The sequence below is a fragment of the Nocardioides sp. JCM 18998 genome (assembly GCF_055391535.1).
Genome location: NZ_AP043886.1, coordinates 733,829 through 789,992 on the forward strand (window position 1 = coordinate 733,829; position 56,164 = coordinate 789,992).

The 56,164-nt window shown below is 71.0% G+C and carries 54 protein-coding genes and 2 tRNA genes (2 of these 56 cut by a window edge); 19 read left to right on the top strand and 37 right to left on the bottom strand.

Annotated features, from left to right (window positions below; all coding sequences use genetic code 11):
- Window positions 1-411 carry the 5' end (the start) of an MDR family MFS transporter gene (locus ACZ5L9_RS03500; RefSeq protein WP_464533919.1) on the bottom strand. Its footprint begins 981 nt before the window's first position, so only the first 411 of its 1,392 coding nucleotides appear in the window; the start codon lies at window positions 409-411; the stop codon falls past the left edge of the window.
- Window positions 412-474: 63 nt separating this feature from the next.
- On the opposite strand from ACZ5L9_RS03500, the gene ACZ5L9_RS03505 reads away from it, so the two are divergent.
- The 3 genes from ACZ5L9_RS03505 to ACZ5L9_RS03515 are packed head-to-tail and all read left to right on the top strand — an operon-like array spanning window position 475 to window position 3,153.
- The gene (locus tag ACZ5L9_RS03505) at window positions 475-1,083 is read left to right on the top strand and encodes a TetR/AcrR family transcriptional regulator (protein WP_464533922.1); all 609 of its coding nucleotides are present in this window, start codon (window positions 475-477) and stop codon (window positions 1,081-1,083) included.
- 51 nt (window positions 1,084-1,134) lie between these two features.
- Window positions 1,135-2,148 carry an adenylyl-sulfate kinase gene (cysC, locus tag ACZ5L9_RS03510; protein WP_464533926.1) on the top strand — a complete coding sequence of 338 codons (1,014 nt, stop codon included), beginning with the start codon at window positions 1,135-1,137 and terminating at the stop codon, window positions 2,146-2,148.
- Window positions 2,149-2,208: 60 nt separating this feature from the next.
- Entirely contained in the window at window positions 2,209-3,153 is a 945-nt protein-coding gene (locus tag ACZ5L9_RS03515; protein WP_464533930.1) for a sulfite exporter TauE/SafE family protein, read from the top strand.
- Window positions 3,154-3,172: 19 nt separating this feature from the next.
- Here the strand turns inward: ACZ5L9_RS03515 and ACZ5L9_RS03520 are convergent, their stop codons facing one another.
- The 10 genes from ACZ5L9_RS03520 to ACZ5L9_RS03565 form a co-directional block, all read right to left on the bottom strand.
- Window positions 3,173-4,930 carry a glycoside hydrolase domain-containing protein gene (locus ACZ5L9_RS03520; protein ID WP_464533934.1) on the bottom strand — a complete coding sequence of 586 codons (1,758 nt, stop codon included), beginning with the start codon at window positions 4,928-4,930 and terminating at the stop codon, window positions 3,173-3,175.
- 86 nt (window positions 4,931-5,016) lie between these two features.
- Entirely contained in the window at window positions 5,017-6,441 is a 1,425-nt protein-coding gene (locus ACZ5L9_RS03525) for a glycoside hydrolase domain-containing protein (protein WP_464533938.1), read from the bottom strand.
- Window positions 6,442-6,537: 96 nt separating this feature from the next.
- Window positions 6,538-7,602 carry a UDP-N-acetylmuramate dehydrogenase gene (locus tag ACZ5L9_RS03530; RefSeq protein ID WP_464533941.1) on the bottom strand — a complete coding sequence of 355 codons (1,065 nt, stop codon included), beginning with the start codon at window positions 7,600-7,602 and terminating at the stop codon, window positions 6,538-6,540.
- Entirely contained in the window at window positions 7,595-8,014 is a 420-nt protein-coding gene (locus ACZ5L9_RS03535; RefSeq protein ID WP_464533945.1) for a MaoC/PaaZ C-terminal domain-containing protein, read from the bottom strand. The genes ACZ5L9_RS03530 and ACZ5L9_RS03535 overlap by 8 nt, the downstream gene beginning before the upstream one ends.
- Window positions 8,011-8,400, bottom strand: coding sequence for an FAS1-like dehydratase domain-containing protein (locus ACZ5L9_RS03540; protein WP_464533947.1), 390 nt, complete (start codon window positions 8,398-8,400; stop codon window positions 8,011-8,013). Before ACZ5L9_RS03540 ends, ACZ5L9_RS03535 begins: the two co-directional genes overlap by 4 nt.
- Before the next feature lie 172 nt (window positions 8,401-8,572).
- Window positions 8,573-8,743, bottom strand: a complete 171-nt coding sequence (gene rpmG, locus ACZ5L9_RS03545; protein ID WP_464533951.1) for a 50S ribosomal protein L33 — start codon at window positions 8,741-8,743, stop codon at window positions 8,573-8,575.
- A gap of 36 nt (window positions 8,744-8,779) precedes the next feature.
- A tRNA-Met gene (locus ACZ5L9_RS03550) sits at window positions 8,780-8,856 on the bottom strand.
- 56 nt (window positions 8,857-8,912) lie between these two features.
- Window positions 8,913-8,985, bottom strand: a tRNA-Thr gene (locus tag ACZ5L9_RS03555).
- Window positions 8,986-9,057: 72 nt separating this feature from the next.
- Window positions 9,058-10,455, bottom strand: a complete 1,398-nt coding sequence (locus ACZ5L9_RS03560) for an amidase (RefSeq protein WP_464533955.1) — start codon at window positions 10,453-10,455, stop codon at window positions 9,058-9,060.
- Window positions 10,456-10,528: 73 nt separating this feature from the next.
- Window positions 10,529-11,707, bottom strand: coding sequence for an ROK family protein (locus ACZ5L9_RS03565; protein WP_464533959.1), 1,179 nt, complete (start codon window positions 11,705-11,707; stop codon window positions 10,529-10,531).
- A gap of 85 nt (window positions 11,708-11,792) precedes the next feature.
- Here ACZ5L9_RS03565 and zwf point away from each other — a divergent pair, with 85 nt between their 5' ends.
- The 3 genes from zwf to eda are packed head-to-tail and all read left to right on the top strand — an operon-like array spanning window position 11,793 to window position 15,737.
- A complete protein-coding gene (zwf, locus tag ACZ5L9_RS03570) occupies window positions 11,793-13,265 on the top strand; it encodes a glucose-6-phosphate dehydrogenase (protein ID WP_464533963.1) in 1,473 nt (490 codons plus the stop codon).
- Complete coding sequence (gene edd, locus ACZ5L9_RS03575; protein WP_464533968.1) at window positions 13,265-15,121, top strand: phosphogluconate dehydratase; 1,857 nt, start codon at window positions 13,265-13,267, stop codon at window positions 15,119-15,121. The genes zwf and edd overlap by 1 nt, the downstream gene beginning before the upstream one ends.
- Window positions 15,114-15,737 carry a bifunctional 4-hydroxy-2-oxoglutarate aldolase/2-dehydro-3-deoxy-phosphogluconate aldolase gene (gene eda, locus ACZ5L9_RS03580; RefSeq protein WP_464533972.1) on the top strand — a complete coding sequence of 208 codons (624 nt, stop codon included), beginning with the start codon at window positions 15,114-15,116 and terminating at the stop codon, window positions 15,735-15,737. Before edd ends, eda begins: the two co-directional genes overlap by 8 nt.
- An 85-nt stretch (window positions 15,738-15,822) precedes the next feature.
- On the opposite strand, the gene ACZ5L9_RS03585 is transcribed toward eda, so the two are convergent.
- The gene (locus tag ACZ5L9_RS03585; protein WP_464533976.1) at window positions 15,823-17,070 is read right to left on the bottom strand and encodes an amidohydrolase family protein; all 1,248 of its coding nucleotides are present in this window, start codon (window positions 17,068-17,070) and stop codon (window positions 15,823-15,825) included.
- Window positions 17,071-17,208: 138 nt separating this feature from the next.
- Between ACZ5L9_RS03585 and ACZ5L9_RS03590 the strand changes: the two genes are divergently transcribed.
- Entirely contained in the window at window positions 17,209-17,811 is a 603-nt protein-coding gene (locus ACZ5L9_RS03590) for a TetR/AcrR family transcriptional regulator (protein ID WP_464533980.1), read from the top strand.
- A 13-nt stretch (window positions 17,812-17,824) separates the two neighbouring features.
- Window positions 17,825-18,355, top strand: coding sequence for a hypothetical protein (locus tag ACZ5L9_RS03595; RefSeq protein WP_464533983.1), 531 nt, complete (start codon window positions 17,825-17,827; stop codon window positions 18,353-18,355).
- A 5-nt stretch (window positions 18,356-18,360) separates the two neighbouring features.
- Here the strand turns inward: ACZ5L9_RS03595 and ACZ5L9_RS03600 are convergent, their stop codons facing one another.
- Together ACZ5L9_RS03600 and ACZ5L9_RS03605 are read right to left on the bottom strand one after the other, a co-directional pair.
- Window positions 18,361-18,927, bottom strand: coding sequence for a DNA-3-methyladenine glycosylase I (locus ACZ5L9_RS03600; protein ID WP_464533986.1), 567 nt, complete (start codon window positions 18,925-18,927; stop codon window positions 18,361-18,363).
- Between the two features lie 195 nt (window positions 18,928-19,122).
- On the bottom strand, window positions 19,123-19,983 hold the full coding sequence (locus ACZ5L9_RS03605) for an aldo/keto reductase family oxidoreductase (protein ID WP_464533988.1): 861 nt from the start codon (window positions 19,981-19,983) through the stop codon (window positions 19,123-19,125).
- A 102-nt stretch (window positions 19,984-20,085) separates the two neighbouring features.
- On the opposite strand from ACZ5L9_RS03605, the gene ACZ5L9_RS03610 reads away from it, so the two are divergent.
- A complete protein-coding gene (locus ACZ5L9_RS03610; protein WP_464533990.1) occupies window positions 20,086-20,910 on the top strand; it encodes a helix-turn-helix domain-containing protein in 825 nt (274 codons plus the stop codon).
- Window positions 20,911-20,924: 14 nt separating this feature from the next.
- Here ACZ5L9_RS03610 and ACZ5L9_RS03615 read toward each other — a convergent pair whose 3' ends face one another.
- From ACZ5L9_RS03615 to ACZ5L9_RS03625, 3 genes are read right to left on the bottom strand one after another with little or no spacing between them, the layout of a single operon-like run.
- On the bottom strand, window positions 20,925-21,923 hold the full coding sequence (locus ACZ5L9_RS03615; protein WP_464533992.1) for a pirin family protein: 999 nt from the start codon (window positions 21,921-21,923) through the stop codon (window positions 20,925-20,927).
- Window positions 21,920-22,294 (bottom strand): hypothetical protein, encoded by a 375-nt coding sequence (locus ACZ5L9_RS03620; RefSeq protein ID WP_464533995.1) that lies wholly within the window; start codon window positions 22,292-22,294, stop codon window positions 21,920-21,922. Before ACZ5L9_RS03620 ends, ACZ5L9_RS03615 begins: the two co-directional genes overlap by 4 nt.
- Window positions 22,291-22,536, bottom strand: coding sequence for a hypothetical protein (locus tag ACZ5L9_RS03625; RefSeq protein ID WP_464533997.1), 246 nt, complete (start codon window positions 22,534-22,536; stop codon window positions 22,291-22,293). Before ACZ5L9_RS03625 ends, ACZ5L9_RS03620 begins: the two co-directional genes overlap by 4 nt.
- Window positions 22,537-22,684: 148 nt before the next feature.
- Here ACZ5L9_RS03625 and ACZ5L9_RS03630 point away from each other — a divergent pair, with 148 nt between their 5' ends.
- Window positions 22,685-24,232: an MFS transporter gene (locus tag ACZ5L9_RS03630; RefSeq protein ID WP_464534000.1), complete on the top strand. Its 1,548-nt coding sequence runs from the start codon at window positions 22,685-22,687 to the stop codon at window positions 24,230-24,232.
- A gap of 44 nt (window positions 24,233-24,276) precedes the next feature.
- On the opposite strand, the gene treZ is transcribed toward ACZ5L9_RS03630, so the two are convergent.
- The 4 genes from treZ to ACZ5L9_RS03650 are packed head-to-tail and all read right to left on the bottom strand — an operon-like array spanning window position 24,277 to window position 30,930.
- Entirely contained in the window at window positions 24,277-26,025 is a 1,749-nt protein-coding gene (gene treZ / locus ACZ5L9_RS03635) for a malto-oligosyltrehalose trehalohydrolase (RefSeq protein ID WP_464534003.1), read from the bottom strand.
- The gene (gene treY, locus ACZ5L9_RS03640) at window positions 26,022-28,397 is read right to left on the bottom strand and encodes a malto-oligosyltrehalose synthase (protein ID WP_464534006.1); all 2,376 of its coding nucleotides are present in this window, start codon (window positions 28,395-28,397) and stop codon (window positions 26,022-26,024) included. The genes treZ and treY overlap by 4 nt, the downstream gene beginning before the upstream one ends.
- 2 nt (window positions 28,398-28,399) lie before the next feature.
- Complete coding sequence (gene glgX, locus ACZ5L9_RS03645; protein ID WP_464534008.1) at window positions 28,400-30,556, bottom strand: glycogen debranching protein GlgX; 2,157 nt, start codon at window positions 30,554-30,556, stop codon at window positions 28,400-28,402.
- A gap of 53 nt (window positions 30,557-30,609) precedes the next feature.
- Window positions 30,610-30,930: an STAS domain-containing protein gene (locus ACZ5L9_RS03650; RefSeq protein ID WP_464534011.1), complete on the bottom strand. Its 321-nt coding sequence runs from the start codon at window positions 30,928-30,930 to the stop codon at window positions 30,610-30,612.
- A 117-nt stretch (window positions 30,931-31,047) separates the two neighbouring features.
- On the opposite strand from ACZ5L9_RS03650, the gene ACZ5L9_RS03655 reads away from it, so the two are divergent.
- Complete coding sequence (locus ACZ5L9_RS03655) at window positions 31,048-31,938, top strand: oxygenase MpaB family protein (RefSeq protein WP_464534014.1); 891 nt, start codon at window positions 31,048-31,050, stop codon at window positions 31,936-31,938.
- Between the two features lie 21 nt (window positions 31,939-31,959).
- On the opposite strand, the gene ACZ5L9_RS03660 is transcribed toward ACZ5L9_RS03655, so the two are convergent.
- The 4 genes from ACZ5L9_RS03660 to ACZ5L9_RS03675 form a co-directional block, all read right to left on the bottom strand.
- Complete coding sequence (locus ACZ5L9_RS03660) at window positions 31,960-32,826, bottom strand: serine protein kinase RIO (RefSeq protein WP_464534017.1); 867 nt, start codon at window positions 32,824-32,826, stop codon at window positions 31,960-31,962.
- A gap of 156 nt (window positions 32,827-32,982) precedes the next feature.
- Window positions 32,983-34,146 carry an acyl-CoA dehydrogenase family protein gene (locus ACZ5L9_RS03665; protein ID WP_464534019.1) on the bottom strand — a complete coding sequence of 388 codons (1,164 nt, stop codon included), beginning with the start codon at window positions 34,144-34,146 and terminating at the stop codon, window positions 32,983-32,985.
- A gap of 40 nt (window positions 34,147-34,186) precedes the next feature.
- Entirely contained in the window at window positions 34,187-34,663 is a 477-nt protein-coding gene (locus tag ACZ5L9_RS03670; protein WP_464534022.1) for a DUF4334 domain-containing protein, read from the bottom strand.
- Between the two features lies 1 nt (window position 34,664).
- Complete coding sequence (locus ACZ5L9_RS03675; RefSeq protein WP_464534025.1) at window positions 34,665-36,563, bottom strand: AMP-dependent synthetase/ligase; 1,899 nt, start codon at window positions 36,561-36,563, stop codon at window positions 34,665-34,667.
- A gap of 163 nt (window positions 36,564-36,726) precedes the next feature.
- On the opposite strand from ACZ5L9_RS03675, the gene ACZ5L9_RS03680 reads away from it, so the two are divergent.
- Window positions 36,727-37,479, top strand: a complete 753-nt coding sequence (locus ACZ5L9_RS03680; protein WP_464534027.1) for a MerR family transcriptional regulator — start codon at window positions 36,727-36,729, stop codon at window positions 37,477-37,479.
- 141 nt (window positions 37,480-37,620) lie between these two features.
- Window positions 37,621-38,895: a threonine/serine exporter family protein gene (locus ACZ5L9_RS03685; protein ID WP_464534030.1), complete on the top strand. Its 1,275-nt coding sequence runs from the start codon at window positions 37,621-37,623 to the stop codon at window positions 38,893-38,895.
- Between the two features lie 6 nt (window positions 38,896-38,901).
- Here the strand turns inward: ACZ5L9_RS03685 and ACZ5L9_RS03690 are convergent, their stop codons facing one another.
- A complete protein-coding gene (locus ACZ5L9_RS03690) occupies window positions 38,902-40,221 on the bottom strand; it encodes a metal-dependent hydrolase family protein (protein WP_464534033.1) in 1,320 nt (439 codons plus the stop codon).
- 151 nt (window positions 40,222-40,372) lie between these two features.
- Between ACZ5L9_RS03690 and ACZ5L9_RS03695 the strand changes: the two genes are divergently transcribed.
- Complete coding sequence (locus ACZ5L9_RS03695; protein WP_464534036.1) at window positions 40,373-41,149, top strand: Crp/Fnr family transcriptional regulator; 777 nt, start codon at window positions 40,373-40,375, stop codon at window positions 41,147-41,149.
- A 3-nt stretch (window positions 41,150-41,152) separates the two neighbouring features.
- Here the strand turns inward: ACZ5L9_RS03695 and folE are convergent, their stop codons facing one another.
- Window positions 41,153-41,737 (bottom strand): GTP cyclohydrolase I FolE, encoded by a 585-nt coding sequence (folE, locus tag ACZ5L9_RS03700; RefSeq protein WP_464536797.1) that lies wholly within the window; start codon window positions 41,735-41,737, stop codon window positions 41,153-41,155.
- Window positions 41,738-41,885: 148 nt separating this feature from the next.
- Here folE and ACZ5L9_RS03705 point away from each other — a divergent pair, with 148 nt between their 5' ends.
- Window positions 41,886-42,815, top strand: coding sequence for an SDR family NAD(P)-dependent oxidoreductase (locus tag ACZ5L9_RS03705; protein WP_464534039.1), 930 nt, complete (start codon window positions 41,886-41,888; stop codon window positions 42,813-42,815).
- 58 nt (window positions 42,816-42,873) lie between these two features.
- On the opposite strand, the gene ACZ5L9_RS03710 is transcribed toward ACZ5L9_RS03705, so the two are convergent.
- From ACZ5L9_RS03710 to ACZ5L9_RS03730, 5 genes are all read right to left on the bottom strand, one after another.
- A complete protein-coding gene (locus ACZ5L9_RS03710) occupies window positions 42,874-43,869 on the bottom strand; it encodes an enoyl-CoA hydratase/isomerase family protein (protein ID WP_464534042.1) in 996 nt (331 codons plus the stop codon).
- Between the two features lie 10 nt (window positions 43,870-43,879).
- Window positions 43,880-44,698, bottom strand: a complete 819-nt coding sequence (locus ACZ5L9_RS03715) for a mycofactocin-coupled SDR family oxidoreductase (protein WP_464534045.1) — start codon at window positions 44,696-44,698, stop codon at window positions 43,880-43,882.
- A gap of 29 nt (window positions 44,699-44,727) precedes the next feature.
- Window positions 44,728-45,540, bottom strand: coding sequence for an NAD(P)-dependent oxidoreductase (locus ACZ5L9_RS03720; RefSeq protein ID WP_464534048.1), 813 nt, complete (start codon window positions 45,538-45,540; stop codon window positions 44,728-44,730).
- Window positions 45,541-45,620: 80 nt separating this feature from the next.
- Window positions 45,621-46,754, bottom strand: a complete 1,134-nt coding sequence (locus ACZ5L9_RS03725; protein ID WP_464534051.1) for an amidohydrolase family protein — start codon at window positions 46,752-46,754, stop codon at window positions 45,621-45,623.
- A gap of 71 nt (window positions 46,755-46,825) precedes the next feature.
- The gene (locus ACZ5L9_RS03730; protein WP_464534054.1) at window positions 46,826-47,698 is read right to left on the bottom strand and encodes an NAD(P)-dependent oxidoreductase; all 873 of its coding nucleotides are present in this window, start codon (window positions 47,696-47,698) and stop codon (window positions 46,826-46,828) included.
- Window positions 47,699-47,933: 235 nt separating this feature from the next.
- Between ACZ5L9_RS03730 and ACZ5L9_RS03735 the strand changes: the two genes are divergently transcribed.
- The gene (locus tag ACZ5L9_RS03735; protein WP_464534056.1) at window positions 47,934-48,311 is read left to right on the top strand and encodes an ArsR/SmtB family transcription factor; all 378 of its coding nucleotides are present in this window, start codon (window positions 47,934-47,936) and stop codon (window positions 48,309-48,311) included.
- Window positions 48,305-49,099 carry an enoyl-CoA hydratase/isomerase family protein gene (locus ACZ5L9_RS03740; protein ID WP_464534059.1) on the top strand — a complete coding sequence of 265 codons (795 nt, stop codon included), beginning with the start codon at window positions 48,305-48,307 and terminating at the stop codon, window positions 49,097-49,099. Before ACZ5L9_RS03735 ends, ACZ5L9_RS03740 begins: the two co-directional genes overlap by 7 nt.
- Before the next feature lie 10 nt (window positions 49,100-49,109).
- Here ACZ5L9_RS03740 and ACZ5L9_RS03745 read toward each other — a convergent pair whose 3' ends face one another.
- From ACZ5L9_RS03745 to ACZ5L9_RS03765, 5 genes are all read right to left on the bottom strand, one after another.
- Window positions 49,110-50,096 (bottom strand): LacI family DNA-binding transcriptional regulator, encoded by a 987-nt coding sequence (locus ACZ5L9_RS03745; protein ID WP_464534062.1) that lies wholly within the window; start codon window positions 50,094-50,096, stop codon window positions 49,110-49,112.
- A 12-nt stretch (window positions 50,097-50,108) separates the two neighbouring features.
- On the bottom strand, window positions 50,109-50,831 hold the full coding sequence (locus ACZ5L9_RS03750) for an ABC transporter ATP-binding protein (protein ID WP_464534064.1): 723 nt from the start codon (window positions 50,829-50,831) through the stop codon (window positions 50,109-50,111).
- Window positions 50,828-51,670 carry an ABC transporter ATP-binding protein gene (locus tag ACZ5L9_RS03755; protein ID WP_464534066.1) on the bottom strand — a complete coding sequence of 281 codons (843 nt, stop codon included), beginning with the start codon at window positions 51,668-51,670 and terminating at the stop codon, window positions 50,828-50,830. Before ACZ5L9_RS03755 ends, ACZ5L9_RS03750 begins: the two co-directional genes overlap by 4 nt.
- 17 nt (window positions 51,671-51,687) lie before the next feature.
- The gene (locus tag ACZ5L9_RS03760; protein WP_464534068.1) at window positions 51,688-53,667 is read right to left on the bottom strand and encodes an ABC transporter permease; all 1,980 of its coding nucleotides are present in this window, start codon (window positions 53,665-53,667) and stop codon (window positions 51,688-51,690) included.
- Between the two features lie 183 nt (window positions 53,668-53,850).
- Complete coding sequence (locus ACZ5L9_RS03765; protein ID WP_464534070.1) at window positions 53,851-55,086, bottom strand: ABC transporter substrate-binding protein; 1,236 nt, start codon at window positions 55,084-55,086, stop codon at window positions 53,851-53,853.
- Between the two features lie 259 nt (window positions 55,087-55,345).
- Here ACZ5L9_RS03765 and ACZ5L9_RS03770 point away from each other — a divergent pair, with 259 nt between their 5' ends.
- The gene (locus ACZ5L9_RS03770; protein ID WP_464534073.1) at window positions 55,346-55,675 is read left to right on the top strand and encodes a hypothetical protein; all 330 of its coding nucleotides are present in this window, start codon (window positions 55,346-55,348) and stop codon (window positions 55,673-55,675) included.
- A gap of 97 nt (window positions 55,676-55,772) precedes the next feature.
- Window positions 55,773-56,164: the start of a GMC family oxidoreductase gene (locus tag ACZ5L9_RS03775; RefSeq protein WP_464534076.1), read on the top strand. The gene runs 1,201 nt beyond the window's last position; 392 of the gene's 1,593 nt are visible here — the first part of the coding sequence; the start codon lies at window positions 55,773-55,775; its stop codon lies beyond the right edge, outside the window.

A 56,164-nucleotide genomic window follows, 5' to 3' on the forward strand; every position in this document is an offset into this window, starting at 1 on the left:
GCCGTGGGCGGCCTGCATGATCAGGGTGATCATCAGCGGCATCATCACGCCGCCGCCGAGACCCTGGACGACCCGGAAGGCGATCAGGCTCGGGGCGTTCCAGGCGCAGGCGCAGAGCACCGAGCCGACCAGGAAGAGGGTCAGCGCCGCGAGCCAGAGTCGCTTGCCGCCGAGCCGCTGCTGGGCCCAGCCGGCGATCGGGATGGCGACGAACATCGCCAGCAGGTAGCCGGTGCTCACCCACTGGATGGTGTCCACGCCGGCACCGAGCTCCGAGCCCAGCTGGTGCAGCGCGACGCTCACGATCGTCGTGTCGAACACGACGGCGATCGCGCCGACGATGATCGCCATCGCCGTGCGCGTGACCTTCGGGTCGAGCCCTGCCGGTGCCTTCTCGGCGACGGTGCTCATCGCGGCTCCTCAAGAAACGGTCTGGTTTCTTATGACTCTACGAGCCCGAGATAAGATACGCAAATGGATCTTCATGAGCCGCCGCGTCGACGTCGCGGGGCCGAGTTGGAGGCCGCGATCCTCGATGCCGCCTGGGATCAGCTCCGCGAGCAGGGCTACTCCTCCTTCACCATCGACGCCGTCGCCCAGCGGGCCGGGACGAGCAAGCCGGTGGTCTACCGGCGCTGGGCCGACAAGCACGAGCTGGTCCGCGCCACGATCCAGCGGCTCTCCGACCGCACCGAGCGGCCGGCTGCCGACACCGGCAGCCTGCGGGAGGACGTGCTGGAGGTGGCCCGGTTCTTCAATCGCGAGCGGATGCCGCTGGTCACGCTCATCGCCGTCCACCTGGGCGCCTACTTCCAGGAGTCCGGCACCAGTCCTGCCGACCTGCGCGAGGTGATGATCGCCCGCGGCGTGACGACCTGGGACGCGATCATCGACCGGGCCGTCGCACGCGGCGAGATCGACCCCGACCGTCTCACCCGCCGGATCCGGGACCTGCCCTTCGCCCTCTTCCGCCACGAGCTCCTGATGACACTGCAGCCGGTGCCGCTGAGCGTGGTGGAGGAGATCGTCGACACGATCTTCCTGCCACTGGTCGCACCCCGCGCCGCCCACGACGTCGTCTGAGCGCGACCTGCCCACGGCGGACGTCCCGACGAGGATGGGAGGATGGCGGGCGTGCCGACGCCTCAGATCCACCCCACCACCCGCGAGCTCGACGACCTGGAGCTGATCCTCGGCGGCGCCCTGCCCGGCCCGTACCCGATCACGCTGCCCGACGGCGCCGAGGTCGAGATCGTCGACGCCGAGGGGCTGCCCCTCGCCCGGGTCACGGCCGACGGCACGGTGACCCAGCTCGCCCGTCCGGCGTACGGGCCGTTCCGGCGGCTCTACCTCACGCCCGCCGAGGCACGCGAGACGTACCCGGACGGCGACTTCGTGGTCGCCTTCGTCGGCGGCGTCGGCGACCGGCCCGCCGTCCTGCGCGCGGCGCTCGCCGCGCACCCCGGCGTCGTGGCCGTGCCGCTCGCGGCCGACGACGCGCGTCGCGACCAGGTGCTCGCCGCGTACGGACGCCCCCGGGTCGCCGAGGTGGTCGCGCCGGCGCTCGAGCGCAGGGAGCAGGGCCTGGTCCTCTTCTTCACCGGCCTCTCCGGCTCCGGCAAGTCCACCCTGGCGCGCGCGCTGATGGACAAGCTGCTCGAGACCGGCGAGCGCACCGTCACCTCCCTCGACGGCGACGTGGTGCGCCGCAACCTGTCGGCCGGCCTGACCTTCTCCAAGGCGGACCGCGAGACCAACATCCGCCGGATCGGCTGGGTCGCCGCGGAGATCTCGCGACACGGCGGCGTCGCGGTGTGCAGCCCGATCGCGCCGTTCGACGCCACCCGCCAGGACGTGCGCGGCTACGTCGCGGAGGCCGGCGGTGCGTTTTTCCTGATCCACGTCGCCACCCCGCTCGAGGAGTGCGAGCGACGCGACCGCAAGGGCCTCTACGCCAAGGCCCGTGCCGGCGAGATCCCGGAGTTCACCGGCATCTCCTCGCCGTACGAGGAGCCGCAGGACGCGGACGTACGGGTCGACACGACCGGGCGCACGATCGAGGCCGCGCTCGACGACGTGCTGCTTGCGCTGCGCGCCGCGGGCTACCTGGACCTGACCGGCGACGCGTCGGCGACCTCATCATCCTGATCGAAGTCGGTTAGTCTCTGGACCCAACCAATTGAATCGACAAACGAGAGAAGTCGTAGGGTGCACGATCTCCTCACCACGTCGGCGCTCGAGGTGCTGCTCGTCAGCTTCGGCATCGGCATCGTCGTCGGCCTGACCGGCATGGGCGGCGGAGCCTTGATGACGCCTGCCCTCATCCTGCTCGGCATCAACCCGACCACTGCCGTCGCCAACGACCTCGTCGCGGCCTCGGTCAACAAGTCCGTCGGCGCGGCCGTGCACTGGCGGCACGGCTCACCGAACCTCCGGCTCGCCGGCTACCTGATCATGGGCTCGGTGCCGTTCGCGTTCCTCGGCACGTTCGTCACGCGCTGGGTGGGCGACCAGGAGGCGTTCCTCAAGACCGCCCTCGGGTACGCACTGCTCTTCGCCGCCACCACCTACACCCTGCGGATGTACCTCCAGCTGCGCCTGGTCACCAGCGGCAACGCCGCCCCGGAGGCCGAGCCCAAGCTGCGCCCGCTGCTGACCGTCGGGATCGGCGCGATCGGCGGCCTGCTGGTCGGCATCACCTCGGTCGGATCCGGCTCGGTGATCATGATCGCGCTGCTGCTGCTCTACCCCACCCTGTCGGCGGTGAAGCTGGTCGGCACCGACCTGGTCCAGGCCGTCCCGCTGGTCTTCTCCGCAGCCGTCGGGCAGGTGCTCAACCACGGCGTCGAGTGGGCCGTCCTCATCCCCCTCATCATCGGTGGCTCCCCCGGCACGCTGGTCGGCTCGCGGATGGCGCGCTGGGTCTCCCAGTCGGTGATCCGGCGCGGCATCGTCATCGTGCTCACCATGTCGGGCGCGAAGATGCTCGGCGCCGGAGCCGACGCGCTGCTGATCATCGCCGGGGCGATGCTGCTGCTCGGTCCGCTGGCCTGGGGCTTCATCCGCCAGACCCGCGGCATCCCGGCGTTCGACAACAACTCCGGCGCGTGGCGGCACGAGCGCCCCGCGGCCAAGGAGCCGGCCGAGAGCTGACCCGGTCGGCCGGGCGGCGCTAGGGCGCGAGGACGTACGCGTCGACGGTGACCTTCTTCGCCGACGACGTCGTCAGGGTGACCGTGCCGGTCCGGGGCAGGGTCAGCGCCCGGGTGCCGGTGCCGGTGAGCGTGCCGACCCGGCGGCCGTTCACCGCAACGATCAGCGGTCCGCGCCCGCTGCGGACGACGCCGAGCCGGCTGCCGGCGACGGCCGGCCCGAGGCGCAGCACCGCGCCCTTGCGGGTCGCGACGCTGACCGTCCTGTCGTACGCGCCGCGTTGGTGGAGGCGCTTCCAGCCCTTCGCCTTGGCCGCTCGATCATCCAGGAGCCGGGTGCTGCAGGCCGGGGTCGTCCAGGCGGAGCGGTTGCCCGACCGGTCGACGGCGCGGACCTCGACGCAGACCTGTTCGCCGGGTTTGAGGGGCTGGCTCGTACGGCCCTCAGCGGCCGCGGGCATCGTCGAGGTGCCGCTCCAGGCAGCCGGCCGGTGTCCGGCAGCGGTGCGCCGAGTGCGCAGCTCGTAGGCGGCGACCCCGGAGTCGGCGTCGACTCCTGACCAGGTGAAGGTCGCCCTCGAGGCGGGCATCAGCCACCGTGCACTGCTCATCGTCACGATCGGCGCCGTCACGTCGGCGCCCGAGGAGATCGGCGGCAGGCTCCACGCGGCGTCGTCGACGGCGGTCTCGTCGATGGTGAGGGACGTGTTGCCGTAGGTGCGGCCCACGCCCAGGAGGTACTGGTTCGCGACCGTCCAGCCGCTCGTCGACAGGTTCGCCACCGAGGTCGAGGCGCGCCGGTTGTCGGTCGCCGCCCAGATCACGTCGGGCAGGACGTACGTCGGGTCGGCCGCGTGCGCGGCCGTCAGGTCCGCGGCCACCGAGCTGGGGCTGCCGTAGACGCCGGCGTGGAGCGAGTGGCGGTGCAGCTCGTTGGTCCAGCCGGCCAGGTAGGCGCGCACCGCGGTACTGCATCCGGACCGGTATGCCTCGATGTCCGCGACCACCGGGACGGCCGGGTCGATGCCGAGCGCCTCGACCTGCGCAGCCGCGCTGTCGGCCGCGTCCGTGCCCTGGACCTGGGCGGTGGCCGGGTCGGTCGCCATGCCGTGGAAGGCGCCCGCACTGTACTGGCACGACGACGGCGCCTGCAGCCCCAGGTGGATCGGCACCACGTGCCAGGGCGTGGGGCCGCTCTGCACCGAGCTCACCCAGGCGGCCTTGAGCTCGGACTGGACCTTGTCATGCCGGTCGTCGACCGCGGCGTCGGGCCGGATGTAGACCCCGATCGCCTTGTATGGGGCACCGTCGCTCTTCCAGATGTCGATCGTCGCCAACGCCGGGGCCGAAGCGGTGTCGAGCATCAGCCCGGTGCCGGTGGCCGGTGTCGGCGCTGTCGCCGTGTGCATGATCGGGACACTCGCGGTGGCGGTGTGGCCGTCGGAGTCGGAGAAGCTGAACGTGTAGGTGCCGTAGGGGTCGCCGTAGGTCCAGATCCAGTTCCAGCCGGAGAAGGAGCCGTTGGCGTCCGTCGCGTGGGTCCTGGTGTAGCTCGGGGCGTACGGGGAGCCGTTGACGCTCACCGCGACGGTGACGGTGCTGCTCGGCTTGAAGCCGGAGCCGGACCGCACGTAGGTCGCCATCTCGTCGGTGACCGTGCTGGTGGCGGTCACCGACGCCGTCGCCGGGGTCTCGTTCGCCGCGTGGGCGGCGGTCGGCGCGAGGACACCGGCCAACGCCAGCGTGAGCGCGACAGCACCGATCCAGGTCCGAGACACCTTGCGAGGGTAACTCGGAAGGTGAGCACCGACCGGCGCTTCTGCCGGTTTCACAGGTTCGGCGCCGGCCGCGCGCCCGCCCGAGCTCAGGCGATGGCGGCGACGGCGTCGATCGCCACCTTCTTGCGCGAGACGGTGCGCAGGTGCAGGAGGCCGTGGCGCTGGTTCGGCAGGCTCACCCAGACCAAGCCGGTGCCCGACGCGGTGCCGACCACCCGGTGACCGATCCGGACCTGCACGGAGCCGGTGCCGCGCAGCACGACGCCGATGGCGCGGGCGTCGATCGGGCCGGAGCTGGTGAGCTCGCGGCCGGGCTGGCGGGCGACGGCGACCGAGTGCCCGTACGCGGCGTTGATCTTGGGGCGCTTCCAGCCCTTGCTCGACCGCAGCGCCTTGTCGTCCAGATAGCGGCTGGTGCAGCTCTGGCCCGACCAGCGGCTGGTGTTGCCGGCGTGGTCGGTCGCCCGGACCTGCACGCACCACTCCTGCCCGCCCCCGAGCGCGATCCGGCGCCGCGGCGTGGAGGTCGTGACGGCCTTGCCCCACGCACCCATCCGGTGACCGAAGGCGGCGTGCCGGGTGCGGACCTGGTACCGGGCAACGCCGCTGCCACCGGTGTCGGAGGCGGACCAGGCGATGTTGACGGCCCGCCGGGACACGCCTGCGGCGACCGGCGTCATCGCGACCGCCGGGGCCGTGGTGTCCCACACGTAGTCGTCGACGGCGCTCTCGTCGACGTTGAGCGAGATCCCGGCGTACTTCCGGGTGACGCCCAGGTTGAACTGGTTGAGCCGCTTGTCGTTCCAGGTGCCGTCGGTCAGCGGCGGCAGCGACGCGGTCTGCGCCTGCCCGCTGGCGGTGGCGACCCAGACCGCGTCCGGGCCGAGGAAGCCGTGGCCGGGCAGCGAGGCCACGTCGGTGATCGTGCTGTTGCGCGAGCCGTAGATCGCCGACATCCGGCCCAGCGCGTGCAGCTGCCGGGTCCAGCCGTCGTAGAAGGCGCGCAGGGCCGGGGTGGCGCAGCCTGCGGTGTAGGCCTCCATGTCGTAGACGATCGGGGCGCCCGCGCTCAGGCCGAGCGAGCTCGCCGAGGCGGCGGCGTCGACGGCAGCCGTACGGCCCTGGGCAGCGGCCGTGGTCGGGTTCGCGCTGACGTAGTGGAAGGAGCGGCTGGTGCACTTGTCCGGCGCCTGCCGGCCGACGTAGATCGGCAGCACCTGCCAGCCGCCGGCGCGCACGGCGGCCACCCACGACGCGGTCAGGTTGGCCTGGACCTTGTCGTAGCGGTCGTCGACACTGCTGGCGACCGGGATGTAGACGCCGATGGCGGAGTAGGGGGAAGCCGCCTGCCAGGCCCGGACGGTCGCCAACGAGGGAGCCGAGGCGGTGTCCATCATGAGGTGCGAGCCCGGCGCGGGTGTGGGCGGGCCGGCGGCGTAGGAGGGCTGGGCGAGGGTCGCGCCGGCGAGGCCGATCAGGCATGCGGCGGCAGCGGCGATGGTGGGGCGCATGGGGAGGACGGGTCCTTCCGGGTTCCGAGACGTGGTCCCACGGTGCCTCATCCACCTGTCCAACGCACCATCGGCACGCTGGGTCTCCGCTGTGGATCAGAGCTGGACGCCGACCGTCACCGGCTCGTTCACCAGCTCGATCGCGAACCGCTTGCGGACGCCGTCGCGGATCTCGCGGGCGAGTGCGAGCAGGTCCTCGGTGGTCGCCGCGCCCCGGTTGGTGAGCGCCAGGGTGTGCTTCGTGGAGAGGGTGACCGGCCCGGATCCCGGGTAGCCCTTGCCGTAGCCGGCCTGCTCGATCAGCCAGGCGGCCGAGGTCTTCACGGTGCCGTCGGCCTGCGGATAGGCGGGCGCCCCGTCGGGAACCTCGTCCGCGGCGACGACCGGGTTGGTGAAGAAGGATCCGGCGCTCCAGGTGTCGTGGTCGGCGGCGTCGAGGACCATGCCCTTGCCGCGGCGCAGGCCGAGCACGGTCGTACGGACGTCGCTCAGCGGGGCACGCTGCCCGACCTCGACGCCGAGCGTACGAGCGAGCTCGGCGTAGCCGATCGGCTCGCCGAGGGTGCCCTGCCGCAGCTGGAAGGTGACGCTGAGGACGACGTGGCGGCTCGGGTCGGCCTTGAAGCGGGAGTGCCGGTAGGCGAAGTGGCAGTCGGCCGCGGCGAAGGTGCGGATGCCGCGCAGGGTGCGGTCCCAGACGCGTACCTGGGCGATGGTCTGGCCGACCTCCTGGCCGTACGCCCCGACGTTCTGGATCGGCGTGGCGCCGACCGAGCCCGGGATCCCGGAGAGCGCCTCGACGCCGATCCAGCCGCGTCGAACGGCATGGGCGACGAAGTCGTCCCAGCTCTCCCCCGCCGCGACGGTGACGATCGCGCCACCACAGGTCGGGTCGTCCGGCTCGCCGATCACGCAGGACGCACCGGACGCGTCGTCGACGTCGGCGGCGATGCCGCGGGTGGCGACCTCGACGACGGTCCCCTCGAAGCCGGCGTCGGCGATGACGAGGTTGCTGCCGCCGCCGAGGACGAGCACCTGCTCCCCGGCCGAGTCGGCGGCCGACACCGCCTCGATCAGCTCGGACTCCGTGGTCGCCACGACCCACGCCCGGGCCGGGCCGCCGAGTCGCAGCGTCGTGTGCTCGCTGAGCCGTTCAGCCACGGCTCGGCTGAATCCGCACGGTCGCCTTCGGCATTCCGAGCACCTTGGTCCCGCCGCAGCGGACCTCCATCGCGATCGTCATGAGTCCATCATCGCGGGTCACCTTGGTGGCGGCGATCTCGACCACCACACCGGCGTCGTCATCGGGTACGACGACGGGCGCGGTGAACTTCGCGCCCAGCTCGACCACCTCGGCGTCGCCGGTCCAGGCGGCCAGCGCCGAGCCGACCAGGCCGAGGGTGAGCATGCCGTGCGCGATCACGCCGGGCAGGCCGACGGCGCCGGCCACCCGGTCGGACCAGTGGATGGGGTTGAAGTCGCCCGAGGCACCCGCGTACCGGACGAGGTCGGCCCGGGTGAGGGTGAAGCGCTGCGGCTCGAACGTGTCTGCGTGGTCCTGGACGGTGCTCATGCCTGGCCTCCCGAGTGGACGAGCGTGGCCTTGGCCTCGCAGACGAGCGCGCCGGAGGCGTCGGTGATCGTGGAGACGGTGCCGATCACGTCGGCGCCGCCCAGGGAGCGCAGGCTCGCGACCCGGAGGGTGGCGGTGAGCTCATCACCGGCCACGATCGGGCGCTGATAGGCGAAGCGCTGCTCGCCGTGCACGATCCGCTCCAGCGAGGCGCCGACGTCGGCCAGGAAGGCGAGCATCGCGTCGTTGAGCAGCAGGATCGGGAAGGTCGGCGGCACACCGGCGCCGCGCCACTGGGTGGCGGTGGCGAACTCGGCGATCTTGGCCGCGCTGACGACGAAGGGCCCGACCGGGGCGAACGCCCGGTCGACGATGGCGGGATCCATGTCGGCGACGCTAGCGGTTACCGACCGGTCCCAGAAATGTCGTGGCCCGCAGGTGTCGCGGGGCTCGCACCTCGATCACAGCCGGAAAAATGCGCGACGACCCCGACCGTTGCCGGCCGGGGTCGTGCGGTGAATCACGGGAGGAGCCCTGCGGCTCCTCGACTCACGAGGATCAGCGGGTCTCGCGGTGCGGGTTGTGCTTGCGGCAACGCGGGCAGAACTTCGCGAGCTCGAGCCGGTCGGGATCGTTCCGACGGTTCTTCTTCGTGATGTAGTTGCGGTCCTTGCACTCCACGCATGCGAGAGTGATCTTCGGGCGAACGTCGCTGCTCTTGCTGGCCATGAGGAGTCCTTCGGGTCGAAACTATCTGCGAGTTGCTGGTAGCGAGGGCGGGACTCGAACCCGCGACACCACGATTATGAGTCGTGTGCTCTAACCACCTGAGCTACCCCGCCAGGGCAAGGCATGAGGAATGCCCGCCGGATCGCTCCGGCGGGCTTCCCTTACCCAGAGCCCCTTTACGGAATCGAACCGTAGACCTTCTCCTTACCATGGAGACGCTCTGCCGACTGAGCTAAAGGGGCGACGCGGAGAACATTACAGATCCCGCTTCGGCACACCAAATCGGGGCGCATCGAGCGTGAATCGCGCTCATTTCACGCCTGGATGGAGGCGAATCCGAGCTCCTCCTCGAGCTCGTACGCGAGCCCCAGAAGCTGCCCCTCGTAGCCCGTCGCGGCGCCGAACATCATCCCCTGCGGCACGCCGGACGCGGTGGTCTGCAGCGGCAGGGATACGGCGGGCTGACCGGTGATGTTCTGCCACGGGGTGAAGCAGACCCACGACATCAACCGCTCCATGATGTCCTCGAAGTCCTGGGTGGGGTCGAGGTACCCGATCAGGGGCGTCTCGGCCGAGACGGTGGGCGTGAGGACCACGTCGTACGTCTGGTGGAACTCCTCGGCGAGCACCCGGGCCTGCTGCAACCGGCGGATGGCGCCAGGCAGGCGGCGGACGCTGCGGGTCGAGTAGTGCGCCAGACCGAGGGTCAGGTTGTCGAGCTTGAGCGCATCCCAGGTCGAGCCGTGGGTGGCGCCGCTGCGCACGATGAGGTTGGCCAGCAGGCTCCAGTAGACGATGAAGTCCACGCCGATGCCGTCCGGCACCGGGGGCTCGACCTCCTCGACGCGGTGCCCGAGCTCCTCGAGCTGGGCGGCGGTCTTGAGGGTGAGGTCGGCGACCTCGGGGCTCGCGGAGCGGCCGTCCGCGGCGGTGCAGACCCCGATCCGCAGCCGGCGCCGGCTCGGGCCGGCGATGTCGCCGATCGGCCGCAGGCCGTTCGCCGGCTTGATCAGCTCGGCCTCGCGCAGGAACGCCGCGGTGTCGCGGACCGTACGGGTGAGGACGCCGTCCGCGACGATGCGCAGCGGCAGGAGCCGGAAGATCGCGTCCTGGGCCACCCGGTCGCGGCTGGGCTTGAGTCCGACCAGGCCGTTGACCGAGGCGGGGATGCGGATCGAGCCGCCGCCGTCGTTGCCGTGCGCGAACGGCACAGCGCCCGCGGCCACCAGCGCTGCGGAGCCGGCCGAGGACGCACCGGCGACCCGGTCGGTGTCCCAGGGGCTGCGCACAGCGCCGAGGCGCGGGTGCTCGGCGGTTCCGGAGAAGCCGTACTCGGACAGCCGGCTCTTGCCGACCGGGACGACCCCGGTCTTGAGGAACATGTGTGCGAAGTCGCCCGTACGGCGGGCGTTGCTCGCGACGAAGGCGTCGGTGCCGCTCTGGGTCGGGAAGCCGACCAGGTCGACGTTGTCCTTGATCAGCGTCGGCACCCCGGCGAAGGCACCGGCACGGGGATGGGCGGCCACCTCGCGGGCGTGGTCGAACATCTCCAGCGCGAGGCCGTTGAGTGCCCCGTCCACCCGCTCGATGCGCGCGATCGAGGCCTCCAGCGCCTCGGGGGCACTGATCTCGCCGGACCTGATCGCCTCCGCGACGCCCACGGCGTCGAGCTGTCCGAGGGCGTCGTCGGTGAAGGCGTGCACGCGGGCCATGTCGCCACGGTACCTGCGCTCCCGACGGCTGGGGCGCGCGCGAAGCGAGCCTCGAAGCCGAGGCTCGGGCCGCTCAGTCCTCCGGCTGCCCGTCCTCCACGGTGCCGAGCCGCTGGTCGACGCTGGACGGGGCGAGGATGTGGTCGATCGCCAGGGCGGCGCAGCCGACCAGGCCGGACGAGTCGCCGTGGATGGCCGGGACGAAGCGCAGCTCGCGGGTCGCGAGTGCGGTGGAGCGGGCGTACACGCTCTCCCGTAGGCCTGCGGTGTAGAGATCGAACGCCTGGCCCATGTCACCGCCGACGACGACCACCTCCGGGTTGAGGAGGTTGATCGCGATGGCGAGCAGCTCGCCGACGTGTCGACCGGACTCGCGCAGCAGGCCGCGGGCGACGGCGTCGCCGGCGAGCGCGGCGGCGACCAGGTCGCGGACGTGGCCCGCGGGGACGCCGGAGGAGACCAGCTTGGCAGTCATCGCCCAGCCGGCCGCGATCGTCTCGAGACAGCCGTTGGAACCGCAGCGGCAGGGCAGGTCGCCGGCGGCGTCGAGACGGGTGTGCCCGATCTCGCCGGCCGCGCCGATGGCCCCGGACAGGATCTGGCCATCGGCGATGACGCCCAGGCCCAGACCGGTGGAGGCCTTGAGGACGAGGGCGTGGCGCGGCTTGGGGCCGGGGCCGAACATCTCGGAGTACGCCAGCACGTCGGCGTCGTTGGCGAGGAAGAGCGGGGCGTCGACCACGTCGGCGAAGTAGGGCGCCAGCTCGACGCCGTCCCAGCCGCCCATCACCGGGGAGTCGACGCTGACGATGCGGACCGGGTCGACCACGCCCGGCAGGCTCATGCCGATACCGAGGACCGGCACCTTCACGTCGGCGAGCATCGTCTTGAGCCGCTCGGCCAGCATCGGCATCAGCTTCTGCGCGGCGATGCCCACGCCGTGGTCCCGGGTGTCGCCGGCGAGCTCGCGGCCCTGCAGGTCGAAGATCGCGAGCTGGCTGCGGCTGCGGCCCACGGCCACGCCGAGCACGACGCCGGCGTCGTGGTTGAAGACCAGCGCGCCCGGCGGACGCCCCCCGGTCGAGGCCAGCTCCTCGCCCACCAGGAGCAGGCCCGCCTCCAGCAGCGCGGAGACGCGCGCCACCACGGCCGTACGGGAGAGGCCGGTGATGCGACGCAGGTCGGTGCGGGTGCTCGCCTGGCCGGAGCGGACCAGCTCCAGCAGCTCCCCGGCGGTTGCCATCTCGGACATGACGGGGATCATAGGGCCAGGCTTAGGTCCAAAAAAAGCCTTTGTTGTGCTTGTATCGATCCAAAATAGATGGGACTCTGGTCACATGCACTTCCCTGAGGCCTGCGACTTCGTCGTCTTCGGCGGCACCGGCGACCTGGCCCTGCGCAAGCTGGTCCCGGCGCTGTACCACTGCGACCTGGAGGGCCGCCTGCCCGCGGACATCCGGATCATCGCCGTCTCCCGTGCCGATCTCGACGACGACGGCTACCGCGCCGAGGCGCGGACCGCGCTGGCCGAGCACGTCGCCCCGGAGTTCCAGGACCTGGCCGCCGTCGAGCGCCTGCTCGAGCGTGTCCACTACGTGACCGTCGACGTGCAGGACCCGGAGTCGTGGAAGCCGCTCTTCGACACGCTGAACGACCGCGAGAACGCCGAGGAGACCGTCCGCGTCTTCTACCTCTCGGTCGCCCCGTCGCTCTTCGGCCCGATCTGCAGCCAGCTCGGCGCCGGCGGCTTCGCCGAGGCGCCCGCGCGCGTCGTCGTGGAGAAGCCGATCGGCACCGACCTGGCCTCGGCCAAGGCGGTCAACGACACGATCAGCGAGCACTTCGACGAGTCGCAGATCTTCCGCATCGACCACTACCTGGGCAAGGAGTCGGTGCAGAACCTCCTGGTGACCCGCTTCGCCAACACGTTCCTGGAGCCGCTGTGGAACAGCCACTCCATCGACCACGTCCAGATCACTGTCGCCGAGACGCTCGGCGTCGGCAACCGCGCGGGCTACTACGACCGCTCCGGTGCCCTGCGCGACATGGTGCAGAACCACCTCCTGCAGCTGCTGTGCCTGGTCGCGATGGAGCCGCCCATCGAGATCGGCGGCGGCCGCGAGGACGTCCGCGACGAGAAGCTCAAGGTGCTGCAGGCCCTCAAGCCGCTCACCCCCTCCGACGTGGAGCGCGACACCGTGCGTGGCCGCTACACCTCGGGCTGGGTCGCCGGTCAGCCCGTCGAGGGCTACGTCGACGAGCTCGGCCACGAGTCGCTGACCGAGACCTTCGTCGCGATCCGCGCCGAGGTGCAGAACTGGCGCTGGGCGGGTGTCCCGTTCTACCTGCGTACCGGCAAGCGCCTCGACCGTCGCGTCAGCGAGATCGTGGTCGTCTTCAAGAGCGCCCCCTACGACCCCTTCCGCCAGCGGGAGGGCGTCACCGAGCCCAACCGGCTCACCATCCGCGTGCAGCCCGAGGAGGGCATGCAGATCCACCTCAACGCCAAGGAGCCCGGCCCGGGCGGCTATCGCCTCAAGCCGGTGTCGCTGGACCTGTCGTACGCCAACGCGTTCGACAAGCGCTCCCCCGACGCCTACGAGCGCCTGCTCATGGACGTCATCCGCGGCAACATGACGCTCTTCATGCGACGCGACGAGGTCGAGGCCGCATGGGCGTGGTGCGAGCCGATCCTCAAGCACTGGGAGTCCGGTGCCCTGACCCCGAAGTCCTACCCGGCCGGCTCGGCCGGCCCGACCGCATCGTTCACGCTCATCGAGCGTGACGGCCGATCCTGGCAGGAGTCCTGATGACCACTCTCAACCCGACGCTGCAGGCGGTGACCGAGCGCCTGATCGAGCGCTCCGCCGCCACCCGTACGGCCTACCTCGACCGCATCCGCGCCGCCCGCAACGAGGGCCCCGCCCGCGGTGACCTCGGCTGCGCCAACCTGGCGCACGGCTTCGCCGCCTCCGAGGCCTCCGAGAAGGCCCAGCTCAAGATCACGACCCGCGGCGGCGCCAAGCCGAACGTCGCGATCGTGACCTCCTACAACGACATGCTCTCGGCGCACGCGCCGTACGAGAGCTACCCGCCGGCGCTCAAGAAGTCCGTCATCCGCGCCGGCGGCCTCGCCCAGGTCGCCGGCGGCGTGCCGGCCATGTGCGACGGCATCACCCAGGGCCGCGCCGGCATGGAGCTCTCGCTCTTCTCCCGCGACGTGATCGCGATGTCGGCCGCGATCGCGCTCTCCCACGACATGTTCGACGCCGCGCTCATGCTCGGCGTCTGCGACAAGATCGTCCCCGGCCTGGTGATCGGCTCGCTCTCCTTCGGCCACCTGCCGACCGCCTTCGTGCCCGCCGGCCCGATGGCCTCGGGCCTGCCCAACAAGGAGAAGGCGCGGGTGCGCCAGCTCCACGCCGAGGGCAAGATCGGCCGCGAGGAGCTGCTCGAGGCCGAGGCGGCCTCGTACCACTCGCGCGGCACGTGCACGTTCTACGGCACCGCCAACTCCAACCAGCTGGTCATGGAGGTGATGGGCCTGCACCTGCCGGGTGCCTCGTTCACCAACCCCGACACCACGCTGCGGGCCGCGCTCACCGACGCGGTCGCCGCCCAGGTGACGGCGAACGCGCTGGCCGGCGCCCCCGGTATCGGCGAGCTCGTCGACGAGCGCGTCATGATCAACGCCTGCGTCGCACTGCTCGCCTCGGGCGGCTCGACCAACCACACCATGCACCTGGTGGCGATGGCCCGCGCGGCCGGCATCCAGCTGACCTGGGACGACCTCTCGGAGCTCTCCTCGGTGGTCCCGCTGGTGGCCCGCGTCTACCCCAACGGCTCCGCTGACGTGAACCACTTCCACGCCGCCGGCGGCATCGGCTTCCTGATCCGTACGCTCCTCGAGGCCGGTCTGCTGCACGAGGACGTGCAGACGATCCTCGGTCGCGGCCTGTCGGCCTACACCAAGGAGCCGCGCCTCACCGAGGACGGCGGCGTCGAGTGGGTCGAGGGTTCGGCCACCTCCGGCGACCTCGAGGTGCTCCGCCCGGCCTCCGACCCGTTCCAGGCCGACGGCGGCCTCCGCGTCCTGCACGGCGTGCTCGGCACCGCGGTGATCAAGACCTCGGCCGTGGCCCCGGAGCACCGCGTGGTCACCGCCCCCGCGATGGTCTTCGACGACCAGGCCCACTTCCTGGCCGCCTTCGCCGACGGCATGTGCGACCGCGACCTGGTCGCGGTCATCCGCTACCAGGGCCCGTCCGCCAACGGCATGCCGGAGCTGCACAAGCTGACGCCGGGCCTCGGCGTGCTGCAGGACCGCGGCCACAAGGTCGCGATCGTCACCGACGGTCGCATGTCCGGAGCCTCCGGCAAGGTCCCGGCCGCCATCCACATGACCCCGGAGGCCGCGCTCGGCGGCCCGCTCGCACGGGTCCAGGACGGCGACGTCATCACCGTCGACGCGATCAACGGCACCGTCTCGATCGACGTCGACCCCGACGTGTTCGCCCGCCGCGAGCCCACCGGCAGCGCCAACCTCGGCGTCACCGGCACGGGTCGCGAGCTCTTCGCCTCGTTCCGCGCCTCCGTCGGCACCGCCGACACCGGTGCCTCCGTCTTCCCGCTGATCACCCCCGCCCAGGAGCCCTCCCATGTCTGAGCTCGGTTCGCTGCTGAACCTCGCCCCCGTCGTCCCCGTCGTCGTCGTCGACTCCCCCGAGCAGGGCGTCAACGTCGCCCGCGCGCTGGTCGCCGGCGGCATCAAGGTCATCGAGATGACGCTCCGTACGCCGGCCGGCCTCGAGGCGATCCGCGCGATCGCCTCGGAGGTCCCGGAGATCGTCGTCGGCGCGGGTACCGTCACCTCGCCGCAGCGTGCCGCCGACGCGGCCGCGGCCGGCTCGCAGTTCCTGGTCTCGCCCGGCCTGACCCCCTCGCTGCTCGCCGCGATGAAGGACACCGGGCTGCCGTTCCTGCCCGGCACCGCCACCGTCTCGGAGGTCCTCGCGGTCCTCGAGGCCGGCATCACCGAGATGAAGTTCTTCCCGGCCGAGGCCTCCGGCGGCGCCGCGTTCCTGGCCAACCTGCCGACCGTCACCCCCGAGGCGCGCTTCTGCCCCACCGGTGGCATCCGGATCAACACTGCCCCCGACTACCTCAACCTGCCCAACATCGGCTGCGTCGGTGGCACCTGGCTCACCCCGTCCGACGCACTCGCGACGGGCGACTGGGACCGCATCACCAAGCTCGCTGCAGAGGCCGCCGCACTCGGCTGAGTCCTGCAGCTCAGCGGGCTGATCCCCGCTGTGTCGAGATCGTGCGCCCCTGGCCGCCCACAGGCGGCCAGGGGCGCACGTGATCTCAGCGCGCCGCGGCAGCGGCCTCGTACATCCGCTTCCACTCGGCCCGCGGCCGGATGGTGACGTCCACGTCGGTCGCCGTGGCGCGCAGGCCGCCGACGGTCGCATCGGACGCGGAGATGTGCTTGAACGGGTCCCAGCCGAAGAACCGGGAGCTGTTCTGCCAGGTGATCATGTCGATCTCCGTGTCGGTGACGCCTGCGTTGTTCATCTCGTTGAGGACGAACTCGGGGGCGTTCGGGAAGATCGAGTCCGAGTGCGGGTAGTCGCACTCCCAGGCGATCGTCTCGATGCCGATCTCGTAGCGGTTCTTCAGCGCCGCCGGGTCGGTGACGTAGCACGCCAGCGAGTGGGCCTTGAAGACCTCGCTGGGCAGCGAGCCTCCGAAGTCGCGGCGCAGCCAGCGCTGGTTGGTGTAGTGCCGGTCGCTGCGGTCGAGGTAGAACGGGATCCACCCGATGCCCGCCTCGGACCACGCGATCTTGAGGTCGGGGAAGGTCCGCATCGCCGGGCCCCAGAGCAGGTCCTGGGCCGCCAGGACGGAGACCTGGGTGGCGAGGATGATCATGTTGTCGATCGGGGCGCCCGGCGTGAGCCGGAGCGCGCCGAGGCCGGCGCCGATGTGGAGACACATCACCGTGCCGGTGTCGCTGCAGGCCTGGAAGACCGGGCCCCAGTAGTCCATGTCGTGATAGCTCGGCACGCCCTGGAGGTGCGGCAGCTCCGGCATCGTCACGGCCCGGACGCCCTTGGCGGACATGCGGTGGATCTCGGAGACCATCTGCTCGGGGTTCCACACCGGCGAGATGCCGAGCGGGATCATCCGGCCCGGGTAGGCCGCGCACCACTCGTCCACGTGCCAGTCGTTGTAGGCCTGCAGCATCCGGAACGCGAGGTCCTTGTCCGGCGCCTTCTGGAAGAAGCCGGCGGAGAAGCCGGCGAAGGTCGGGAAGCACATCGAGGCGAGGATGCCGTTGCGGTCCATGTCGCGGATGCGGGAGTGGATGTCGTACGCGCCGGGACGCATCTCGGCGTAGCCGGCGGGGTCCATCCCCCATTCCTCGGCCGGCCAGCTGACCACCGCATTGAGGCCCATCGGGCCCATCGAGGTCCCCTGGAAGACCCAGTTGTCGATGCCGTTCTCGTCCTTGACGCACTGGGGCGCCAGGTCCTTGTCCTTCTCCAGGACGTGGCCCTCGAACATGTCGGGGGGCTCGACGACATGGTCGTCGATGCTGATCAGAGTCATGTCTTCGATGCGCATGGTCCCGCACTTCCTTCCGGAGAGGCCCCTTAATGAGGATAATTATCTAAGCCTTTCCGGACCGTATCAGTCCGTGGCAGACTCTGCCATCGTTCGACAGAATCTGCCGTGGAAGGAGCCGACGTGGACCTGCAGGAGTCGTTCCGTGCCCAGACCGCCAACGCCCGCCGCGATGCCGGCCGCGACCTGATCACGGCGCGTGCCCTGGAGCTGTTCGAGACGCGGGACTACGACGAGATCACCGTCGCCGACCTCGCCGCCGCCGCCGAGATCTCCGAGCGCACCTTCTACCGCTACTTCGCCTCCCGCGACGACGTGCTGATCGAGTTCGGCGTACGGGGCGGGTCACGCATCCCGGAGCAGCTGGCCGGACGGCCCGATGGTGAGCCGCCGCTGCAGGCCCTGATCCGGGCGATCGCACATCGCAGTGAGGACGCTCAGCGGCACTCGAGCACGTGGAACGCGATCCTCGAGCGGCTGCCCGCCAAGTACGCCTTCATCGGCGAGGCGGTCGGGCGCAAGAGCAAGGAGATGATCCTGCCGGTCCTCCGGCAGCGGCTCAGCGCCGAGCAGATCGAGCAGGGCGACGACGTCCTCCTGGTCGGCCTCGCCTGGACGATCGTCGCCAGTGTCACCAGCGCGTCGCACAGCACCACCTACACCGAGCCACTCGTCCTCGAGGCCGCCGCCCGCGCACGGGCCGCCTTCGTGGCGATGGATGCCTGATCAGGAGGAACACATGACCCACCAGACCGCCGAACGGTCGTACAGCCCCGCCGACGTGGACGAGCAGGTCCGGGCCGTCGGCCGCTACGTGCTGAGCTACTCGATGGTGATCGAGGCGCTCCGCTGGCGCGTCCAGGTCATGCGCGAGCGCCTCGGCGAGTCGTCGGCCGTGCCGGAGCGCGAGCCCCAGGAGATCCTGGCCGCCTTCTCCGCGCTGAGCCTGCGCCACAAGGACGACCTCCGCATCCGCGCGCTGCTCGAGTCGCTCGAGACCGAGCTGACCGAGATCTTCGCCACCCGCGACGCCCAGGCCCACGGCGACTGGCTCCTCGGCTATGCGCGGATCGACCCGGACATCGGTGTCGAGGCGCGTCAGCAGCCGAGCCTCAAGCACCTCGACGTCGCGGCGCTCAACGAGGCGGCCGACCGCTTCGAGGCCGTGGAACGGGTCTTCCGGATGTGGATGCACGCGATCAGCCCGCTCACCGGCGACCTCGGCGCGTCGCCGTACTTCAAGATCGTCGACGACCAGGTCCGCTGCTGAGTGACCTAGGCGGTGGTGGCACCTGCCCGGAAGCAGCCGGGCAGGTGTGGGTCGAAGATCCCGATCGCCTGCATCAGGGCGTACATCGTGGTGGGCCCGACGAAGACGAAACCCCGCTTCTTCAGCGCCTTGGAGAGCGCGATCGACTCCGGTGAGGTGGTCGCGGTGTGGTCGACCGGACCGGTCGGCGCATGCGCCAGGATCAGCTGCTCCAGCCCCTCGGCCTCGCGCAGGGCGACGGCGGCGCGCGCGTTCGTGATGGTGGCACTGATCTTGAGCCGGTTGCGGACGATGCCCGCATCGGCCATCAGCCGGGCGTGGTCCTCGTCGGTGAAGGCGGCGATCGCCTCGGCATCGAAGTCGTGGAAGGCCGCACGGAACGCGGGGCGCTTGGCCAGGATCGTCGACCAGGACAGGCCGGATTGGAACGCCTCGAGCGTGAGCCGCTCCAGGTAGGCCGCCTCACCGTGGACCGGGACGCCCCACTCCTCGTCGTGATAGGCGCGCATCGCGCCCGGCCCGCCCGCCCATACGCAGCGGGCCACGCTGTCTTCTCCGGTGATCGCCTCCATAGGGGCATCCTGCCGGAGACCACCGACAATCGGGTGGTCTCGATACGCTCGCTGGCGCTCGCTACTCGACCAACGAGGATCGCACCGCTCGCTACGCGACCAACGAGGAGCGCACCGCTCGCTACTCGACCTGCATTGACGCTGGTCGAGTAGGCCGAGCCCCTGGGCGAGGCCGTATCGAGACCACCGCCCGCGTCAGGCGCCGATGGCGTCGAGCTCGGCGACCGCGTTCTCGGGAAGCTCGAGCTGGGCGCCCGCGACGTTCTCCCGCAGGTGGGCCACCGACGACGTGCCGGGGATGAGCAGGATGTTGGGCGAGCGCTGCAGCAGCCAGGCCTGGGCGACGGCCATCGGCGTCGCACCCAGCCGCTCCGCGACCGCGTCCAGGGCGCCGGACTGCAGCGGGGAGAAGCCACCGAGCGGGAAGTACGGCACGAAGGCGATGCCCTGCTGTGCGGTGGCGTCGATCAGGGCGTCGTCGTCGCGGTGGGCGAGGTTGTAGAAGTTCTGCACGCACACGATCCGGGTGATGCGCTGGGCCTCCGTGAGCTGGGCGGCGTCGACCGTGCTCAGCCCGATGTGCCGGATCAGACCCTGCTCCTGCAGCTGCGCCAGCGCCTCGACCTGCGGCGCGATCGAGCCCGGCTCGGCAGCGTCGAGGCCGCCCATCCGCAGGTTGACCACGTCCATCCGCTCCAGCCCGAGCCGCTGCAGGTTGTCGCGGACCTGCTGCTGCAGCTCCTCGGGCTCGCGAGCCGGCGGCCAGCCGCCCTCGGCGTCACGTCGTGCACCCACCTTGGTCACGATCACCAGATCGTCGGGGTAGGGGTGCAGCGCCTCGCGGATGATCTCGTTGGTCACGTACGGGCCGTAGTAGTCCGAGGTGTCGATGTGGCGGATGCCGAGCTCCACCGCGGTGCGCAGCACGCGCACGGCCTCGTCGCGGTCGCGCGGCGGCCCGAAAACGTGTGGTCCGGCCAGCTGCATCGCGCCGTACCCGATGCGCGGGACGGTCAGGTCGCCGAGGGCGAAGGTGCCACCAAGATCGTTCGTCATGCCTCCACCTTGGCGCGGAACCGGTGAGGACGGGAGGGCCCGGCCGATCCTGGGAGTCGCGGGACCAGGATGGAGTCCGCCCGCGCGCCTAGGCTGGCGGTCGTGGCGAACACCCTCGGCGACTACCTCCGCGCTCGGCGGGCGCAGGTGAGTCCCGAGTCCGTGGGGATCGTCGTCACCGGCGTGCGGCGCACCCCGGGACTGCGCCGCGAGGAGGTGGCCACCCTCGCCGGCATCAGCGCCGACTACTACCTGCGCCTCGAGCAGGGCCGCGACCGCAACCCGTCGGCGCAGGTGCTGGAGTCGCTGGCGCGGGTGCTCGGGCTCGACGAGGCCGCGACGACGTACCTCCTCGGGCTGCCCTCCACGACGGTCCGCCGCGTGCGCCGGGCAGCGCCGCAGGAGCGGGTACCCGTGGGCGTGCTGCAGCTGCTCGGGTCGCTGACCCTGCCCGCGTTCGTGGAGAGCCGGCGCTTCGACGTCCTGGCGACGAACCCCCTCGCCACCGCGCTCTTCCCGAGCATCGTGCCCGGCGCGAACCGGCTGCGCTCGACGTTCCTCGACCCCGAGGACCGCGCCCGCAACCCCCGCTGGGAGCAGGACGTGCCCCAGATGGTCGCCGCGGTCCGAGCCTCACTGGGATCCGAGGTCGACGACCCGGCGATCGTCTCGCTGATCGGTGAGCTGTCGCTGGCCAGCGAGGAATTCCGGCAGCTGTGGGCGAGGCACGACGTACGGGCGCTCGGTGGTGGCACCACCGAGATCCTCCACCCCGACGTCGGCCGCCTCGAGCTGCGTCGCGAGAAGCTGGCCATCGCCGACACGGACGGCCAGCTGCTCGTGCTCTACCACGCCGAGGCCGGCTCCGAGACCGCCCGCTCGCTGGCTCTGCTGGGCTCGCTGGTCGTCTCGACCCGCGATGAGTGACCTCTCGGCCGGGGTCAGCCGCGGGGGCGGAGCTTGACCGTGGTGGGCAGGGCGGGAGCCGGGATCGGGGGCAGGTGCTCGCCCAGCACCCGACCGAAGCGGCCCTCCGCGACCAGCTCGCCGTCGCCGACCACCGCGCCCGCCGCGTCGGTGATCTGGGCCTGCCAGGCCTCGCGGTAGCCGACGATCTCCTCATGGGTGCGGCCGACGAAGTTCCACCAGATCACGATCTGCTCGCCGAACGGCCGGCCGCCGAGAAGCAGCAGGCGGGTCGGCTCGCCGGCGACGAAGGTACGGCAGGTGGCTCCTGTCGGCAGGTACAGCAGCGCGTCCTTCTCGACAGGGACGCCATCGACGCTGACCGTGCCGGTGTCGACCAGGACCCCGTGCTCGAAGGTGGGGTCGACCGGGATCGCGAGGGCCGTACCGGCCTCGAGCAGGATCTCCGCGCCGAGCAGGCGGCTGAAGGTGGCCACCGGAGAGCTGGAGCCGAGCAGCGAGCCGAGGAACACCCGCGTCGTCCAGCCCTCGCCGGTGACCGGCATGGGCCGGTAGTGCTCGAACGCGGGTGCGGTGTCGCGCGCGGCCTCGGGCAGGGCGATCCAGAGCTGGGCACCGTGCAGGACCTCGGTCTGCGGGGTGGAGATCTCGGTGTGGCTGATGCCGTGGCCGCCGGTCATCAGGTTGACCTCGCCGGGCCGGACCATGGCGTGGTGGCCGGCGCTGTCACGGTGCTCGATCTCGCCGGTGAAGAGCCAGGAGACGGTCTGCAGCCCGGTGTGCGGATGGGCCGAGACGCTCATCCCGCCGGAGTCGGCGACCCGGTCCGGTCCGTAGTGGTCCAGGAAGCACCAGGCGCCGATCAGCGAGCGGGTCTTGGAGGGCAGGGTCCGGCGCACGTTCATCGCACGCGGGCCGCCGAGCGGCACGCCACGCGGCACGATGACCTCGATGCCGGCGGCACGCGCGGCCTCGCAGACGACCTCGTCGGGCCGGGACTCGGTGTTGCTCACGGAAGAACGGTACGGGTCCGCTGCACCCACGGCCCGACACCCTGGTGGAATCCGATCACGATCACCGCGACGACACCGGCGCCGGTCCAGGTGACGATGCCGAACGGCAGCGTGCTCATCGGCGAGATCGCGCCCATCACGACGGCCCCGCCGACCACCGCGACCTCGGCGCGGGCCGAGAGCCTGACGGCGGCGAGGTAGAGGACCCCGACGGCGAGCAGCGCCCGGTCGGCCCTGCCGGTCGGGCAGCGCACGATCGCGACCGTGCCCACGACCGACGGCAGCAGGGTGGCGAGGATGCGGCCGGGCTCGCCGAGCAGCGCCATCGGCGAGAAGGTCGTGACGGTGAACGGCACGCTCAGTGCGCTCATCCGGCCGTACCCGAGGCCGGTGACGGCGCCGGTGCCGAACAGGGCGGCACCGGCGATGATGGCGACCTCGACGGCGCGCCTGCACGATCGAACAGGTCGGCGCCGGCGGGCAGGCCCAGCACGATGACGCCGACGGCGACCATGCCGCCGGACACCTTGACCGAGGCGGCCAGACCGGCCAGTGCTGCGCCGAGCATCCAACTGCGCGCCGAGCGCGGCGTCAGCGCGAGCGCCGCGGCCATCAGGCCCCCGGGTGCGCCGCAGCGAGACCCGCAGCATCTACCCCGACGGCGACCGCGACGAGCGCCGGCGCGTGGCGCGCGAGTAGTCCGCGCCAGGCGCGCCCCGCGGGTCAGGTATCGGCGGGCGGGTTTCGGGAACCGGCCCGGCATGAGCCATCTCGCTGCGGCCGACACGGGCCGTGACCATGACCCGAAGTGGTGGACGCTCGCAGCGGTCTGCACCGGCGTCTTCATGCTGCTGCTCGACATCACCATCGTGAACGTCGCCCTGCCCGACATCCAGGATCAGCTCGACGCCGATCTGGCGGGCCTGCAGTGGGTGATCGACGCGTACGCGCTGAGCCTCGCCTCGCTGCTGCTGACCGCCGGCTCGCTGGCCGACCTGTACGGGCGCCGGCTGCTGTTCGTGATCGGCACCGTGCTCTTCACCGTCGGATCGACGGCCTGCGGGGCCGCCCAGAGCATCACGTTCCTGCAGCTGTCGCGGGCGTTCCAGGGGATCGGCGGTGCCGCGATGTTCGCCACCGCGCTGGCGCTGCTGGCCTCGGCGTTCCGGGGCCGCGACCGCGGTATCGCCTTCGGTGCCTTCGGCGCGACCACCGGCGTCGCGGTCGCGATCGGACCGGTGCTCGGCGGCCTGCTGACCTCGGGCCTGTCGTGGCGCTGGATCTTCTTCGTCAACATCCCGATCTGCGCCGTTGCGCTGGCGATCACCGTCCTCAAGGTCCAGGAGTCGCACGATCCGAAGGCCGGCCGCCCGGACTGGTTCGGGTTCGTCAGCTTCAGCCTCGCGCTCGGCGCCCTCGTGTACGGGCTGATCGAGGCCGGTCGCCCGACGGTCGGCTGGGGCTCGGCGCGGGTGCTCGCCTGCATGGCCGCGACGGTCGTGCTCCTGGTCGTGTTCGTGGTCGCCGAGATGCGGCAGCAACACCCGATGTTCGACCTCGGTCTCCTGCGCAAGCCGACCTTCGTCGGCGGGCTGGTGGCCGCCTTCGGTGTCTCCGCGTCGGTCTTCTCGCTGCTCACCTACCTGGTGATCTACGTCCAGGACGTGCTCGGCTACTCCGCCGTGGCCACCGGCGTCCGCTTCCTCTTCCTCTCCGGCGCCTCGTTCGTCGCGGCCGCGCTGGCCGGCCGGCTCACCGAGCGGGTGCCGACGAAGCTGCTGATCGGTCCCGGCTTCCTGGTCCTCTCTGCCGGGCTGTTCCTGATGCTCGGCATCGACGCGCACTCGACCTGGCAGCACCTGATCCCCGGCATGCTGGTGGCGGGCGTGGGCATCGGCCTGATCAACCCGCCGCTGGCCTCCACCGCTGTCGGCGTGGTCTCACCCGACCGGGCCGGGATGGCCTCCGGGGTCAACTCGACGTTCCGGCAGGTCGGCATCGCGACAGGGATCGCGGCGCTCGGATCGATCTTCGCCCATCAGGTCTCCGACGACATCGCAGGTCGCCTCGCGGGCACGCCGGCCTCGTCGTACTCCGGGAAGGTCGCCGAGGCGGTGACCGGCGGCCAGCTCGAGGCGGTGGTCTCCCACGTGCCGGCCCAGGCACGCGAACAGGTCTCTGCGGCCGCGGTCAGCAGCTTCGCCCACGCCCTCGACCACATCATCCTGATCGCGGCGGTGACGGCGCTCCTCGCCGGGCTGGCCAGCCTTGTCCTGATCAGGCAGCGGGACTTCGTGTCGGAGAGCTGACGGCCGAGGCGGCGACGCATCCTCGGCGCCCGGCGTGGCGCGGGTCAGCCGTGGATCAGCGCGCCGGCGTGGGGCGGCAGGTGGAGGACGCCGTCCTCGTACGTCGCGCCCGAGGGCGTGGTGAACAGCAGCTCGCCGCTGCCCGGGTCCAGCTCGAGGTTCGCCGGCGAGCCCGAGAAGTTCACCGCGACCAGGACCTCGCCGCGCTGCATGGTGAACAGGCCTGCAGCATCGTCAGCGCTGGCCTCGACCCGGGTGAACCGGGGGTCGGTCAGGTCGGGCAGCCGCCGCCGGAGCGCGGCCAGCTCCCGGTAGACGGCGAGCAGTCGCCGCCCCCGTTCCCAGTCCAGCTCGGACCAGTCGAGCTTCGAGCGCCGGTACGTCTCGGGGTCCTGCGGGTCCGGCACCGCGGCCGCGTCCCAGCCGTGCTCGGCGAACTCCGCGATCCGCCCCTCGGCCGTGGCCCGGCCCAGATCCTCCTCCGGATGGGAGGTGAAGAAGGCGAACGGCGTGGACGCGCCCCACTCCTCGCCCTGGAACAGCATCGGGGTGAACGGCCCGGCCAGCGTCAGGAGCGCCGCGCAGGCCAGCTGGTCGTCGTCGAGGTGGGCCGTCAGGCGATCGCCCTGAGCCCGGTTGCCGATCTGATCGTGGTTCTGGCTGCCCACCACCAGCCGCCAGGTCGGCATGGCCGCCCGATCGATCGGCACCCCGTGCGGGCGCCCGCGGAAGGAGGACCAGGTGCCGTCATGGAAGAACCCGCGCTCGCAGACCTTCGCCAACGCCTCCAGCGGCGCGAAGTCGGCGTAGTAGCCGTGCGTCTCCCCGGTCAGCGCCACGTGCAGCGCGTGGTGGAAGTCATCGCTCCACTGCGCGTCGAGGCCGTATCCACCCGCCTCCTTCGGGGTCACCAGACTCGGGTCGTTGAGATCCGACTCCGCGATCAGGGTGAGTGGGCGGCGCTGGTGGGCGGAGAGCGCTGCCACATCGGTGGCGAGCTGCGCGAGCAGGTGCGGGCGCGACGCGTCGGACAGGGCGTGCACGGCGTCGAGCCGCAGCCCGTCGACGTGGTAGTCGTCCAGCCACATCCGGACGTTGTCACGGATGTAGCGCCGGACCTGGGCGGAGCCCTCGCCGTCGAGGTTGAGCAGGTCGCCCCAGGTGTTGCGACCCTCCTTCAGGTAGGGGCCGAAGAGCGGCAGGTAGTTCCCCGACGGGCCGAGGTGGTTGTAGACGACGTCCTGGATCACCCCGATCCCCGCGGCATGGCAGCCGTCGACGAACCGCTGGTACGCCTCCGGGCCGCCGTACTCCTCCTGCACCGCGAACCACGCAACCCCGTCGTAGCCCCAGTTGTGGGTGCCGTTGAACGCGTTGACGGGCAGCAGCTCGACGAGGTCGACCCCGATCGAGCGCAGGTGCTCGATCCTGCCCAGCGCGGCGTCGAGGGTGCCCTCCGGCGTGAACGTGCCGACGTGCAGCTCGTAGATCACCGAGCCGGCCAGCTGGCGTCCGGTCCATGCCTGGTCGGTCCAGTCGAACGCGCCGGGGTCGTAGGTGCGCGAGCGGCCGTGCACCCCAGCCGGCTGTCGCCGGGAGCGCGGATCCGGCCGGGGTGTCTCGTCGGCGTCGACGAGATAGCCGTAGTCCACCTGTTGGCTCGGGTCGGGCACGGCCCCCGCGGGGGTCCACCAGTCGTCGGAGCCTCGGGTCATCTCGACGATGCCGTCGCCGACCGCCAGTCTCAGCGTCTCGGCCCGGGGGGCCCACACGTCGTACGGTCCGCGGCTCACGAATCCTCCTTGATCAGCAGCGCGACGGGGTAGGTGGCGAGCAGGTCGCGGAGGAGCACGCCGTCGGTCGAGGCGTGAGCGGAGCGAGCCGCGAGGGCGTCCCGGTCGCTCAGGGCGTCGCGCCAGATGCCGGCGGGCAGGTCGAGCCGGGTGTCGCCCCAGCCGCCGCGCGCGGCCAGGCCCACCGGCAGCCGGGTCGCCACCGTGATCGCGCCGCCACGGGAGAAGGCGAGCGCGTGCTCCGACGCCTCCCCCAGCACCCGGACCGGCTCGTAGGTCGAGAACAGCTCGGGCCGGTCCCGCCGGAGCGTGAGGGCGGTCCGGGTGATCAGCAGCTTGGCGACACCCGCGTCGTCGATGCCGTGCGGCGCGACCGCCCCGGCACCGGACGTCACGGCGCCCAGCAGCGCGGCGCGCTCGTCGAAGTCGACCGGGCGGCGGTTGTCCGGGTCGACCAGGCTCTGCTCCCACAGCTCGCTGCCCTGGTAGACGTCCGGCACGCCCGGCATCGTGAGCGCGAGCAGCTTGCCGGCCAGGGCGTTGCTCCAGCCGGGATCGACGACCTCGTCGAGCAGCTCGCGGAACGCTCCGAAGAGAGCGTGGTCGTCGTAGAGCGCGTCGACGGCGGCGTGCACCGCCGTCTCGTACCCGTGGTCGGGCTCGGTCCACGTCGTGTGATCGCCGGCCTCGCGCATCGCCTTCTCGGCGTAGGCGTGCAGACGGTCGCGGTCGATCGGCCAGGCGCCGAGCGCCGCCTGCCACAGCAGCGCGCCGAAGCCGGGATCGGGCACCGGGGCCAGCGCCAGCAGGGAGTCCAGGGTCCGTGCCCAGGCGTGCGGCAGCTCGGCGAGCACCGCGATCCGCGCGCGGACGTCCTCGCCGCGCTTGGTGTCGTGGGTCGAGGTGGTCGTCATCGCGTACGGCCAGGTGCGCTGCCGCTCGGCCATCGCGTCGTGGAAGGCCTCGACGTCGACGGCGAAGATCGACGGGTCCCCGCCGACCTCGTTGAGGGAGGTGAGGCGCGACCAGCGGTAGAAGGAGCAGTCCTCGACGCCCTTGGCCATCACCATCCCGCTGGTCTGCTGGAACCGCTTGCTCGCCGCCAGGTCGGGGCTGGCCAGCCACGGCTCCAACGCGTCGAACGTGACGGCCAGATCGGGGCGGCGCCGGCGAGCGACGGCGAACGCCTCGTCCAGGTGCTCGCGGCCCTCGGGCAGGTAGGAGCGGTAGACCGGGAAGCTGGCCAGCAGCTCGGCGACCGCGTCCTCGGCCCGGAAGGCGGGCACCACCGGCAGATGCCGGCGCAGGTCCCGCACGATCCGCTTGACCTCCGAGCGCAGGATGCCGTCGGCGACCTCGCGCTTGCGGTCGTGCACCATCGTCGGCCAGTCGACCGGGCCGCCTCGCAGGCGCGCCTCCAGCTCGTCGAGCGGCGTACGGCCGGCGGGGTCGGTGAGCACCCGGTCGATCAGTCCGAGGACGTCGTACCCCGTGGTGCCGGCCGTCCGCCACGACTCGAGGAGCTCCTCGCCCGGCTCGAGGATCTTCTCGACCAGCACGTATGCCCCGCCGGTGAGCGCGGCCAGGTCCTCGAGATATCGGCGTGGGTCGCGCAGCCCGTCGGGGTGATCCACCCGGAGCCCGTCGACCAGGCCCTCGTCGAACCAGCGCCGGATCTCGGCGTGCGTCTCGGCGAAGACGTCCGGCTCCTCGACCCGGACCGCGGCGAGGGTGGTGACCGCGAAGAACCGCCGGTAGTTGAGCGCGTCATCGGCCGTCCGCCACGAGACCAGCTCGTAGTGCTGTCGCTCGTGCACCTCGTCGGCCGTTGCCGCATCCTCGGCGGTGCCGGGCGCGATCGGGTAGTGGTTGTCGTGATAGGCCAGCTCGGGTCCGTCCTCACCCGGGACCACCGTCAGGTGGGCGATCCGGCCGTTCGACAGCAGGTCCTCGTCACCGACGACGGGGATGCGGATCCGCTCGTGCCCGGCGTGCCAGTCGATGTCGAACGCGGCGGCGTGGGTCGAGTCGCGGCCCAACCGCAGCACGTCCCACCACCAGGGATCCGCGCTCGGGGTGGCGATGCCGACGTGGTTGGGCACGATGTCGACCAGCACACCCATGCCGAGCCGGCGGGCCTCGGCGCAGAGCGCGGCGAGGCCGGCGGCGCCACCCCGGGACTCGTCGATGTGGTCGTGGGCCACCACGTCGTAGCCGTGGTCGCTGCCCGGCTCGGCGGCGAGCAGCGGCGAGAGGTAGACCCAGTCGACGCCGAGCCCGTGCAGGTAGGCCAGCCGCCCGGTGGCGGCGAAGAGGTCGAAGTCGCCGGTGATCTGCAGCCGGTAGGTGCTCACCGGCGGTCGGGACGGCACGCTCACCGTCCCCGGTGGACGGCCACCGACGCGGCGACGGAGTGATCCGGCACCGATTCGGGCTCACGGTGCTGCCGCAGCACCACCACGCTACGCGAGGCGACCTCGATGCTCGAGCCCGCCGCCAGCCCCTCCCGTACGCCCGTGCCGTCGGCGCCGGTGTCGATCACGACGTCCCAGGCCGCGGTGTACTCCGCGCCGGGCAGGGTGGCGGTGGCCGGGCCGTCGGCGTTGAAGTAGAGCAGGAAGTGGTCGTCGACCACGCGCTGTCCGCGGGAGTCGGTGCCGGGGATGCGCTCGCCGTTGAGATACATCCCGACGGCCTGGCTCTGCGGGCTGTCCCAGTCGCCGTCGCCCATCGGCTCACCGGAGAGCTTGAGCCAGACGATGTCGTCGAGCTGGTCCACCTGGGCGTCGATGCCGGTGAAGAAGCGGCGCCGCCGGAAGGTCGGGTGGGCACGCCGCAGGTGGATCACCGCTGCAGCGAACTCCAGCAGCGGCTGGTCGGCCTCGTCCCAGTGCACCCAGCTCAGCTCGCTGTCCTGGGCGTAGGTGTTGTTGTTGCCCTGCTGGGTGCGCCCGAGCTCGTCACCGTGCAGCAGCATCGGCACGCCCTGCGAGAGCAGCAGCGTGGCCAGCAGGTTGCGCTGCGTGCGGGCCCGCGCGGCCAGGATCTCCGGGTCGTCGGTCGGCCCTTCGACGCCATGGTTCCAGGAGCGGTTGTGGCTCTCCCCGTCGTTGTTGTCCTCGCCGTTGGCCTCGTTGTGCTTCTCGTCGTAGGAGACCAGGTCGCGCAGGGTGAAGCCGTCGTGGGCGGTGACGAAGTTGATGCTCGCGAACGGCTTGCGACCCGAGTGCTCGTAGAGGTCGCTGGATCCGGAGAGCCGCGAGGCGAAGTCGCCGAGCGAGGGCTCACCGCGCCAGAAGTCCCGTACGGTGTCGCGGAACCTGCCGTTCCACTCCGTCCACAGCGGCGGGAAGCCGCCCACCTGGTAGCCGCCCGGACCGACGTCCCAGGGCTCGGCGATCAGCTTCACCTGGCTGACCACCGGGTCCTGCTGGACCAGCTCGAAGAACGTCGAGAGCCGGTCCACATCGTAGAACTCGCGCGCCAGCGTCGCGGCGAGGTCGAAGCGGAAGCCGTCGACGTGCATCTCGGTGACCCAGTAGCGCAGCGAGTCCATGATCAGCTGCAGGCTGTGCGGCTGGCGGACGTTGAGGCTGTTGCCGGTGCCGGTGTAGTCCATGTAGTAGCGCTGGTCGTCCTCGACCAGGCGGTAGTAGGCGGGGTTGTCGATGCCCTTGAAGCTGAGCGTGGGTCCGAGGTGGTTGCCCTCGGCGGTGTGGTTGTAGACGACGTCGAGGATCACTTCGATGCCGGCCGCGTGCAGGGTCTTCACCATCTGCTTGAACTCCTGCACCTGCCCACCGGCCACGGCACGCTGGCTGGCGTACTCGGCGTGCGGGGCGAAGAAGCCGAGGGTGTTGTAGCCCCAGTAGTTGCGCAGCCCCTTGTCGGTCAGCGTGCTGTCCTGGACGAACTGGTGCACCGGCATCAGCTCGATCGCCGTGACGCCGAGCCGCTGCAGGTGCTCGATCACCGCGGGGTGCCCGATGCCCGCGTACGTGCCGCGCTGCTCCTCCGGCACGTCGGGATGCAGCTGCGTCAGGCCCTTGACGTGGGCCTCGTAGATCACCGACTCGCTGTACAGGTAGCCCGGCTGCCGGTCGCCCTCCCAGTCGAAGAACGGGTTGGTCACCACCCCGAGCATCATGTGGGCGGCCGAGTCCTCGTCGTTGCGCGAGTCCTCCTCGCCGAAGGTGTAGCCGAACAGGCTCTGGTCCCAGTCGATGTCGCCGCTGGTCGCCTTCGCGTACGGGTCGAGCAGCAGCTTGTTCGGGTTGCAGCGCAGTCCCCGACCCGGGTCCCAGGGCCCGTGCACCCGGTAGCCGTACCGCTGCCCCGGCTGCACCGCCGGGAGGTAGCCGTGCCACACGTAGGCGTCGACCTCGGTCAGCTCGATGCGGGTCTCGTGACCCCTGTCGTCGAACAGGCACAGCTCCACGCCCTCGGCGATCTCGCTGAAGAGCGCGAAGTTGGTGCCGTTGCCGTCGAAGCTCGCCCCGAGCGGATAGGGCTGTCCCGGCCAGATCTCCACGTCGCCTCCTGCGCTGTGCTGTGGTCGCGGACTGGTACCCGGTCCGCGCCGGCTCAGTCGACCGGTCTGCGCGGAAGCACCGCCATGCCCGAGCGCGGGAGCACCCGGCCGGCGACCGAGCCCTGGGCCGCGACGAGCTCGAGGCGGTGGAAGTGGGCTCGCATGTCGGCGCGCGCGGCGGCGATGACGCCGACCGCCAGGCTCGGCAGGGAGCCGACCGCGCTGAGATCCATCACGAGATCGCGCGCGTAGCCGCTCATCAGCGCCCCGAGCCGATTGCGCAACTCCAGCGCTCCGGCCCTGTCGAGGTCGCCGGAGACGGTGAGGGTGCGCGTGTCTTCGTCGTACGCGCACGCGAAGGGGACGCGGGCCATGGCCCTCTATTCCCGTTCTGAACGCGTCCATGCGCAGGCCGGTCGTCCAGATTTCCTGGCGGACGGTCCGCCGGACGACCCCTGGCCGCCAAAGACGCGCGCCGGTAGCGTCGAGGAGTGCGCAACGCCGACCTGGATCCCGAGATCGACTACGTCCGGATCTATCGCGAGCTCGGGCAGTACGAGTTCCCGTGGGACTTCAACCAGTCGCTCTCCTTCGCCCTGTTCCGCACCTATGCGGTGCCCTCGATCGGGCGGCTGCTCGACCAGACGCACGAGTTCACCGAGCGCCCGCAGAAGCGCTACGACGACACCGCCCTGCTGCTCGACGAGGTGATCAGCAACGGCTTCGAGTCCCGCGACGGGCTCGAGGCGATCCGCCGGATCAACGGCATGCACCGGCTCTACGACATCTCCAACGACGACATGCGCTACGTGCTGTCGACGTTCGTGGTGGTGCCCAAGCGCTGGATCGACCTCTACGGCTGGCGGCCCCTGACCGGCGGCGAGCTGCTCGCCTCGGTCCGCTACTACCAGGCGCTCGGCAAGCACATGGGGATCAAGGACATCCCCGAGACGTACGAGGGCTTCGCCGCACTGATGGACTCCTACGAGCGCGAGCACTTCGCCTACGACGAGGGCGGACGGCGGGTGGCCGATGCGACGCTGCACCTGCTCGCCACGTTCTACCCGCGCCCACTGGCGCCCCTGCTGCGCCTCTTCAGCCGCTCGCTGATGGACCCGCCGCTGATCGCCGCGTTCGGCTACGACGAGCCCGGCGAGCTCGCGCGCCGGGCCTCGGAGGGCGCACTGCGCGCCCGTGCCCGGTTCGTCCGGATGCTCCCGGCGCGCCGCCGGCCGGTGCGGGTGCAGGACCTCGGCCGGATCAAGACCTACCCCGACGGCTTCGACGTACGGCAGATGGGGACGTTCGCACCGGGCTGCCCGGTGCACCACCGGGCAGCCACGGACGCGCCCGCCGCCGCATCCACTTCGGCATCGGCCTGACCTGCGGCGTTCGACGCCCGGCTAGAAGGCGTGCGCCATCAGCTCGCCGAACAGCTCCTGCTCGTCGACCGGGAGTCCCCGTGCCCGGAACCACGCACAGACGTTGGCGCAGTCGCGCAGCAGGAAGTCGAGGCCGGCCGGGTTGCCGACCAGGTCGACGATCTGCGGCAGGTCGATGATGACCAGCCGATCGCCCGCCGCCAGGATGTTGTACGGCGACAGGTCACCGTGCACGAAGCCGGCCTGCACCATCGTGGCGAGCGCCTCGCGGAGCTGATCGAAGTAGGACGCCAGGAGCTCTGCGGCAGGGCGGGTCTGGGCCAGGCGCGGAGCCGTCCGGGTGCCGTCGTCGGTCTCGACGGTGATCCACTCCATCAGGATCTCGGTGCCGTCGACCTGCACCGGGTAGGGAACAGGGACGCCGAGCCGCCAGCAGGTCACCAGGGCGCCCCACTCGGACGCCGCCCACTCCCCCTGGGCGACCTCACGGCCGAAGGTGGACTTGCGCTGCAGCGCCCGCTCGTCGCGAGAGCGCCTCATCGAGCGTCCCTCGGTGTAGGCGGCCGCCCGGTGGAAGCTGCGGTGGTCGCTGTCGCGATAGCGCTTGGCGACCATCACCACTGACCGATCGGGGTGGTGCGGGTCGGTGCGGTCGATCAGGAAGGCGTCGGCCTCCTTGCCGGTCTTGAGGATGCCGAGCTCGGTGTCGAGGGCGCCCTGCGAGGTCACCACCCAGTCGGGTCGGGGCTCCGGTCCGCGCTGCAGCGGCTCGACGTCGAGCCACGTCGACCAGCGCTGGCCGTTCTCCAGGGTGTCGTCGTAGGCGACGTAGTCGAAGAAGAAGGGGTGATCCGTCGACGGATCAGGAGCGGTGCGCTCCTCGGTCATGTCGTGCTCCAAGGGTCAGAGAGATCTGGTCTGCGGGCAGGCCGGAAACAGTGGGTCGCATGTCACTGCTCCTCTCGGACGTCGGGCGCGGTCGCGCCTCGTGGAGGTGTCCAGTCTCAGGGACCTCGCCGGACGTCGACAACCGAATTAACGGCACTACAGGCCGAGGTCCTTGCCGACGATCTCCTTCATGATCTCGGTGGTGCCCCCGTAGATCGTGGTGATCCGCGAGTCGAGGTAGTCCTGCGCGATGCGGTACTCGAGCATGTAGCCGTAGCCGCCGTGGAGCTGCAGACAGCGCCCGACCACGTTGACGTACTGCTCGGTGGTCCAGAACTTCGCCGCCGCGGCGTCGACGGCGCTGAGCTCGCCGCGGGCGTGCCGGCCGAGCAGCTCGTCGATGTGGCTGCGCGCGACCCGGACCGCTGTGACCATGTCGGCCAGCTCGAAGCGGGTGTTCTGGAACGACCCGATCGGCTTGCCGAAGGCGGTCCGCTCCTTGACGTAGGCCAGGGTCCGGTCGAGCACGCCCTCGGAGGCGGCCAACGCCGAGGCGGCGATCGAGATCCGCTCCTGCGGCAGGTTGCGCATCAGCGCGAGGAAGCCGGTGCCCTCCTCGCCGAGCAGGTTGGCGGCGGGGACGCGGACGTTCTCGAAGAAGAGCTCGCTGGTGTCCTGGGCGTGCAGGCCGATCTTCTCCAGGTTGCGGCCCCTGCTGAAGCCGGGCAGGTCGGCCTCGACGACCAGCAGGCTGATGCCCCGGTGCGGGTGCTCGCCGGTGCGCACCGCGGTGACGACCAGATCGGCGTTCTGGCCGTTGGAGATGAAGACCTTGGAGCCGTTGACGACGTAGTCGTCGCCATCGCGTACGGCCGACGTGCGGATGCCCGAGAGGTCCGATCCGGTGCCGGGCTCGGTCATCGCCACCGCCACGATCAGCTCGCCGGCGGCGATGCCGGGCAGCCAGCGGCGCCGCTGCTCCTCGTCGGTCAGGTCGGTGAAGTACGGCACGACGATGTCGTTGGACAGCGAGACACCGGCGAGACCGTCGGAGACCGGGTAGCGGACGATCTCCTCGCCGAGCACCGCGTTGAAGCGGAAGTCGGTGGTGCCACCGCCGCCGTACTCCTCGGGGATGTTGAATCCGAGGACCCCGGCCTTGGCGGCCTCGGTGAAGAGCTCGCGCTCGACCCGGCCGTCGGCCAGCCACTTCTCCGCACGGGGCGCGGCGTACGTGTCGATGAAGGCGCGCGCGGTGGCGCGGAAGTACTCGTGGTCCGCGTCGTAGAGGGCGCGGTGGGTGGGAAGGACATCGCTCATCGGACCCTGCTCTCAACGTTGGGGCGGGGAGCTCGCGGCCTCACTCGCGCTCCAGGCCGAAGTAGTAGTGCTGGCCCTGCGCGTCCAGGACGTGTCCCGCCTTGCCGTTCATGATGCCCATCAGGGTGCGGTCATCGACCCTCTTGAAGTGGTCGAAGACCGCCATCCCGTCGTAGACCATCGTCGCCGTCACCTCGCCGCGGAACTCGATGTTCCACAGGCTCGCCTCGCCGCGCCCGGACGTCACGTCGGAGAACAGCGCGCCGTCCTCGCCGCGGCAGATCAGCGGCTTGGCGTCCGCGACGGAGTCGAACCGCTTGCCGTGCCAGCCGCTGCCGAGGAGCAACTGGCCGATCGGATGACCGGTCTCGAAGTCGAAGCCGTGCCAGGGGCCGAGGATCTCCTCGGCCCGTACGGTCCCCAGCGCGGCCCAGACCTCGTCGAGCCCGGCGACCTCGAGCGGGCCCTCGGCGGTGCGGAGGGCGCGGAAGCGGTCGACCGCCTCGGTGCGGTCCACGTCAGGACTCCTTCGCGTAGAGGGCCTCGATGGCCGGGGCGTAGCGATCGACCACCACCCGCCGCTTGAGCTTGAGCGTCGGGGTGAGCTCGGCGGACTCGGCGGTCCACTCCACCGGCAGCAGCTCGAAGCGCTTGACCTGCTCGGGGCGCGAGAGCCGGGCGTTGGCGGCGTCGACGCTCCGCTGCACCACGGCCAGGATCCGCGGGTCGTGGGCGAGCGCCTCGAGCCGGGTGTCCTCGATGCCGAGCGAGGCCGCGATCAGCGGCGCGATCTCGCCGTCGAGTGTCAGCAGGGCGACCAGGTAGGGCCGGGCGTCGCCGATCACCATCGCGTGCCCGATCAGCGGACTCTCCTTCAGGTAGCTCTCGATCAGGGAGGGCGCGATGTTCTTGCCGGAGGAGTTGATGATCAGCTCCTTCTTGCGATCCACGACCCGCAGGAAGCCGTCCTCGTCGAGCGTCCCGATGTCCCCGGTGCGGACCCAGCCGTCGGCGCTCTTGAGCGAGGCGGTGGCCGCCTCGTTGCGGTAGTAGCCCGGGGTCGCGATCGGTCCGCGGGCGAGGATCTCGCCGTCCTCGGCGATCCGCAGCTCGACGCCGGGCAGGGCCCGCCCCACCGTGCCCTGGCGATACACGGTCGGCGTGAGCGCGGCGACCGAGGCGGTGGTCTCCGTCATCCCGTAGACGTCGAGGATCCGCAGCCCGAGACCGGCGAAGAACGCCGCCACGTCGGCCGGCATCGGCGCGGCGGCGCTGGTCGCCCACTCGCAGCGGTCCAGGCCGAGCAGCGCGCGCATCGGCCGAAGCACGGCGGCGTCCATCGCGGCGAACCGCTCACCCAGCTCAGGCGCGGTCGTCTCACCGGTCTGCGTGGAGGCGACGTACTCCCGTCCGACCGCCATCGCGTCCTCGATCGCCGCCTTGCGCTCGGCGTCCGGCTCGGCGGCGAGCCGGGCCGAGACGCCGGTCATGATCTTCTCCCAGACCCGCGGGACACCGAAGAAGCGCGTCGGGCGGACCTCGCCGAGCGCGGCCGGCAGCTGGGCCGGATCGGCGATGAAGTGGACGTGGGCGCTCTGCACCAGCGGCACGTAGATGCCGAGGAGTCGCTCGGCGATGTGGGCGAGCGGGAGGTACGACAGCGTGATGCCCGGTCCGGACAGACCGGCCGCGGCGGTCGAGCTGTGCACCTCGAAGAGGACGTTGTGATGGGTCAGCACGACGGCCTTCGGGTCGCCGGTGGTGCCGGAGGTGTAGAGGATGGTGGCGGCGTCGTCGGGGCCGATCGCCTCGACCCGGGCCGCGACGCCGCCCGGATCCGCGGCGCGGGCGGCGGCGCCGTCGGTGACCAGCCGGGCCCAGGTGGTGTGCTCGCCGGCGGCGGACTCGTCGAGGACGACGACGGCCCGCAGTCCGGCGGTGACCAGGGGGTCGACGAGCGCCTCGGACCATCGCTCGACCTGGTCGGCGCCCTGCAGGACCACGACCGAGGGCGTGGCGTGGCGTGCGTTCCAGGCGACCTGCGCCGGGGAGAGGGTGGCATAGACCGAGATCGGGATCGCGCCGGCGTGCATCGCGCCGAGGTCGGCCAGGACGTGCTCGATCCGGCTGGACGCCATGACCATCACCCGATCGCCTGGCTGGATCCCCAGGCCGATCAGGCCGGCGGCGAGGTCGAGAGCCTGCTCGCGCAGCTCGCCCCAGGTGATGGTCCGCCAGCCCGTGCCGTCGGGAGCGTTGCGATCGGAATACGCCGGTTCGCCGCGGTACTGCTCGACCGTGGCGGCGAGGGCCGTGACCAGGGTCCGGCCGGCGATCACCTGCTCGATGCGCTCGCGGGCGGCGAGCACCTCGGTCGCCACCTCGGCGGCGGGATCATCCGTGGGCGTCGTGGTCATGATCGCTCCTCCGTGCTCTTCGGCGGGCCGCGGCGGCCCTGCCCTCGCACGGACGACGCGCGGAACATCGGCGTCCGTCGGGGCTCCTGGCACCTGCCACGCGGCGTGATCGAGATCACTGTGACAGTAACACCATGACAGTGACTTTGGTATCGTCGATCCGGTGAGCGCCGCACCGGTCCCCGAAGGCGATCCCGGCCGGGCCTGGACGATCGACGAGCTGGCAGGGCTGTTCGGGCTGACCGTGCGGACCACGCGCTACTACGCGAGCCTCGGGCTGATGCCGCCGCCGATCCGGCGGGGCCGGATGGCGTACTACGACGAGCGCCACCGTGCCCGCCTCGAGCTGGTGCAGACCCTGCAGGAGCAGGGCATGACGCTGGCCGCGATCGAGGGCCACCTGCGCCACCTCCCGCCCGAGACGCCGATCGCCGAGCTGGAGATGCGGCGCGCGCTGCTCTCCGGCTGGGCGCCCGCTCCGGCTCAGGTGGTGACTCGCCCCGACCTCGACGCGCGCGCCGGCCGCCCGGTGAGCGATGACGAGATCAGCCTGCTGGAGCGGCTCGGCACGCTGCGCGAGGTGAGCGGTGGGTACGAGGCCCGGCCCACCCTCGACGTCGGCCTCGGCCTCCTCGACGTGGACATCTCGATCGGCAGCATGGAGGCCGCCACCGAGGCGATCAGGCGCCACATGGACGCCCTCGCCCTCGAGCTGCGCGAGATCCTCCGGGCCCAGGTGCTCGGGCCGATCCGGGCTCAGGCCTCCGGCGCCGATCCGGCGGATTTCGCCCGGACCATGGCGCGACTGCGCCAGCTCACCCTCGAGGCCGTGGTGAGCAACTTCCAGCAGGCCGCCAACGGCCTGGTCGACGGCTCGTTGCTGGGGCGCGACGGCATGGACGACCACGGCGACTGAGCCACCTCCGGGCGTCGGGCCGGCGCGGCGAGACGGCCGCGCGGCCCGGTGCGGGGACACCCGGTTGCAGCAGCTCACCCGGCAGCGGGAGAGGCCCGTCGTCTTCGCGCCGCAGCACGCGCGAGGTGCAAGCATGTCCCCGTGCAGACCGCCTCCACCCGATCGACGCCCGGCCCGGAGTCGCTCTACGGGCTGCTCGGCGCCCTGCTCCTGGATGCTGGCTTGTCCGTCTCCGACGTCCGCGACAGCCTGCACGCCGCCTGCGCGACGGCGACGCCCGAGCTGGACCTGACCTTCTCGGTGCTCCCGCGCACGGTGATGGTGAGCGACGACCTGACCGGCGAGACCCGGATGGCGAGCGCGGAGCAGAGCCTCACCTTCCTGCAGGCGGCCCGGGCCAGCCGGCTCGCCCGGGCGGTCGCGGCCGGATCCGTTCCGCTGTCGGACACCCCGCAGCGCGCCGCAGAGATCCGGTCGCAGACCCAGCGCCACCCGGTCGCGGCCACCACGATCGGCAGTGCCCTGATCGCCGTCGGCCTCGCCACCCTCTTCCGCTGTCCCTGGTGGGCCGAGGCCTCGGCCCTGGTCCTGGGCGCGCTGATCGGGATGGCTGTCGCTGTGGCGGAGCGGGTCCGGTCGGCCGCGTCCGTGCTGCCGTTCGTGACGGCGTTCTTCGCCACCGCCGCGGTCGGATCGCTCGCGGAGATCTTCGACATCGGGGCGGTGCCGCTCGCGGCGGTGTGCGCACCGATCGCCGTCCTCGTGCCCGGCGCCCTCATCACCAACGCACTGCTCGAGCTGACCGCGACCGACATCGTCGCCGGTGCCGCCCGGCTCACGTACGGCGCCATCGCCCTCGCCTTCATGGCGGCCGGCATCGCCGCAGGAGCCTCGATGACCGGGCTGCACATCGACCCCGACTCCGCGGGCCTGGTCGGGGACATCCCCGGCACGACGCAGCAGGGGTCGGCCTGGTCGGCGCTGCCTCCCGAGTGGGCATCGGCCCTCGGCGTCGCGCTCCTCTCGCTCGGCATCAGCGTCGCCTTCGGCGCCGGACGACGGCTCGCCTGGCTCGGCCTGGCGGTCATGCTCAGCACGTACGCCGTCGTGACGATCGCCGCTGCGATCACCAACAGCGTCGTCGCCTCCGGCATCGCGGCCGGGCTGCTGCTGGTGGTCGCCCGCATCATCGAGCGGCTGCGCTCGGCGGTGCCCGCGTCGGTCACCTTCCAGCCGGCGTTCCTGCTGCTGGTGCCCGGCACCGTCGGCCTGGTCGCGCTGTCCTCGGCGAACACCGCCGCACTCGCCGCGGCAGGCGGCACCTTCGCCAGCGTCTGCATCGGGACCCAGGTCGGCGCCCTGGTGGCGTCGATGGGCGAGCTCGCCCATCGACGCCAGGAGGGCCTTGCGCCGTGACGCCGCTCAGATCGAGTCGAGCCGTTCCTCGATCTCGGGGAAGCGGTCGACCGTCGGCCGGTCGATGACGGTGCCGCCGACGATGACGTGACGCGGTGCGGTGAACGCGCGGAACCCCTCCAGCGGGTTCGCGTCGAGCACGACCAGATCGGCGGCGAGACCGGGGCGGATGGCGCCGGTCACGGTGTCGAGTCCCAGGATGCGCGCGTTGGCCTGCGTCGCCGCGTGCAGGGCGCGGGCGGGGGTGAGGCCGCCGAAGCGGACCAGGAGGTCGAGCTCGCGCCACGTGTTGTAGTGCGTGACGTGGGTGAGGGCCGAGTCGGTGCCCATCCCGATGGCGATGTCGTGGGCGAGCGCGTCCCTGATCCCCTGGAGCATCTCCTCGCCGATCAGCTCGGCATTGGCGCGCGCGACGGTGTTGATGCCGGTCACGGCCGGGTCGAGCCTGACCAGGGGCAGGCAGGCCTGGAGGGTGGGGATGAGCGCCGAGGTACCGTGCAGCGAGCGCGGATTGTCCCGGAAGAGCCCGATCATCTCCTCGCTCATGCTCGAGCCGTGCTCGATGGTGTCCACGCCGGCGCGCAGGGCCGCGGTGATGCCGGCCCGGCTCTGCGCGTGCGCAGCGACCACGATCCCCGCGTTGTGGGCCTCCTCGCAGATCGCCCTCATCTCCTCCTCGGTCATCTGCGGGCGACCGGCCTCCCCGACGACGCGGGCGTCGGTGACGCCGCCGGTGGCGGCGATCTTGATGGCCGTCACGCCCTTGCGCAGGCTGCGGCGCACGTTGCGGCGCGCATCCCACGGGTTGTCGCTGATCAGCGCGATCTGGGGCGCCCCGTGGCCGCCGGTGATCGCCATCAGCGGACCGGAGGCCAGGATGCGCGGGCCGACGTACCTGCCCGCCGCGATCTCGTTGCCGACCTCGACGACCTCGTAGCCCACGTCCCCGACGCTGCGCAGCGTGGTCACACCCGAGTGCAGCTGGGTGACCACGTTGGCCCGCGTGCGACGCTTCATCATCCAGTGGCCCGCGGGGCTGTGCATGAACGTCGCCACCAGGGCCTCGGCCCTCTCGTTGAGCAGGATGGCTGGTAGGGGGCGGCCGTCGGCGAACAGGTGCGCATGCGCATTGATCAGTCCCGGCGCGACGTAGCTCCCGGACGCCTCGATGACGCGATACCCGCGCGGCACCTCGACCTCGGCAGCGCTGCCGACCTGCTCGATCAGGCCGGTGTCGCCGACCACGACGGTGCTCGCCGGTACGACGGTCCCGTCCCTGTCACCGGTGACCAGATCGGCGCCGACGACCGCGAACGGCGTGCTCATCAGACTGTCTCCTTCACCACGGGTAGCCACCATCCTCGTCGCGCCCGCTCGGCTTGGCTACCACCGCCACATGACTCCGCTCGAGGCACTCGCAGCAATATAGGTATATCTTTAATCTATATTCGTCCCGACCGTTCGACAGGAGCCCCCGATGCGGACCGTCCGTGCCAGGCCAGGCGATCCCGCGCCGCGCCTGTTCCTCCGCGGTGACCATCTCCCGACGTCACCGGCCGACCAGCACTTCGGCGTCATCACCCGGGGCCTGGTCAGCGTCATGCAGGTCGGTCCGCAGGGGCGCACCGCTGTCATCGACCTCCTCGGCCCCGGAAGCACCCTCGGCGAGCTGGCCCTGATCGAGGAGAGCCAGTCCGACACGCAGGTCGTCCGCACAGCGCTGGCGCCGACCCTCGTCCGCTGGTCACCCGCCCCGCCGCCGGAGATCGCGCCCGATCCCGAGATCGTCGCTACCGCGCTGGCGGTGGTCGCCAACCGCGCGCGGCGCGCGCAGACGCGCGCCCTGCGACGGCGCAGCCAGACCGCGGCCCAGCGGCTCGCCGACCTGCTCCCGGACCTGTGGTTCCCGATCGACGACGAGGGAGCCGCGCTCTCGCGCCTCACCCGGCAGGACCTGGCGACGGTCGCCGCGACGACTCGCTCGGTCGCCTGCCGCACCTGGCGCAACTTCGAGGAGCGCGGCTGGATCACCACGGGCGGCGGCGAGGTGATCGCACTGGAGGTCGAGGAGCTGCATCGCTTCGCCGACCGGGGCGTGCCGCCGCGCCTCGCCGAGCTCGACGACCGCCTGCGGCGGCACCAGCGTCGCCTCGCCGGCCTGGTCGCCGCTCGCGATGGGGACTGGGTCGAGGGCTGGGTCGAGGGCTGGGTCGAGCACCAGAGCGACCAGGGCGGCCTGCGCCGAGCGGTCTGAGCCTCAGGCGCGGCGCGCGTTGATCAGCGACATGACCTCCGCGCGAGCTGCGGCATCGGAGCGCAGCACGCCGCGCACCGACGAGGTGATCGTCGCCGCCCCCGGCTTGCGGACGCCGCGCATCGTCATGCACAGGTGCTGCGCCTCGATGACCACCACGGTGCCGATCGGCTCCAGGAGCTCCTCGAGGGCGTCGGCCACCTGCGTCGTCAGCCGCTCCTGCACCTGGGGTCGCTTGGCGAAGACGTCGAGCAGGCGGGCCAGCTTCGAGAGACCCACGATCCGCCCGCTCCGACCCGGCAGGTAGCCGATGTGCGCAACGCCCGTGAAGGGAACCAGATGGTGCTCGCACATCGACCACAGCTCGATGTCGCGCACGAGGACCAGCTCGTCGTGCCCCAGTTCGAAGGTCGTCGACAGAACGTCGGTCGGGACCTGGCGCAGCCCGGCCGTCACCTCGGCGTACGCACGTGCGACCCGGGCAGGGGTGTCCCGAAGGCCTTCGCGATCGGGGTCCTCGCCGATCGCGAAGAGCAGCTCTCGGACCGCGGCCTCAGCGCGCGCGGCGTCGAACGCCGGCTTCTCCAACACCGTCAACCATCCTTCCTCGGCTCCCGGCGAGACGGCAATCCATCTCGTCGAAGGGTTTGCAACTGTTATCCGCCTTGCTAATCTACTAATGATTACACTGAATCACACATACCCCCGGACTCAGGGGGTCGCAGAAGGAGTCACCATGACCGCCGACGACCAGCGCGACTTCGACGGCCGGGTCGCGATCATCACCGGCGCGGGCCGCGGACTCGGGCGGACCTACGCCCTCGAGCTCGCTCGGCGCGGCGCGAGGGTGGTCGTCAACGATCCCGGGTCCGCCGTCGACGGGGCGGGAACCCTCGACGACGCCGCGGGCGAGGTGGTGGCCGAGATCCGTGCCGCGGGCGGCACTGCGATCGCGAGCTATGCGAGCGTCACCGACCCCGCCGGGGTGCAGGCGATGGTCGAGGACACGGTCGGCGAGTTCGGCCGGATCGACATCCTGATCAACAACGCCGGCATCCTGCGCGACCGCTCCTTCCACAAGGTCGATCTCGCCGATGTGCTGACGGTGCTCGACGTCCACCTCACCGGATCGCTGCGCTGCACCCATGCGGTGTGGCCGCTGATGCGCGACCAGGGATACGGCCGCGTGCTCTTCACGTCCTCGCAGAACGGCACGTACGGCAACTTCGGTCAGGTGGGCTACGCCACCGCCAAGTCCGCGATGCTCGGCCTGATGAAGGTCCTGTCCATCGAGGGCGAGGCCAAGGATGTCCGCGCGAACACCATCGTCCCGGTGGCGCGCTCGCGGATGACGATGGGCACGATCCTGGGCGAGGAGTCCGACGCCGAGCGGCTGCCGCCCGAGGCCGTCGCAGCCGGCGTGCTCTACCTTGTCGGGGAGGACGCCCCGAGCGGCACGATCCTCAACGCGGGCGGCGGCTGCTTCTCGGTGACCGAGATGCCCGAGACGCGCGGCACCTTCCTGGGCCTCGCACCCACCCCGGAGGACGTCCGCGCCCACTGGGCGGAGATCACGGCGGGCGGATACGTCGACGTGCTGCCCAACGGTCCGGCGCAGTTCACCAAGTTCCTCGGGATGCAGGGCGAGCCGATCGCCCAGCGATGAAGTCGTGCCCGGCGCGTCGACGGCCTCGATCCCGACGCGCCGGGCCAGCCATCGCCCGTCAGGCGACGACGTCCACCAGTCCCCACGCCAGCGCCGTCGCCGCGTCGATCTCGGCGCCGACGAGCATGAACCAGTTGGCGCGCTGGCGGCCCATCCGCTGCACGACCGACCAGGTGCCACCGGCGCCAGGGACCAGGCCCATCGCGACCTCCGGCAGCCGGAAGGTGGCGCCCGGATCGGCGCTCACGTGCGCGGCGAACGCGAGCAGCTCGACGCCGGCACCGACGTTCGGCCCGTGCGCTCGCACTGTCACGCGGTCGGCGACCCGAGCGAGCGCGAGCGCAGGATGACGGGAGGCGCGGACGGCGTGCGCCGTCGCGGGGTCGTCGACCGAGCCGAACTCCCCGAGATCGCCGCCGGCGCTGAAGCACGCACCGGCGCCGCGCAGCTCGACGCTCATCTCGGGTGACAGCTCGGCCAGCTCGAGTGCGGCGACCAGCCCGTCACGCAGCCGCATGTCGACGGCGTTGCGCGCGTGGGGCCGGTTGAGCGTGATCCGGAGCAGGTCGCCGCTCTGCTCGACCAGGACGACCTCCTCGGGCTCGACGCGCTCCGTGCGGGGGCGCCGGGCCGCGAGCCACTCCTGGTAGGCCCGGCTGCCCATCAGGGCCGAGAACGTCGCCGACTCCGCCCAGATCCCGGCCGCCGCCGGCATCGAGGCCGACACCCGGGTCAGGGAGACGAGCGCGTACGCCCCCAGGGGCGCCCGCTCGACCGCCTCCTCGACCGCCGCGATCTCATCGGCGTCGGCCGTGACGACGTCGAACGCGTCGACCAGGCCCCGGGCCGCCTCCGGACAGCTCGCCGCCGCCAGCAGCGTCACGGCCGGGATCTCCCGTACGAACGCAGCGACAGCCGCCGCGTCGACGTCCCAGGAGGCGGGCTCGACGATCAGCAGACCGCCTCCGGTCAGGACGCCGGCCTCCTCCACGACACTGAGCCGCCCCGCCGCGGTGGCGAGACGGCTCAGGTCGCTGATGCGTACGGACCTCACGGGGCCCAGTTCAGCGGATGAGCGTGCCGAGGTCCACCTGCAGCTGGGTGCCGGTGATGTGCCGCGACTCGTCCGAGGCCAGGAAGGCGACCGCGTCGGCGATGTCCTCGGGCTGGCTCACCGGGTCCGGCAGGCTGCCCATGAAGATCGGGCCGAGGGTGGCGGCGTTCTCCATGATCAGCTGGTGCATGCCGCCCGGGGTCATGCCGGTCTGGACGCCGTGCGGGTGCACGGTGTTGACCCGGATGTTGTGCTGGGCGAGCTCGACGGCCATCGTCTTGGCCAGGCCGGTGACGCCGTGCTTGCTGGCGACGTAGGCGCCGAGGAACGGCTGGCCGCGCAGACCGGCCACCGAGCTCGTGATGATGATCGACCCGCCGGTGCCCTGCTCGATCAGGATCGGGATGCACGGCTTCACCGTCGCGAACGTGCCGGTGAGGTTGGTGTCGATCATCTCCTGCCAGCTCTCCCGGCTGATCTTCCAGGACCACTCGCCGAAGCAGATGCCGGCGTTGGCGACGACCACGTCGAGGCGACCGAACTGCTGGACGCCGTCGGCGACGACCTGCTCCATGCCGTCCCAGTCGCGGATGTCGACGACGCGGGTGAGCACCTCGACGTCGAACTTGCGGGCGAGCGCCGCGGTGTCCTCGAGGTCGGCCTCGGTGGGCCCGGCGTAGTCGACGCTCGGCGCGCTGGCGCAGTTGTCGACGAGGATCAGATTCGCGCCCTCGGCCGCGAGTCGCTCGGCGTGAGCGCGCCCCTGGCCGCGTGCCGCACCGGTGATGAAGGCGACCTTGCCGGCCTGCCGCTTGACGACGTCACGCATGTGTCTTCCTTGCTCTCGTTGGGTTGGGGCTACGCACCGCGGATGTCGCGGCCGGCCTGGTAGAGGGTGGCGAATGCATCCAGGCTCGCGCCGAGCTCGCCGAGGAGGGTCTGGGCGGTGTGCACGTCCTTGTCGACGAACTCCGCCGTGCTGCGGGAGAAGGCCTGCGCGGAGCCGCCTCGTTGGACCATCCCGACCACGGCGCTGTTGCCGCTGCCGTGCGCGATCGCCTCGTAGAGCGTTGCCTCGTCGAGGTCGACGGTCCGGGCGAGGTCCGCGAGGACCGACACCACGCCGATGTGCGCGCCGAAGGCGGCGTTGTTGAGCAGCTTCACCTTCATGCCGGTCCCGGCCGGGCCGAGATGGAGGATCGGGCTCCCGTACGCGGCGAGGACGGGCTGTGCCGCGGCCCACGCCTCGTCGCTGCCGCCGACGAAGAGGGTGATCTGGCCGGCCGCGATGTCGTGCGGACCGCCGCTGACGGCGGCGTCGACGTACAGCGCTCCGCGCGAGGCGAGGCCGGCCGCCAGCGCCTCGGACGTACGGGGGCTGCTGGTGGTGTGGAGGATGAGGACGGCACCCTGCTCGACGGCGCCGGCGAGGCCACCGTCGGCGAGCACGACCTCCTTGACCTGCTCGTCGCTGAACAGGTTGACCACGACGACCTCGGCGCCCCGGGCCACGTCCCGGATGTCCGGGATGGGCTCGGCGCCGTCCGCGGCGAACTCCGCCTTCTCCTCGTCGGAGCGGTAGTGCACGCGCACCGCGTGGCCGGCGGCGATCAGCCGCTGCATCATCGGGCGGCCCATCCGGCCCGCGCCGAGGAATCCGATCTGCGCCATCCGTCTGCTCCTTGGTCAGGGTCGGGTGAGCAAAGGTCCCGCCCCGACCGCGAGGGGCCGGGACGGGACCAGTGGCTGCGTCAGCGACGCGGGAAGTTGAACAGCTTGCGGGCGTTGCCCTCGACGATGAGACGAGCCTCGTCCTCGGGTACGTCGGCGAGCTGCTCGTCGAGGATCTTGCGGGTGTGCGGCCAGTTGCAGTCGGAGTGCGGGTAGTCGCTCTCGAAGAGGATCTGCTCGATGCCGATGTTGTGGCGCTGGTCGATGCCGACCTGGTCGGAGACGAAGCAGCCGTAGATGTGGTCCTTGAAGAGCTCCGAGGGACGCTGCTCGGCGTTGATGTTGCACCAGTAGCGGTGACGCTCCCACGAGTAGTCCGTGCGCTCGAGGATGTACGGCATCCAGCCGGTGCCACCCTCGGCGAGGACGAACTTCAGGTTCGGGAACTTGTAGAAGACCGGCGACATCAGCAGGTCGACGGTGGCCATGATCGAGTTCATGCCGAAGAGCGCGATCTGGATGAACATGTCGCCGTCGGGGGCGGTGCCGAGCGGAACGCCGCCGGAGCCGAAGTGGGCCGACAGCGGGAGCTGGGCCTCCTCGGCGGCCTTGAAGATCGGGTCCCAGTGGTCGGTGTGGAACGACGGGAGGCCGAGCTTGTGCGGGGCCTCGAGGAAGGTCACCGACTTGGCGCCCTTGGCCGCGGTCCGCTCGATCTCCTTGACGGCCGCCGGGACGTCCCAGAAGGGGACCATCACGAGCGGGATCTGGCGGCCCGGGTCGTGGGCGCACCACTCGTCGAGGATGAAGTCGTTGTACGCCTTGACGCACTCGTTGGCCAGCTCCATGTCCTTCGACTGCCAGAACGTCGAGCCGGCGAAGCCGCCCATGTTCGGGAAGCACATCTGGGCGTGGACGCCCTCGATGTCCATGTCGGCGAGGCGGTCCTTGATGTCGTGGCAGCCCGAGCGCATGTCGTCGTACGAGCGCGGGTCCATGCCGAACTCGCGGGGGTGCTTGCCGGCCACGGCGTTGAGCGCGAAGTTGCCGCGGGCGGTGCCCTCGTAGATCCAGGCGTCGTTGCCGTCCGGCAGCGTCTCGATGCGCGGGGCGACGTCCTTGTACTTGGCGGGCAGGCGGTCGAGCCACACACGGGGGTGCTCGATCACGTGGTCATCGACGGAGATGATCTGTGCGTCGTTGGGCAGGCCCATGATGCCTCCTCATTTCTTGTTGTCGTGGCGACTGATGTCGGGGGTGGGGCTGACGGAACGGGGACGTCGAGCTACAGCTCGAGGCCCATGGTGGTGAGCGCGGAGCGGGCCGCGGTGAGCGCGACGCCGGCGTCGGCGCCGGCGGCCTCCGCGAGGGCGACCATGAGGCGGGTGTCCTTCTGCAGGAGCGGTCCGGCGTGCTGGGCGGCGGGCTTGAGGTCCCAGTCGGCGCCGCCGACCATGTTGACCCCGAAGCTGCGCCCGGAGCCGTTGGTGAGGACGAGCTTGAGGCTCTCCGGGTCCACGCCGAGCTGCTGGGCGATGGCGAACGCGACCTCGGCGACGCCCATGTTCGCGGTGAGCAGGAAGTTGTTGATGATCTTGGCGTTCTGCGCCGCGCCGGCGGGGCCGAGGTACGGGATCAGGTTGCTGTACTGCTCGAAGATCGGCTTGACCTTGGCGACGACGTCGGGCTCCCCCGCTGTCATCACGAGCAGCGACTTGTCCTCCGCGGAGTGACCGCCCCCGCTGACCGGGGCGTCGACGACGCCGACCCCATGCTCGCTGGCCACCTTCTCGATCTCGCGGACCGTGTCGGGGTGGATCGTCGAGTGGATGACGACGACCGAGCCCGGCTTCATGCTCGCGAGCGGCGGACGGGCACCGGACTCGACCTCCGGTCGCCACTCGCCGAAGAGGAGGTCCTTCACGTCGTTGTCGTCGCGGACGACGAGCACGACCACGTCGCTGTCGATCAGCAGGCCGAGGGACGTCTCCGCGGTGGTCGCGGGGGTGTCGCCGAACTCCGCGAGGGCCTCGGGACGGCGGGCCCAGACCTGGACCGGGACGCCGGAGTTGGCGAGCACCCGGGCCATCGGGCCGCCCTGGCTGCCGAGCCCGATCCAGCCGACCCGGAGGGTTGATGCCGGTGCCGTGATCGTCACTGCTTCCTCCATCTGTGACACGCGTCAATTGCGCGGTGTAAGTGACGTACGCCACTTCGTGTCAGGACCGTACAACGAGAGTTTCGTCGAACTCAAGAGGTTGATGACACGTGTTACTAGAATTTATTTGAGCGGTCCGGGTCGCAACACGGCGATTTTTCAGTGATTGCCGCACCGAGTGCATTTGTAGTTCGATATGGTTCGAACGTATTGACTGCAATCTCGAGGGGGCACCGTGGAGCCAGATCGATCGTCAGCGCCGGAGGCGTTCAAGGCGCTCGGCGACCCCGTTCGATGGACCATCATCCGGTTGATGGCCGAGCAGCCCGAGCTCGCCGGATCGGTCCTCGACGAGGCGCTCTCCATCTCCCGGCCGACGATCTCGTACCACATCCGGATCCTCACCCAGGCGGGCCTCGTCGACGTCAGCAAGCGCGGGCGCAACCACTACTACACGCTGCGCCGCGACGTGCTCGGCATGCTTCTCGACGAGCTCGGCTCGCTGGCGCCCGGCCTGCGGGCCGTCCCGGACGTCCGGGAGCCGCTCGGCACGGACGCGATCGCCCAACCCGCCCCGGCCGCGGAGCTTCCCGAGGTGATCCCGACATGGTGACCCACGACGGCGATGCCGTCCTCGTCTCGCGTCCCGCGCACGGCGTCGTGCTGCTGACGCTCAACCGGCCGACGATGCGCAACGCGATGAACAGGGAGCTGACGCGGGACTGGAACGACGTCCTCGACCAGCTGGTCGAGGACGGGGAGACCCGATGCGTCGTCGTGACCGGCGCAGGCACCTCCTTCTGTGCCGGCGCCGACCTCTCCTGGCTCGACCAGGGCAACCCCGAGACCACCATCGACCGGCTGCGCAACCAGATGCTGCCGTTCTACGAGAGCTGGCTGCGCCCGCGGCGCCTGCCCTTCCCGGTCGTCGCAGCCGTCAACGGCCCCGCGATCGGCGCCGGGCTCTGCCTCGCCCTGTCGTGCGACGTGCGCTTCGCCAGCCCCGACGCCGTCTTCAGCACCCCGTTCATCCACCTCGGCACGCACTCCGGCATGGGGGCGACCTTCCTGCTGCCGGACGCGATCGGCCAGTCCCGTGCCCGCGAGATGCTCTTCACCGGGCGCGAGGTGCGCTCGGCCGAGGCCCGCGAGTGGGGCCTGGTCTCCGAGGTGGCCGAGGACGTCGTCGCCCACGCCGTCGAGGTGGCGACGCGGATCGCCGCCGCCGGCCCGATCGCCGCGCGGCTGACCAAGGCCGGTCTGGAGGCGGCAGCGAACGGCTTCGAGGCCTCGATCCGGTGGGAGGCGCTCGCCCAGCCCGTGACGCTGACGACCGAGGACATCCATGAGGGCATCGCGGCCTTCCGCGCGGGGCGCAGCCCGCAGTTCCGGGGCCGCTGACCCACTCCGCTCAGGTCGTCTCGCCCTGCTCGACCTGCAGGCTGCCGAAGTCGACCTCCGTGATCGCGTCCGCGTCGCCGAACTCCACCAGGAGGGCGTCGAGCAGGGCCACCAGCAGCGGGCGGGTGTCGCCCCAAACGCTGGAGAGCCGGGGCTGGGAGAGCTGACCGATCGGTCCCCTCCCCATCCCGACGATGCCGACGTCACCCGGGACGGCGAGCTGCAGCGCGCGGGCGGCGTGCAGCACCGCGAGCGCGACGTCGTCGTTGAAGCAGGCGACGCCCACCGGCGTCGTGACCGACTTGAGCATCGTCTCGACCGCGTCGGAGGCGCCGGCGGCGTCCAGCGGGATGCCGAGGAGGTACGGCTCGGCCAGCCCGTTCTCCGCGCAGACCGTACGCGTCGCCTCCGTACGGCCGTGGTCGTAGGGGTGTCCGCGCTCGTCGGCGAGGAAGGCGTACGCGAGCTGGTGGAAGCCACGCGCGACCAGGTGCTCGGCCTGGACCCGCCCGAAGGCGAGATTGCTGCCGGCGCCCTTGGAGTCGACGGCCGTCCCGACGACCGGGGAGCCCAGACGCCGCAGGTCGTCGTGGTCCTGGCTGGTGAGCCCGCCGAGGTCGATGATGCCCGCCGGGCGCAGCGACTCCGCCACGTGCCGCAGTCGCTGGTGCGCCTCGGAGTCGACCGGGCCGGAGAGCTGCACGACGGTGTTGAAGCCGTGCTCGGCCAGTCCCTCGGAGAGCACGTCGACGATGTCCTGGAGCCCGCCCATGGTGGTGAACGGGAAGACGATCATGACGATGTCGCTGCGTCCGCGGACCAGCGCCCGCCCGGCGGAGGACGGCACGTAGCCGAGCTCGTCGGCGGCCTGGCGTACCCGGTCGACCGTCTCGGGGGTGAAGCGGCCCCCCTGGCCGTTGAGGACGTGGCTGACCGTCGCGCGGGAGACTCCCGCGCGACGGGCCACATCGATGCTGCGGGGCGGTCGATCGCTCACGCGCGCAGCGTATTAGACGGCGACAGCGCCTTCGCCCAGGTAGCTTCGGACGAGCTCGTCCCCGGCCCCGGCCGCGGGCCCCGACCAGGCGAGCGTGCCGCGCTGGAGGATGATCGCGTCGTCGGCGAAGTCGAGCGCGCGGGTGGCGAACTGCTCGATCAGGATCACCGCGACCCCACGGTCGCGGGCCTGCTGGAGGCCCTTGAAGACCACGTCCACCAGCTGGGGCGCGAGACCGAGCGACATCTCGTCGGCGATGACGACCTTCGGCTGCACCATCAGCGCACGCGCCAGCGAGAGCATCTGCTGCTCGCCGCCCGACAGGGTCCCGGCGAGCTGGCGCCGACGCTTCCCGAGGACCGGGAAGAGCTCGAAGGCGTGCGCGAGCGCCGCACTCTTGTCGATGCCCTTGTCCGCCGACAGCCCCATCCGGAGGTTGTCCATCACCGACAGGCTGCGGAAGACGCCGCGGCCCTCCGGCAGGTGGACGACGCCGGAGCGACGCCAGACGTGACCGGGCTTCTTGGTGAGGTCCTTGCCCTCGAGCTCGATGACGCCGGAGGTCGGCTTCACCAGGCCGGACAGGGTCCGGGCCAGCGTGGACTTGCCCGAGCCGTTCGAGCCGAGGACCGCGATGGACTTGTTCGCGCCGAGCTCGAAGGAGATGTTCGACAGGGCCTGGGCGGGCCCGTAGTAGACGTTGAGGTCGGTGACCTTCAACAGCGGTGCGTTCATGCCGGCTCTCCTGCACTCGTGGCGGCCAGGTTGCTGTCGGACTCGTCGATCGGGATCGCCGGCGACTCCTCGCCGAGGTACGCCGCCCGGACGGCCGGGTTGTTGCGGATCTGCTCGGGGTCGCCCTCGGCGATCTTGACGCCGAAGTCGATGACGTAGACGTAGTCGCACAGGCTGAGGACCATCGGCACGTCGTGCTCGACGAAGAGCAGCGAGACGCCGTGGTCGGCGACGACCTTGCGCATCGTGTGGGCGAGGTCCTCGGACTCGGCGACGTCGAGGCCCGAGGACGGCTCGTCCATCAACATGACCTTCGGGTCCGTCGCCAGGGCACGGGCGACCTCGACGAGCCGGCTGGTTCCGAGCGGGAGGCCGAGCACCGGGCTGTGCTGGATGCCGGTCAGGTTGACCTCCTCCAGCAGCTCGTCGACCCGCTCGTTCTCGGCCTTGTCCTGCTTGCCGAACAGGCCCCGGCCGGTGAGGAGATCGGTCGCGATCCGCGACTTGCTGTGCCGCATCCGGTAGCCGAGCACCACGTGCTCGCGGATGGACAGCGACGCGAACAACTCCGGGTGCTGGAACGTACGGGCGAGCCCGAGCTGTGCGCGCTTCTGCGGCGAGGCCGTGGTGACGTCGACACCATCCATGAAGACCCGGCCCTGGGTCGGCTGGAGCAGGCCCGACAGGACACCGAAGAGGGTGCTCTTGCCGGCGCCGTTCGGGCCGACCAGGCCGACGATCTGGCCGGCCGGGACCGCGAGGTCGACATCGGCGAGCGCGACCAGGCCGCCGAACTTCATCGTCACGCCCTTGGCCTCGAGGCGGGGAGTGCTGTTCACGCTGTTCTCCTTCGTGCTCATGCCCGGTGCCCCGCCGTCGCCGGCTCGGAGGCGGACTGGCTGGTGGTGGCGCCTGCGGCACGCCGCTCGGCCTTCTTCGCGCGTCGCTTGAGCATGTCGCTCGCGGTCTGGGCGAACGCGCCCTCGGGGTGCGACGCGAGCGCGACGGCGCCGAGGCCGAACAGGATCGTCGGCACGTCACCGATGTTGTGCGGGAGCCACGTCTGGAAGACGCCCGGGATCATGTAGTACATGAGGCCGGTCAGCAGCGCCGCCATCACGGAGCGCGACCCGAGGGTCATGAGGACCGCGAGCCAGACCAGGCCGTTGAAGGGCTGCCAGCTCTCGGGCTTGGTGGTGTTCCAGTCCATCGCGATGAAGGCGCCGCCGAGCGCGGCGACGTAGCTCGCGAGCGCCGAGACGAGCACCTTCGACTGCAGGATGCTGATGCCCAGCGTCTTGGCGCCGTTCTCGCTCCAGCGGACCGCGCCGAGCGCGAGACCGGCGGTGGACCGGCGCAGGTTGATGACGAGCAGGGAGACGACGAGGAACACCGCGAGGGCGAGATAGACGTACGTCTGGTTGTCCGTCGCCCAGCTCGGCCGGTTGACGATCGTGCCCGAGCCCCAGTTGTACCAACGGTTGTCGGCGCCGACGAGCAGCGTCTGAGCGAGCAGGCCGGCGCTGAGCGTGACCAGCGCGACGTACAGCTCACCGAGCCGGATGGTGAGGACGCCGATCAGGATGCCGACCGGGATGACGAGGACCGGGCCGACCACGGCGGCCAGCAGCGGGTCCCACCCGCGGTTGGTGGAGAGCTCGGCGACGATGATCGCGCCGACGCCGGCGAAGCTGATCTGGCAGAGCCAGAGCATGCCGCCCTCGCCGGTGACCAGCGTGTAGGAGAGGAGCGCGATGCCGAGCACGATGCCGTGGGCGGCGAGGCCGGACCAGTAGGTGCTGAAGACCTGCGGCATGATCGCCACGACCGCGATGAAGGCGACCGAGAGGACCAGCGGCATCGGCAGGTTGGCGATGGTGAGGCCGCGGCTCGGGGCGACGCTCGAGTCACCGCCGTCGACGCTGATGGCCTTGTCGAGCGCGCCGCCCGACTGGCCGTCCCCGGCCTGGCCGGTGAACGCGAACACGAGCAGCGCGACCAGCATGAACAGCATCGGGACGCTGGGGATGAAGTACTCGGCGAAGGTGCCGTCGGGCTTGATCCAGTTCTGGGGCACGGCGCTCACCACGCCGATGCCGAGGCCGGCGAGCATGGCGACCGGCAGGCTGCGCAGCCGCGCGACGACGATCGCCGCGAACGCGGTGGCCATCAGGGGCGTCATCCCCGCCGACGACAGGCCCGAGGTCGGGGCGACCAGGATGCCGGTGAGGCCGGCCAGCGCGGTGCTGACGGCCCAGACGCCCATCGAGACCTGGCTCGGGCTGGTGCCGCTCAGGCTGGTCAGGGCCCCGGAGTCGACCAGGGCGCGGACCCGGAGGCCGATGTCGGTGAAGCGCATCACGACGGTGCCGAGGATCAGCACGAGCACCAGGGCGCCGTACATGAACATCTGATCGGCGTTGATCACGGTGCCGAAGAGGTGGAAGACGTGGAGGGGGATGGGCGCCAGTCCGACGGCGGTGACGTCGGCGAGCTTGCCGAAGACCAGGTCGACGATCGGGGGCAGCGCGACCGAGAGGCCGAGCGTCGCCATCAGCTTGACGAGCGTCGAGCTGCCTTGGAGGTGTCGGAACAGGAGCCCGTAGAGCAAGGTCCCGAGCAGGGGCGCCACGATCAGGAGCGAGACGATGGCCGCGGGCAGGATCGCCCAGCCATGCGCCACGTGGAGCTCGTAGTAGACGCGCGCGATGCTGTAGGCCATCGCGGCGAAGGCCAGGTTGAAGACGCCGGAGGCGACGTAGGTGATCACCAACGAGCCGGCTGCGATGGCATAGAGAGAGCCGGTGGCTAGTCCGGCGAAGAGGTACGCAAGCACGAGAACTCCATCTCCTCAGGCGCGGGCTTGAGTCGCCCTGGGCTGGTTCATCAATTGACGTAGGTCAACGGTTTTACGGATGTGGACGTGGCCTCGATGAGACTGTCCGTCAGGCGGGTGCCCGGAAAGCCCGAGGCCGGGTCGCGCTGGGCCTCCAGGCCCAGCGCGACCCGACACGGCGGGCTAGCTGATGGCGGTGCCGCAGAACGGCTTGTCGCTCTCCGGCTTGAAGTCGTGGTCGGTGAGCTTCACCAGGTAGGAGCAGGTCTCCTTGGCATCGGCCGAGGAGGTGAAGTCGCGCGGCTGGGCCAGCAGGCCGCCGGCGTCCCAGTCGCTGCTGCTGCGCAGGGCGGCGCCGATCTCGGCAGGCGTGGCGTCGCAGCCGGCCTTCTCGAGCCCGTAGATGAACTCGTCACCGGACAGCCAGCCCTGGCTCTGCGCGAAGGTCGGCAGGCCCGAGTCGTTGCCCATGTACTTCTTCAGCGCGGCGGCGAGCGCGTCGGTCGCCGTCGTGTGCAGGTCCGCCGGGGCGACCTGCGTGGAGAAGGTGACGCCCTGCGAGGCCTGGACGGCGGGCTCGGAGGCGAGCAGCTCGGGGCCGTAGCCGATCGGGAACTCGATGGCCTTGAACTTCACGCCGGCCTGCAGGGCACCGCCGAGGACGGCGAGCGCGGTGTCCGGGTTGAGCGTGGTGTAGAACCCGTCGGCGCCGGACTTGACGATGCCCTGGACGATCGCGGCGACGTCCTTCGAGCCGTAGTCGATCTTGTCGTTCTTGTACGCGACGTCGATCCCGGCGTTCTCGAACGAGCCCACGGCCTGGCCGAGCGCGCCGGCCGAGCTGGCGACGTTGTAGGCGATGCCGGCGACCTTGGTGACGCCCTTGGACTTGAAGTAGTCGCCCGGCTGCGTGTACGCCGTCTTGTACGACGTCGGCGCGAGGACCGGGAAGATCAGGTTGGAGTCGTCGAAGTAGGACGAGTTGGTGTCGTAGCCGCCGCCGAGGACGGGGACCTTCTTCGCAGCCGGGTCGGTCGTCATGTACTGCGAGGCGCCGTAGAACTCGGCGGTCGACTGGATCAGGACGTCGATCTTGTCCTGCTGCACGAACTTCTGCGCGAGGCTCAACGCGCCCTCGGGCGTGTTCGTGTCGTCGCCGTCGACCCACGTGACCTTGCGGCTGGCGCACTTGCCGCCGCCGTCGACGTAGGCCTGCCAGCGGGCCTCGATGGCCTTGCCGGTCTCCTTGAAGGTCTCGGAGGACGGGCCCGTCTGCGAGTACATCAGGCCGATCTTGAGGGCGCCGGTGTTGCCGTTGTCGCCCGCCGTCGTGGAGCTGTCGTTGTTGTTGCTGCCGCAGGCCGCGAGGGCCAGAGCCGCGATCCCGGCGACCGCGGTCGCCGCTGCCTTGTGACGCATGTGTCGTCCCATCATCGTTAGGAAACCTTCGAACGATCGGCGGCGGCACCGAGCCGGCCAACCTGTGATCGCGATCACTATGCAACTCCTGACGCCCAGATGTCACGGGGTTTGGGGCATAACATTTAGATAAATGCCCGGAATTTTTCCCTGCTGAGCGTGAAACCGATGGGCGGCCAGTTCGACGGCTCTCTCATTTTCGAACCCTCGGCGGTCCAGACCACTGACAGATCGTTGTCTCGTCGGTACCGTTCCGCGGGTGAGCGACAGCGACATCACCGGCCCGGCTCCCCTCGATCCCGACGCCGGCCCCGACGCCGGCCCCGACGCCGGCACCGACGCCGGCACCGACGCCGGCACCGATCCTGCCGGCGGCTGGAGGGTCGGGGACGGCGTCACGTACGCGCCCCGCTTCAGCTTCGACGCGACCTATCACCGGGGCGTGATCGTGGCGATCGAGATCGTCCCCGGCCCGGACGGAGCGCCGTGCGCGAAGTTCACCGTGGAGTCCGCGCCACCGCTCGGCTTCGGCCGGGTGCAGCTCGAGCTCGCCCACCTGCGGGAGCACTGGCAGCCCGACCGGGCCTGACTCCTTTTTGACAATCAGTCAAATATATAGCCTTGATGCCCTCTTGCGGACTAGCATCAGGCATCCCCGCCTCGCGTCCAAGAACTGAGGAGCCATCGTGGCGTCGTTTGACTACATCATCGTCGGAGCCGGCTCGGCCGGCTGCGTGCTCGCCGACCGGCTGAGCGCCGACGGGAAGACCACCGTCCTGCTGCTCGAGCTGGGCGGCAAGAACAACAGCTTCTGGATCGATGTCCCGAAGGGATTCGCGAAGACGAACACCCCGGAGTACATGATCTACAACCAGACCGAGCCGATCGCGCCGTTCGGCATCCAGGAGACCTGGTTCCGGGGCCGCGGCCTCGGCGGCTCCAGCTCGGTCAACGGGATGGTCTACAACCGCGGCTTCCAGGCCGACTACGACGGCATCGTGGAGCAGGGCAATCCCGGCTGGGGCTGGGACGAGATGCGCCGCGTCTACCGGACCATCGAGGACCACGAGCTCGGCGC

Bases quoted from the DNA above. Each gene is read 5' to 3' on its own strand.
- ACZ5L9_RS03750 (WP_464534064.1), bottom strand. From the start codon at position 50,831: ATGAACGCACCGCTGTTGAAGGTCACCGACCTCAACGTCTACTACGGG.
- ACZ5L9_RS03560 (WP_464533955.1), bottom strand. From the start codon at position 10,455: ATGGCCCGCGTGCACGCCTTCACCGACGACGCCCTCGGACAGCTCGAC.
- edd (WP_464533968.1), top strand. From the start codon at position 13,265: ATGACCACTCTCAACCCGACGCTGCAGGCGGTGACCGAGCGCCTGATC.
- rpmG (WP_464533951.1), bottom strand. From the start codon at position 8,743: ATGGCCAGCAAGAGCAGCGACGTTCGCCCGAAGATCACTCTCGCATGC.
- ACZ5L9_RS03625 (WP_464533997.1), bottom strand. From the start codon at position 22,536: ATGGCCGCGGCGCTCGCGCTGACGCCGCGCTCGGCGCGCAGTTGGATG.
- ACZ5L9_RS03595 (WP_464533983.1), top strand. From the start codon at position 17,825: ATGACCCACCAGACCGCCGAACGGTCGTACAGCCCCGCCGACGTGGAC.
- ACZ5L9_RS03720 (WP_464534048.1), bottom strand. From the start codon at position 45,540: ATGGCGCAGATCGGATTCCTCGGCGCGGGCCGGATGGGCCGCCCGATG.
- ACZ5L9_RS03675 (WP_464534025.1), bottom strand. From the start codon at position 36,563: ATGACCACGACGCCCACGGATGATCCCGCCGCCGAGGTGGCGACCGAG.
- ACZ5L9_RS03605 (WP_464533988.1), bottom strand. From the start codon at position 19,983: ATGACGAACGATCTTGGTGGCACCTTCGCCCTCGGCGACCTGACCGTC.
- ACZ5L9_RS03620 (WP_464533995.1), bottom strand. From the start codon at position 22,294: ATGAGCGCACTGAGCGTGCCGTTCACCGTCACGACCTTCTCGCCGATG.
- eda (WP_464533972.1), top strand. From the start codon at position 15,114: ATGTCTGAGCTCGGTTCGCTGCTGAACCTCGCCCCCGTCGTCCCCGTC.
- ACZ5L9_RS03695 (WP_464534036.1), top strand. From the start codon at position 40,373: ATGCGGACCGTCCGTGCCAGGCCAGGCGATCCCGCGCCGCGCCTGTTC.
- ACZ5L9_RS03600 (WP_464533986.1), bottom strand. From the start codon at position 18,927: ATGGAGGCGATCACCGGAGAAGACAGCGTGGCCCGCTGCGTATGGGCG.
- ACZ5L9_RS03540 (WP_464533947.1), bottom strand. From the start codon at position 8,400: ATGGATCCCGCCATCGTCGACCGGGCGTTCGCCCCGGTCGGGCCCTTC.
- ACZ5L9_RS03585 (WP_464533976.1), bottom strand. From the start codon at position 17,070: ATGACTCTGATCAGCATCGACGACCATGTCGTCGAGCCCCCCGACATG.
- ACZ5L9_RS03715 (WP_464534045.1), bottom strand. From the start codon at position 44,698: ATGCGTGACGTCGTCAAGCGGCAGGCCGGCAAGGTCGCCTTCATCACC.
- ACZ5L9_RS03525 (WP_464533938.1), bottom strand. From the start codon at position 6,441: ATGCGCCCCACCATCGCCGCTGCCGCCGCATGCCTGATCGGCCTCGCC.
- ACZ5L9_RS03705 (WP_464534039.1), top strand. From the start codon at position 41,886: ATGACCGCCGACGACCAGCGCGACTTCGACGGCCGGGTCGCGATCATC.
- zwf (WP_464533963.1), top strand. From the start codon at position 11,793: ATGCACTTCCCTGAGGCCTGCGACTTCGTCGTCTTCGGCGGCACCGGC.
- ACZ5L9_RS03665 (WP_464534019.1), bottom strand. From the start codon at position 34,146: ATGAGCGATGTCCTTCCCACCCACCGCGCCCTCTACGACGCGGACCAC.
- ACZ5L9_RS03660 (WP_464534017.1), bottom strand. From the start codon at position 32,826: ATGACCGAGGAGCGCACCGCTCCTGATCCGTCGACGGATCACCCCTTC.
- ACZ5L9_RS03690 (WP_464534033.1), bottom strand. From the start codon at position 40,221: ATGAGCACGCCGTTCGCGGTCGTCGGCGCCGATCTGGTCACCGGTGAC.
- ACZ5L9_RS03630 (WP_464534000.1), top strand. From the start codon at position 22,685: ATGAGCCATCTCGCTGCGGCCGACACGGGCCGTGACCATGACCCGAAG.
- ACZ5L9_RS03565 (WP_464533959.1), bottom strand. From the start codon at position 11,707: ATGTCCGAGATGGCAACCGCCGGGGAGCTGCTGGAGCTGGTCCGCTCC.
- ACZ5L9_RS03535 (WP_464533945.1), bottom strand. From the start codon at position 8,014: ATGAGCACCGTCCAGGACCACGCAGACACGTTCGAGCCGCAGCGCTTC.
- ACZ5L9_RS03765 (WP_464534070.1), bottom strand. From the start codon at position 55,086: ATGCGTCACAAGGCAGCGGCGACCGCGGTCGCCGGGATCGCGGCTCTG.
- ACZ5L9_RS03740 (WP_464534059.1), top strand. From the start codon at position 48,305: ATGGTGACCCACGACGGCGATGCCGTCCTCGTCTCGCGTCCCGCGCAC.
- ACZ5L9_RS03505 (WP_464533922.1), top strand. From the start codon at position 475: ATGGATCTTCATGAGCCGCCGCGTCGACGTCGCGGGGCCGAGTTGGAG.
- ACZ5L9_RS03650 (WP_464534011.1), bottom strand. From the start codon at position 30,930: ATGGCCCGCGTCCCCTTCGCGTGCGCGTACGACGAAGACACGCGCACC.
- ACZ5L9_RS03725 (WP_464534051.1), bottom strand. From the start codon at position 46,754: ATGGGCCTGCCCAACGACGCACAGATCATCTCCGTCGATGACCACGTG.